Source organism: Chitinophaga qingshengii (genome assembly GCF_014529935.1).
Classification (GTDB): Bacteria; Bacteroidota; Bacteroidia; order Chitinophagales; family Chitinophagaceae; genus Chitinophaga; species Chitinophaga qingshengii.
In genome coordinates this window covers 171,380-229,050 of record NZ_JACVFC010000006.1, presented here as the reverse complement: position 1 = coordinate 229,050, position 57,671 = coordinate 171,380, and the positions used below count along the sequence as shown (strand labels likewise).

Genomic DNA, 57,671 nt, shown 5'->3' with positions numbered 1-57,671 from the left:
TCCGCTACGATTGAATCTACTCCGTTACTGGCTGGTAACCACCTGCTGGTGGGCGCTTCAGACGGCTATGTATATGTGGTGGAGGTAACTACCGGGAAGATGATCCGTCGTATTGCAGTAGGAGCGCCGGTATTTGCTGATATGGCTGTATATAACGGGTTGTTGTATGTAGCGGATTTTTCGGGGAACGTAAATGCATATACGCTGTAGTGCACGCAAAGCATTCTAAGGAGCAAAGAACGCAACGATTTTTTGAGGATTAAAAAGCAGGCAAAGATTATATAAGCGAATAAAGAAAGCAAAGGAGCGAAGATCAACATTTGATCTTCGCTCCTTTGCTTTCTTATAAAAACTTAACAAAAAATCTTTGCGTTCTTTGTTCCTTAGAATGCTTTGCGTGAAACTACTCGTTGCTTCTCACAGTATCTTTCGCCGCTGCCTGGCTGTCGCGGGTATTCTTCTGTACGGCGATAGCGCCGAAAATAGCCAGCAGGAAAGCGAAAGCATAGAACCCTTTTTCGCTGGAGGCGAGGGTGGCATTCCACAGGCCGATGATCAACAGCAATATGGACAGCAGCATGGATACCCAGCTGAGACCGTAATAGATGTCGGTTACAGGAACGCCTTCGAGCCTGTCGCGTACGCATTTCTGTACGGATACCGCTGAAAAGAGCGCGTACATCAGGATGGTGAAGTAGTAACCTTTCTCATTCAGTTGCATAGTGGCGTTCCACAGCCCTATGATGTATCCCAGCATACCGGCAAACAATGCTACCCAGGATGCTGCGATAAATGCGATTGATGGTTTTTGTTTCATGGTTAATTGTTGTTAATAAAAAAAGGATGAATACGGTGATAAGGATCTTGCCTTTAATATATTTTACAATATAATAATACTATTTATTTTTTTGATTCCGGGAATTATGTTGAGGGGAAAGACATGGGTTATCCAAAATAAAAATCCCGGGCAATACCCGGGATTTTCTTCGTAGCGAGGAGCGGATTCGAACCACTGACCTTCGGGTTATGAGCCCGACGAGCTACCTCTGCTCTACCTCGCAATGAGGTTGCAAATGTAGGCAATAAAATCAAACTACAAAATTTAACAGAAATTTTTTTTGCTGTTAACAGTCAGGAAACGTTACCAGCATCAAAGAAAAAGATACTTGCTTGTGTTGTGTATTCCTTACGGGTAAAGGATTTGCGCTATTGTCTGTCAACTAATAAATCTCTCCAAAAAAAATATCAGATATCAGAATAATCTGTCGGATGCAGGAACATGATTTCCGATTTAGAGACATTGTGTGCATAAAAAGGCATCACAGACAGCTGTTTCCAGCTGGGATCGGATGAAAATGTTTTCCAGTGTGCGTCGCGGTCGGCCTTGTTATTGAAGGTGGTCATATACATTAAATTAGGCATGCGGCTGCCAGATAGTACGGAACCGTAAAACACCGCATTGAAGCCCAGCCGCTGGAAAATATTGATTTCATTGCCCACATTGAACATATGTACTTTGTTGACATGATACTTTTCAGTCGGACTCTCATAACTGCGTAATTCGTATATCCGTTCACTTTTGGGACCTGTCAGCGTTGGTTTGGCCAGCACCGGCATTCCGGTGAACGCCTGTAACAGGATAGATTCCTGGCGCGTATAGGGAATATCGTTCCAGGCAGCATCCAGATAGGAGCGGCCTGCTTCTCCAAAAGTCTTGTCGGCCGACAGTTTGGCGTCCAGTTGCAGGAACTGCTCCATGTTGCGGAAAGGGAGCAATACATAAATACGTATATCCGCCGTATCGGTAGTAACGGGTTTAAAAACGCCGACGGTAGGGATGCCGGCGCGATGTAATGCCGGCAGGTAGGCGGTTTGCAGAAAACTATCTACCCGTGCTTCCTGTGCGGCCGTTTTCAGGTGATAGATTTTTATTTGATAAAATTGTCTTTCTTTGGCTACCAGCGGCAGACAACCCAACAACAGGACTGTTAGCAGCAACGTGGAAAATTTCATATGTGCATAATTTATACACAACAAAATAATCGTTTTTAAGCAGGATTAATAGTCCTGCGATGAATGCATTATTTTTGGAGAATTCTGTATTATTATTAAAAAAAGATATTATGGCAGATCCGGTTATGTTGATAGAAGAAGCTAACAGCCGTGGTACCCTGTACGCAGTAGTAGAGCAGGATGACAGAACAGCTTATTTTTACCTGTATCCTTCAGAATTGTTGGCCAACAAATACTCCCCGCGTCCTTGCTGGTTGCGTAACCTGCAACCTGCCCCGGAAAAAAGAGATGTGAAGGCGATGGAAGAAGGCATGGCGCCAATGCTGGAAGCGCGTTATTGTAACCACCCGGAAGGTAAAGCCCCGCTGGAGGCCGAACGTATCCGCATCGTATGGATGGAAGAAGAAGACGGCGCCGCTGTACTCTACGATGATGAGCTGATGGGAGTTATTCCCGGCTGGACGATGTATTCCGAAGAGCGCTCTGTGGGCTATGCCGCCGATTGCATCGGTTCCGGTGAAGATAGCCAGATGTTCCCGCTGGGAACTGCGGCCACCAACCAATTGCATAAAAAAGTAGCGGGAGCTATCGCCTTCCGGGACGACTGGGCCGATGAAACCAGCCAGACCTGGAGCATCTTTCAGAAACAGTTCCTCGATACTTATGAGGCTATATTAGGCCCGGTAGAGAAATATTATGCTATCGATGGCGGTAAATGGCCTCCAATCGGTATGGCGCGTTTTGAGAGAGATGACGTTGTGTATTTCCTCACACTGGGTGTCAGCATCCGGCCAATGCCCTGGGTGGAAATGCTGTATAACGACCATGCGGAGGGATTCCGCCGGATGGAGCTGGGGATGGCCATCAGTAAAAAAGATTTCGATGAAAAGACCATCATGGCGCTGGCCGGTATGGTATCCGGTTTGGCCGACCGCCCGTGGAGACAGGTAACCTGGCTGGGAGAGGGCCATACCATCAGCTTTAGCGAGATGCCCGCGCCCTACGAGAGCCTGGTGTTATCTTCTGCGCTGTACAATGGCCCTTCGCTGGAAATGCCGCAGATGTACAATGATCCGGTGAACCTGTACTGGGTATCGCCTATCACAAAAGCTGAACGCCTGCATGCGCATGAACAACCCAATGGCGGCTATATGCTGCTGGAAAAAATGATACAGGAAGGTATCAATCACATTATACAACCCAGAAATCCGATAGTGGCCGGTTAACGGCCACTATCCGCTCCGGCGGAAATAATCTTTTCAATGCTGCTGCGGCAGCAGGTTTCAGTAATATATAACGGGAATCCTTATACGATAATTCGTCGTTTGCCAGCGGCCAAACACGGAAAAGGAATTCCTGTTTCCGGTTAAAACAGTACCTATGGTAATTGTTTGAATATCAGTTTCTTTAAATTTTTTTGAAAAAATCTGTAACGAAAGGAGCGGTCAGGATACTAATAAGGAAATGTACTAAAGCTATCCAACTTGAAAAATAAGGAACAGGAATTTCTGGCGCATATTGAAACAAACAAGGGGATTATCCATAAGATCTGTAAGATGTATATGGATACAGCGGATGATCAGCAGGATCTGTTCCAGGAAGTTGTTTATCAGTTGTGGAAGTCCTATGATTCCTTTCAGGAACAAAGCCGTTTCTCTACCTGGATGTACCGGGTAGCGTTGAATACGGCGATTGTTTTCCTGAAAAAGGAGCGGCGGAAAGTACAAACATCCGATGCTATGCCTGAGCATCTGGCAGATGAAGATCATGGTGGAACGGAAAAGGAATTACAGCTGTACCATTTTTACAAGGCGGTACAGCAGCTGGAGAAGTTGGAAAAAGCGCTGGTATTTTATCACCTGGAAAATTATTCTCACCGTGAAATAGCAGACAATCTGGGAATCTCGGAAGTCAATGCCAGGGTAAAGCTCAACAGAGCCAAAACAAAATTAAAAGAACTGATAAAACAACAAGGATATGCATTTTGATGATATACAATCTCTCTGGAATAAAGATGATGGAGGAGATGATATGGTGGTGCCTGTCAACCTGGAAAAGATAAAGTCCGCCAATCAGCCGGTAGAAAGAATACGGCAGTACGTAAAGCGGGAGGGATGGGGACAGTTGCTGGCGATTGTGCTGCTCGGTTATGCTCCTCACTTTTGTAAGACGGAGTTGCAGGTAGTTGCTTATTATAGTTTGTATAGTGTGATGGTGGCTATTTGTGGTTATTATCTGTATCGTTTTTTCCGGTTTTACCGGCGGCTGGGTACTACGGCATTATCTACCAGGGAACATCTGGACGAAGTGTATTATGATATACAACTGCATGTTGAGATGTACCGGTCCTGGACTTATGCGATACTGATGTTGGCGCTGGGGTTTGCTACCATAAGGCTATTGACCTCTCCGGGTGTGGTGATTGACAGTACCATGGTAATAAAGATGATCCTCCTTTTTGCGGTATTTATGTTGTTGATTGTGGTATGTACGGAGTTATGGATCAGGTATACTTATGGCAGGTATCTGAAGGAGATTAAAAAGATTAGAGGTGAGTTAAGGGAAGAATTATAAACAATCGGTTGCGAGTGTATATTCCCGTTAATGATTAGTTAACGGGAATATTTTTTTTATGGGTGTATTGCTTTATGGGAGAGGGTTTTAGCCGGATGTGATCGGGTATGCTATCGGGTTGTTAAAGAAATTTTAAAATGATGATGGTGGTCATCGCTGTGAAAATTAAATAGCTCTAATATTGTGACACAAACCCCTGAAAAAACCAAATGCGCATTTCATCATTCAGGTTGCTGTTTTCTCAAAACTTTTAAACCCAAAAAAAATGAAAAAGCTATTATTGTCTGCAGCTTTTATAATTGCTGCCCTTGCAGGTTATGCTCAATCAGGATCTGCCCCTGTTTCTCCCAACTCTCAGGACAAAGGCTGTCACGGTTGTGGCGACCCTTCTGACCAGTCTGTAGTGCTCGTTAACCTCGAATTGTGCAATGTAATTGAAATTTGCCCTCCGTTAGATGTCATGACTGCAAAATTCGACAGCAAAGAAGATTATAACGAGGGCGAAGAGCTGGAAGACTTCTTTGGTCACAAATCTGCTAATTTCTATGTTAGCTCCAACAGAAACTTTAACGTAACTATCAAATCTTCTTCTCCTAACTTTCTGTATATAGGTAGCGGTACTGGTAACACTGTCATGCCCTGCTCTATACTGAAATACAACCTGCACAGCAATGGCACTGGTGGTACCAATGCTACTCCAATGAACTGGAATCCGCTGACAGTTGCTGCTGCTCCATTGATCAACAATGGTGTACACGGTGTCAACAAACCTTTCTCTTTGAAATTCAAAGCAGATCCAGGATGGGATTTCGCCGCAGGTAATTATGGCCTCGGTGTTATTTTGACTGCAACACAGTTATAATAAAGATTGGACACTCAAGTAAGCCTTTTCGACCGGGAAGGCTTACTTGCCCAAAAACTGAAGCTGGATATTTTGTTGGATGTTTTATGTTGGATGTTCCCTCAACCATTTGAATGTTATCTTCGAAAGTTGGATGTTACCTCAGTAAGTTGGATGTTACCTCAATAAGTTGGATGTTCCCCGAAAGAGATCAGGTTAGTTGGATGTACCTTTTTACCCCCTGTCAGCCAGATGAAACTGTCGTTACCCCCCATGTTGTGCATATTGTGGCACCTCTGTTGCCCAGTCTACATCCCGGATGTTTCCGGGCAGGGAGTCGCCGGTTTTGCTGTAACGTTAAAGGATTCGCTGGCAGCCAATAAGGATAACCGCTTTTTGTATAATAATATTCAGATCACTAATAAGTATCATCAGGCACAGTCTTTTCAGTTATCGGTGACGGTCCCGGAAGGCTGGCGGTTGATGGCGCCTGCGAAGTCTTTGTCAAAGGAGCTGCAGCCAGACCAGTCGGAAGTAGTGCCTGTGGTATTGATGCGGCTGCAGAATGCGCCGGCGCTCTGGAAACCGGTACAAGTGCAGGTCGATGCAAAAGCATATCGATTTTATATAAAAGCGGAACCCATCTGTGAGTTTTCTGTTACTCCTATTACAAATGTTATCCAATTGAAGGGCCAGGAGAAAGACTTTAATGTTATGCTCCGGGTAAGGAATACCGGTACCGTTCCCGGAGCCTATCTGGCCAATATCAGGAGCCGCAATCTGGATATTAACAGTACCGAAAAATTCTGGTTAAAGCCTGGCAGAGATACCGTGTACTCCTTTCCATACCATTTGAAGGATAAGACGCTGAACATGCTGAAGACGGAGAAATTGCAACTCAATGTAGCAGATACCCTGGGTGTGAGTTATATGAACTACGTTACGCTCGAGCGGGTGCAGCATGAACGAAAGGAAAAAGAGTCACCCTATATTACCTTTCCGCTCTGGTTAGAAACAGGCGTTATGATATGGGGAAAGCAGGTTAGTTACTATGGTGGTATGCACGGTGAGATCCCCATTGGTGACAACAAGCTTTCCTTTTTTTACCGCACCAAACAATACGGTCTTGGTAACAATCTTGAACAAAATGTGTTTGGATTCAACTACCAGACAAAACACTGGGATTTCTACGCCGGACATATGAGCGATATCAGGTATTTTTTCACCTATGGTAATGGGGGTAAAATCACCTATCGGCCCAAACCCAATACGGAATTTACGATCAGCGCCACCAAACATAGGGAAGCACTCACCTGGTTTACCAATGATAACATTACCATGACCGCTAAATATCCGGTAGGAAAAGTCACCGTGTTGCAGGGGATAGCGGGTGATGTAGACCATATACAGCGGCGGCAGTCTTATCTTTTTAACAATGAAGTGCAGTTGTTCAATACACCCAAAGTGGTAGTAGCAGTAAATGCAGGGGTGGGCATGGATTTCTTCGCTGCGAAAGTACCGGGTTTGCCGGACGAACCAGGTGCGGCATTGGGCTATAACTTTGCCTATCATGGAAAACGGATCGATTTCTCCAGCCTGGTGCAATACTACAGCGATCATTTCCCGGGCCTGAACAAAGGACTGATGTATCACTTCCACGATGTAAGCTGGAAATTCGGCAACAACGCGATCGGAGCTTTTTACCAGTACAATCGCTCCGGTGTGAACACGCTCCGGGATACTATTTACAATACAGATGCCTTTAAGTTTAACATCGCCAAATACGGCCTCAAGTATAGCCGTGGATTTATGAACGGTTCCTTCTCCCTCAGTGGCGGCCTGTTGAAACAAAGTATGGTCATGGGCGGCACCATGCCCGAATACATCTTCGGTGAGATGTATATAAGACGGCAGGCAGGTAGAAAATTCAGTTTCTTCCTGAATTCCATTAACGGGTATAATGGTTCATACGGAATCGATAAAAAAGCTGTTTTTCTCACTAATACAAGCATGTCGGCGGCTTATAAGGTTTTTGGCGTGAAGGGCACTTTTATGCAACAACCGGTATTTGACCAGACGGCAGACAAGAACTTTCTGCGATATATACAAACAATGCTGGCAGGCCCGTTTATGACTTTTACTTTGTTTAAGCGGGTGAGGACAAATGTTTATTACAATTTCTCCAAATCATTGTACGATAATCTGATATATCATCAGGTGGGTGGCAACATTATGTACAGCAATCAAAAGAACGGACTGGACCTGAGCGCCTCTGCTATGATCCCGCTGGAGAGTGGCAGCCTTACCCCCAATGGCGTCGGTGAGAAGTATATCAGCTTATCAATGACTAAAAAATTTAATGTACCAATATTTTTCAGGAAAAAATATTTCACCTTGAACCTTTTACCATTTTTTGATGTTAATGGTAACGGAACCAGAGATGCCGGAGAGCAGCTTATCCCTAATCTGCAGATCAATATCAACAGTATTCCCTTTATCTCAGATGAAAGAGGCTCTATCTCCTATCGAAATATCACACCAGGTAAGTACCAATTGGATTTTGGCGGTGCAAACAATGTCAAAGGCGTAATACCTGCTTCCGGCGTAATACAAACGGTTCCGGTGAACAAAGATCTGACCATTATGATTCCTTTTAAAAGGAGCCGGGTAATTACCGGGAAGATCATGATCAGTTCGGACTCCCTGGCCAGGAGTAATTTCCCTCGCAGCAACATCAAAGTAATCGCAACAGACAGTACAGGCATGCTGTATAGCACCCTGACAGACGACATGGGTAGTTATTTTCTGAACGTGCCTGCCGGCAAGTATGCCGTTTCTTTGAATCCGGGAGCGTTCAGTGACAAGATAAAACCCAGGGTGATGTCCTATTCAGTGGACGTAGCCACCCGTCTGGAAGCAACGGCAGATTTTGAGATAGTAGATCAAAGCAGGATAGTAAGATTTTTTAAGCCGAAAAAGTAAAGTGATAACCCCCAATGCTAAATACCATGATTATGAAAAATAAGAGATTTATTTGTTCGAGTATGTACCCCAAATCGTGATAGCTCTATCCTAATGATAACCCCGAAAGAAAACACCGTCTCTTTCAAGAAAATTTAACCATATCCCGTTTAATTGCTGAACCGTTCCCCAAAAACGAGTTAGTATGTATGTCATTGTCATGTTCTAATTAATTTGCTGAAAGATGAAAAAGGTAATGTTTATTGAAGAGGAAGCGGATTGTAAACACTCATTAACCCCGGCTATGCATTCTTTTAACCCTGTTACCACTGTAGACGAACTGCTGAAAACGCAGGTCAATGACGGCAACGTAATCAGTATTAAAAAGAAACGAATTATTTATGCAGAAGGGAAAACCGCGGCGTCCATATTCTACATCCTCAAAGGAAAAGTAAAGACCAGTAAATGGAATGAAGAGGGAAAAGAGCTTATCACAGGTTTGTATCACGAAGGTGATTTTATCGGATTCAATGCCCTGCTGGATGGCGGCAGATACCGTGAAACGGCAGAGGTAATTGAAGACGCCGAGCTTATCATCATTTCCCGTACCGATCTGGAACTTCATTTCGAATACAACAGCAGCTTTCTGCGTAAATTCCTGGACATACTCGCCGGTAACATCGCGGAAAAACAGGAACAAATGCTACGGATGGCCTATAGCCCGCTCCGTAAGAAAGTGGCAGAAGCATTGCTGATCACCTGTAAGAAATACAATCCTACCAATCAGGGCGAATTGAGTATGAGTATCAGTCGTTGCAACCTGGCTGCACTGGCCGGCGTGGCGAAAGAATCCCTGATCAGAACACTCGGTGATCTGCGTGATGAAAAAATTATCCAGATAAAAGAGGGAAAAATTATTATAACAGATATCAGAAAATTGGAACACTTAATTTATTGCTCAGACGGAAAACCGAATATATAATTCAATATCATCAAATTCTACCGTGCTATGAAACAGTTGATGCTATTATTATTCCTGCTGTTCAGCGTTCTGTTTATAAAGGCCCAGGATACCACCGGTAAAAAAAGTATACCCACAGGGCTTGCTGTTGATACCAGCAGATCAAAAATGACTCCTGGTTTGCCACCCGCACCCAGGAGTCCCAAAAAAGCGGCGGATAGCGCTGCTGAAAGAAGAGGATTGACCATAAAACCATCGACGGTTGACTTTAAACTGAATAACGGGCAAACCGGTACTGCCCACGTGTTTATCGTCAACCACCTGAACAAAAAGAAACAATTTTCGCTGTACCTCAGCGACTGGATCAGGGATTCAACGGGCGCACATGTTTATACCGCACCCGGCTCCACCGAACGATCCTGCTCCCGCTGGGTAAAACTGGATAGGACGTTTGCGGAAGTAGATACGGGGCAAACCCTCGATATTCCGATTAAAATGCAGGTACCCGATTCTGCCGCCGCTACCGGTGAAATGAAATGGACCATGCTCTTCTTCGAAACGACGGAAGAACAGGTGGTAGAATCACCTACCGGCCTGAAAACGAATGTGCAAAATAAAGTGAGGATAGGAATACACCTTTATCAGACACCCCCATCCCTTACCTATAAAGATGTGAAGATACTCTCCTTCGACCACGCCGATACCAGCGCCCGGGTATGTCATATCGTATGCCAGAATACCGGGACGGTGCAGCTGGAATGTAACAGCTATCTGGAGCTGTCCAATATCGCTACAGGCGATAAAACAAAGATCGATGTACCCATGTTTCCCTTGTTCCCTGAACAACGACGTGTGGTGGAATTTGTAATACCCGATAAACTACCCAAAGGAAAATACTCACTCATAGGAGTGATCGACGCAGGAACAGACGTACCTATGGAAGCTGCACAGGAAATGATAGATATCTGAACTGTATCCACTTAGAATCTGATCCGGTACTATTCTTAGTGCCGGAAATTTTTTTTCGTAAAAGTGTAACAAAAGTTTATCTGCAGCAACTAATACTGTAAATAAACTTTTTAACGATGAAACATTTACGCAGAAAACTCTCCTTCGCCATTGCTGTTATAGGTACTCTTACTACTGCTGTTCATGCCGCCACGCCATCACCCACGGAAAAAGCCCTGCTGTGGAAGATTTCCGGTAACGGACTCGATAAACCCTCTTACCTGTTTGGTACCTTTCACCTGCTGTGTAAAGATGATTTTATGCTCAGGGAAAATGTAAAAGAAGCATTTTCCGGTACAGCACAACTGGTAATGGAAGCCAATATCTTCGATCCTGCTGAACTGAAAGTGGCACAAAGAGCAGTCCGGTCAGACATTCCCCAAAGTCAGCGACTGTCCAAAGAAAAATACGCGCTCATCGATTCGGTGCTGCGCGCCCGCGCAGGCGTACCCCTGCAACGTTTCGACAGCATACGGCTGAGCGCCCTGGTGAGTATTTTCGCTCAGCTGAGCTTCAGCTGCCCCCAACAAGTAAACCTCGAATCAATATTATACCAACGCGCACAGCAGCAAAAAATGAAAATCGCTATGCTGGAAACAATGGAGGAACAAGTGGATTATATGAATAAAGGTTTTTCTGATGAATACTTCTTTAAATACCTCACCACCCTCGATTCCCAGCAAACGATGACTGCCCGCATGATCAATGCCTATAAAACGGAAAACATTGATGTACTTCGCCAGGAAATGGGCGATCAGGATATGACCTACTGGCTGCTGACACGCCGCAATACCAATTGGGCGGACAGGATGCCGGACATGATGAAGGCCAACAGCTGCTTCTTTGCTGTAGGCTCCGGGCATCTGGCAGGTGACACCGGTGTCATAGCACTGCTCCGCAAAAAAGGATATACCGTTACACCCGTTCTGAACTAATATTTACCACACGAAAAAACTAATTCATATGCATCACAATAACGCTATTCAGCCTGTAAACAAGATCAGGAAACAAATGAAGCAGGAAGGTATGCTGCAGGTACTGGGCCTCATCCTGTTGTCGCTCCTGCCTCGTTATCTTACCATGAACTCCACAATGACAGTGGGTTACTATTGCCTCTATGCTGTCACCATGTCCATATCCGCTTATTATCTCTTTAAATTTTATCTCTTTTATCAGCGATTAACCAGCGCAGATTTATCTACCCGGGAACATTTGTATAGTACGTATTATGAAATCAAAATTCACCTGGAAATGTACCGCGCTTTTTCTTACATCATAGTGGTACTGGCCCTCGGTTTTATAACCATGTATGGCATGATGGAAGTGCCTTATATACTGAAAATAATTGACGGAAATGTTGATGCAAAAGTAATCATGGTACTGGTAGTCGCATTTGTGGGACTTGTAGCTTTGATAGGCGCGGCCACAGAATGGGGATTAGATATGTACTACGGTAAATACGTGAAAGAGATTCGTGGGATGATCACTGATTTGACGACAGTTGAATAACACCTGAAAGGCCGGGAAAATATTCCCGGCTTTTTTATGAATGGTTATTAGAATCCATATCCCTTCAGTATTTTGTATGCTTTGATTGTACTGTATGCATAAATTTATCTTGTTGGTGCTGGTCAGTTTACCCGCCTACGTAACTGCCCAAAAGAAAGACTCGACCATTAAGGAATTGAAGGAAATCTCCATTGTATCTAAAAAGAAACCGGTGGAATTTAAAGATGGCAAAATAGTATACAATGTCAGTAACAGTGTAAACGCTATGGGAAGCAACGCACTGGAACTGTTGAAACGCTCTCCGGGCGTAATGGTAGACCCCACCAATAACATCTCCCTGAACGGAAAGTCCGGTGTAACGGTGTATATCGATGGTAAGCCTACCTACATGCAGGGCGACGCGCTGGCGGCATTACTGAAATCATTGCAATCCGCCAATATTCATAGTATTGAAATGTTGCCGAATCCATCCAGTAAATACGATGCGGCCGGCAGCGGCGGTATTATCAACATCCGGCTGAAGAAAAACACAGCCTCCGGATTTAATGGAGATATCGCCGCCGGTATGCATTTCGGACAAACACCGAAAACAGAGGCTGCCCTCAATCTCAATTACCGCACAGGTAAATTTAACCTGTATGGTAACTACAATCACTACTTCGGGTATCATAACATGGAATATGATTTTTACCGGATACAGGAAGGAGAAATTATCGACAACCGCACCCGGGATGTGGATATGCGTAACCCCGTAAATTTCAAACTGGGCGCCGATTATAACATCAACAGCCGGCATACCCTGGGCGTTATGATGAATGCCAATCTATACTTCGGTCCGGGTATGACCAATACCACGACATACCTTTCGGATGCGGCTACCGGACAGTTAACATCCATGCTGAAAGCTACCAACGACTATTATTCCCAGAAACAAAACTGGAAGAACTATAATGTTAATTACCAATACAAGGATACAACGGGCCGGCTATTCACTACCGACCTGGATTACGGCTATTACCGTGCCCGTATCAAAAATATCCTGTACAACCATTTCCTGAAAGCCGATAGTGTTACGGAAACAGACCAGTATACGCTGCGTACTTTCAATAACAGCGATATCAACATCTACGGTATCAAAGCCGACTACGAACAACCTGTACAGCGCGGTAAAATTTATGCCGGTGTGAAAGGAAATGCAGTCGTGAGTGATAACCGGGTACAGATTTTTGATGTAAAAGGCAACGCAGACTTGCTGAATGAACGGAAAAGCAATACCTTCCGGTACGATGAAAAAGTATACGCCGCCTACGCAATGGCCGACCAGCAATGGGGGCGGTGGAAGCTACAGGCAGGTTTGCGGGTAGAGCAAACTATTGCGGATGGTGTATTGCATGCAAAAACGCAGACTACCGCCAAGGATACTACGCAGCAGGTAAGTAACCGTTATGTGGACTTCTTCCCATCCATGCAATTGTCCTACCGCCCTTCGGAACTGCATCATTTTTCGCTGCTGTACAACCGGAAAATAGATCGTCCTACGTATACAGACCTGAATCCATTCTCCTATCAACTGGATGAACTGTCCTCCTGGCAGGGGAATGCATTCCTGCGTCCACAGTACTCCAACAGCGTCAGCATGGGGTATAATGCTACGGGCATTATCTCGGCTACATTAACGTATACCCATCGCCGTGATATGTTTGTGCCGATATCGGATAGTATCGATGGCAACAAAATGGTGATGACACCAAAGAACGTAGGCTCGCAGCATCTGCTGGCGCTGAACCTGTCGTCTAATGTGTCGCCACTGCCCTGGTGGAGCATTTCGGCCAATGTAAACGCCTTCTATAAACAAAACCAGATCACTTTTGATGAACGCCGGCAGGCGACCATCGCTGTGAACACTGTACAGCTCAACGTACAGCAGGTTTTTGATCTTGATAAAAAAACACAGGCGGAGGTGAGTGGTAATTATCAGTCACCGGATATCTACGGCGGTTTCCAGCGAAGCAAACATAATTGGCAAATGAATATCGGGGTGCAACGGAAGGTGCTGAAAGATCAGGGCACGGTGCGGATCGGCATCAACGATCTCTTTCAGACTGCCCGCTGGTACGGTGTCCGGGATTTCGACGGCCTGTACTACCGGAACAAAGGATACGACGATTCCCGCCAGCTTCGGTTGGGCTTCAGTTACCGCTTCGGTAACGTGAAACTGGCAAAGGTACGGGAGCGTAGCTCCGGTCTTGAAAGTGAGTCCAGGAGGGTTAAATAATGCGAAGATGTCTTAATTTAGCAGTCTAAACAGAAAAACATGAAATACCTGATGTTTGTTGCCGCCATTTTAGGATGTTTACGCCTCTCGGCCCAGGAAGAGCCACCGGAATGGAAAAATCCCAGTAAGTCCAGCCTGGCCTACGCAGAGTACAGAAGAAAATTAACGGTACCTCCTTATGGGCTGGCCAAAGTAAAGGCGTTGATCGACAAGATCCCTTATAAAGAGGACGATAGCTCCCCCATGGAGAACAAGGATTACCTGCCGTTGTCTTTACGGGAGAAGTTTACTTACCATATGATTCATGCTGAGATCAGTGCCCAGAACTGCGATGTCCGGCCGCCTATCCAGGATGAGGACAAAAAGATATTCGGCCAGATGGCCGATGGTATGGAGGAAAGTGTCTGGAGCGACCGGCAGAGCAAGTTCCTGATCAGCAACCGCGATTCTGTAATGGCGCTGATCAAGGAGTCTGTAAACCGCAGCAAAAGAATGGGGGCCAATTACAAGATGGCTATCGTGGAAATCAACGGACGGGAAATGATCCCCTTTATCATTGAAACATACAACAAAGATCAGAAAGACCGCGACCTGCTGACATTGTTGATGTTGTTGATGAAAAACAATGAATACAATCCATTCATGGTTTCCCAGTCATACCGGAAATTGTACGGCGATAATGCGGACTACCAGTCCTATATCGACTATAATAAAGGCAACGAAGACCTGATTATAAAAAGAGCCACTGACTATTACAATACCATCCGTAAATGAGCGGATTTTTAACATATTGTCTGCAACGATTTACCCCGGTCCTGCTGCTGCTGGCCGGGGTAAATGCTGTTAACGGACAGTCGCAGCACTTTGTACATATACCGGCTGGCGACTATACGCTTGGCAAAAAAGGATATATCAACAATCCCTTACGGACGGTGCACACCAACGGATTTGATATCGCAGCCACCGAACTGACCAACGCCGAATTTGAAAAATTTGTGCAGGCCACCGGCTACGTTACCGATGCAGAGCGTAACAAAAGCGGACAGGTTTTCACACCCGGACTGCGTGAGTTCCGCTGGCTCCAGGATTCCACCGCTTGCTGGCGTTATCCTAATGGTATCAGCCGGGGTGGTATCGAAAATAAAATGAACCATCCGGTTGCAACCATCAGCTACCGCGATGCGATAGCCTATTGTGAATGGGCCGGCGTGAGACTGCCCACCCTGGATGAATGGGAGATCGCCTCCCGTGCAGGTGCGTCCACTACTTACTTCTGGGGTAATGATATGCCCCCTCTTTCTACCTACGCCAATATATGGCATGGCCGTGACCATCTTCAGGCCGACAGCTCCGACGGCTACATGTATACCGCGCCCGTAGCCAGTTTTAAACCCAACCCCTGGGGGCTATACGATATATACGGGAACGTTTTTGAATACTGCGAAGGCCACCTGCCTACTGACAAGGCCGGCAGCCGGTTGGTACACGCTCGTGGTGGTTCCTGGTGGTGCAGTAAAAACGCCTGCGGATTTTTTAATTCCGTGGATATCGGTAGCGTGAAACGTGGGGCGTCGTTTAGTAATTTAGGGTTTAGGGTAGTGAAGAAGTGAGAGGGGTGTTTAATTGGATATGCCTGTCAGCTGAGTTTAACAAGATATGGGGAATTAGCCTGCATTTCGTTAGTACCTAAAACTGGAATCAGGAAACATTATATGGACAAATATGGCATGCAGGAAGCAGGCAGGCAATTATTTCTGGATGGAGTAAGATTACTGAACGTTGTTAAAAAATATGTTTTATGTATGTGAAGAAGAGTTTTTCAAAAAAGAAGCTGGAGGAGCTTGCAGATGATGTGTTAATAACTGAAAAACTTTCACCTGGAGAGGAGTCTGAAGCCAGAAAACAACTTTCGGCAGCGCGAAGGGAAACACAGTCTGAGATGACAGAGAGGGATCGATTGATCGCTCATTTGTTACAATTGAAATTTCGTTTGGAAGATTATATTAATAACAAAGAATATGATGAGGAACTGACGTTTGGATATTTCCTTAAAGAAGTACCGGCTTGTTGAAAAACAAAAAGAACATTTCATTGAAACGAGCAAAGAATTACGTAGAGCAGAAAGAAAATTTGTCAAAAAGCGGTTGAAGGTTTCTATTTAACGATAGTTTCCTCCCGGTTCCTAACTCTCCGTACCATAATGATGCCGGTAAGCATTACCCCATTCATTCATCGCTACAATAACCGGCCATAGCGACTCTCCCCAGCTGGTGAGATAATATTCCACCCGCAGCGGAACTTCTGCATATATTTTTTTATAAACAATATTACCAGCTTCCAGTTCTTTCAGCTGCTGATTTAATACCCGTAAGGATAAGCCGGTAATATTGCGGCATATTTCACTGGGGCGACGAATTTCAAGATAAATACAGTCCAGTATACAGGCTTTCCATTTCCCGCCAAGCGCCTTGATAGTAGTGGATACGCCATAGTCCAGTTCAGGTAACTTTTTTACATACATAAGCTACGGTTATATCGGTTGGGTCAAATATATCCAATTCAGGCAAACGGGCCTATAAGGATTAATTTGTCTCCAGGCAGGCTAGTAAAAGATACCAGCTGCTCTCCGGCGTTTTATTTTTCTGGCACTCCTGTTTCCGATGAAATAAAATAATCCCGACAGCAGGGTGAAAGCAATGGCGAGGCCGGTACTGATGGACCTGTTGGTGCTGTTGTCCCTCAATACCGCTATCCACATAGAAGCTGAAGAAAAGAGGAATATGCCAAACAGGGTATATCCCACCGCCCGGGATACTTTGAGGTCCCACTCGGTAGAAGCGTTGTAAGGGATAGCGGATGCGTGTTCCTCCACCCGTTGATGAGCTGGAGCTGGCGGCTCGTAATCGGGATTGTCGATGGTAAACCGGGAGTCGCAGTACACACAACTGATTTTCATTTTTCGTTGGCTGGAATCGGCGACATAATCCGTGAATATAGATGCGCCACAGTTAGGGCATTTATGGGCCTGCATATACTTGCATCGATTTTTATGGAGCATAAAGTTAATCCAATTACGATAATGGTGCACCCTTTTGCTTATTCGGCGGTGTAAAGCGCGGTGGTCTGGGAGCGCTGCGGAGAAAAAGGCGGCGGAGAAGTTAAAACAGGAGTTTGTGGCCCGCAATGAAACCTGCCGGAAACCGGAAAAGATACGGCATCTCCCCGGGTAAGTTCAAAGGGTAATTTTTTGTACCTTTCCGGCCAGTTTAACCCAAAATATTATTATGCATCTACCTAAATCCTTACTGGGCGCTATGCTGGCGGGTATCACGATACAATCTGCCACCTCTTGCCAGCAAACAAAACCTCCGGCGGTTAAAGAAGTGAAAAAAGACAGCATCAAGGCGAAAACAGATACTGCCAGGGTGCAGCCTCCGGCTGATGGATGCCCCGCTTGCGGAATGGGCTGATAAAATATTGCTTCCTTATCTAGTGGTGGATTTGACTGTAACTTTTTCTGCAGATGCCTCGTTTTACAGATATATGGCCGCATTATTTTAATCAACTTAAACCATCATGTATGAAACTGCCAAAATCATTGCTAGGGGCAATCCTGGTAGGAATCTCCATGCAAACCGTGACGTCCTGCAAAAAAGATAAGGCCCCGACTGTAAAAGAAGAGAAAAAAGGAGATAAGAAAACTAATCCCGACAATTGCCCTGCTTGTGGAATGGGTTGATTTAATGCCGTAAACGTGTCACAAATATTTTCTTCAGTCGCCTGTAATCTGGACAACAATCTGCTGGCCGCCTGCCTTCCATTGATGGAGGCGGCCAGTGTTGAAGCCATTGAATGGTCTTTTGACACACTGTATGCTGTGGAGGAAGTGCCTGCCTGGTTTGAGGAATTGTTAACCGCCTATAGCCAGGAAAACAGGCTGATCGGCCATGGTGTTTTTTTCTCTATCTTCTCCGGCAGATGGCTACCCGAACAGCAACAATGGCTTCATCATCTTAAAAAAATCAGTCAGCAATACCGGTTCGATCACGTGACCGAACATTTCGGATTCATGACTGGCAAAGACTTCCATCAGGGAGCTCCCCTGAATATCCCGTATACCGCAGTTACCCTCGATATTGGACGCGACCGGCTGAAACGTATGCAGGATACCTGCAGATGCCCGGTGGGACTGGAAAACCTGGCATTTGCCTACTCCCTTGAGGAAGTGAAAAGACATGGTGATTTCCTCAACGAATTACTGGAACCCGTTAACGGCTTTATCATCCTCGATCTGCACAATTTCTACTGCCAGGCGCATAATTTTGAACTGTCTTTCGATGAGCTGAAATCTTTATATCCCCTACACCGCGTACGGGAAATACATATCTCCGGCGGTAGCTGGGATCATTCCGAAGCTATGCCTGGTAAAACGGTCCGCCGGGACACCCATGACAATGCCGTACCAGATACGGTGTTTTCTTACCTGGACAAAGCGATAGACCTTTGTCCTTCGCTTAAATATGTGGTGCTGGAACAGCTGGGAACCGGATTAACTACTGTAGATAGTCAGGTTGCTTTCCGCAACGATTTCCTCCGCATGAACCAGCTCATTAAAAACAACAACAACACATCGCTTCCTGAAAATAGTTTTCTGCCGCAACCCTTGCAGTTACCTGCTCAGGTCCGTGAGGACGAGTCCCTGTATCAGCAACAGCTGGAACTGTCACATATCCTGGAAGCAGCAGTTTCTTTTGATGCGGTGATGTGTGCATTGCAGGCTTCTTCACTCGCGCATTCGGACTGGCAGATTGAACGCTGGGACCCGGCTATGATTGAGACGGCCGCGAAGATTGCACAGAAATGGAAACACGGATGGACATGATTTTTGCTGATGCCGCTGATGCACGAAGGTTGATGCCTATCTTTGTGTTTCAAAAAGACAGGCATATGAATCCTAACAAAGTCAAATGCGTCATCTTTGACTGTGACGGCGTGCTGGTTGACAGCGAAATTATTGGTATCCGTGTGTTACTGGAGTTGGCATCAGCCTACGGCGTTGTGATGGAAGAGCAGGAAGCGGTACGCCGGCTGAGCGGCAGAAACCTTACTGAAGCAGTAGCTACGCTGCAATCCCTGACAAACCTCCCTTTCGCGGCAGATTTTATTGAACAATACAGAACCCGCTCTTATGCATTGTTTGAGAAAGAGGTGAAGCCTGTAGAAGGTATCCGGGAGGTACTGGAACAAATAACCGTTCCCTTCTGTGTAGCCTCCAGTGGCCCTGTGAAGAAGATAGAGCTAAACCTGCGGCTGACGGGATTGTTGCCATTTTTTGAAGGTAATATATTCAGTGCCTATACGATCAACAGCTGGAAACCTGATCCGGGTATTTTTCTGCACGCAGCTGCTACTATGGGATTTAATCCGGCTGATTGTGTGGTGGTGGAAGATAGCCTGGCAGGTATCCAGGCGGCGAAAGCGGGCGGTTTCCGGGCTTTGGGATATGCCAGCGAACATAGTGCCGCCTACCTGGCGGCGGCAGGTGCGGAGGTGTTTTATCAAATGAAGCAGTTACCTGCATTATTATAAAAGGGAAGCCCCGGAGCCGTTACGCTCCGGGGCTTTTTACAGGTGGCGGGACTAATATCCCGGATTAGGCTGAATGGTCGGGTTGGCGGCGGTTTCTGCTTCCGGAATAGGCTGCAGTCGCCTGAAATCAGTGGTTTTAACAGTCGGGTAGCCGGTATATGCTTTGGCGCCCATATTTTGCCGGTGGATCTCCGCTTTGGTCCGGGTGAGATCAAAGAAGCGGAGTCCTTCAAAGGCAAGCTCCTTGCGTCTTTCGAGCAGGATGGCATCTGTCAGCGCCGGACCGGTGTAGCTATAGGCGACAAGCGCGGCGTCCCTGTTTTGGGCTACTTTGTTGAGATATAGTAGTGCATTCGGCTCATCGCCCAGCCTGGCGTAGGATTCGGCCAGTGTGAGCAGTACTTCTGCATACCGCAGCAACTTCACTTCATCTTTATCGGTTTTATTGGCATTCTGGTATTTGTTCACGAAATAGGCCTGATAACCGCCCCGGGTGGCATCGGTGATGAGTGCACGGCGTTTATCCGTTGGCGTATATAACGCATAGGTGTCGTCGGTAACGAGTACGTCACCCAGACCGTTACGGGAATACATATAATCCAATCCTTCCGGACCATTGTTGGCGGCGGCGGAATTATTCAGCTCAAAAATAGATTCTACTTTATCGGTACGGCCTGCGGGAGAACCCCAGTAAGTGTTGAATGCATTATCGTCGGCAGCGAGGGTGTAGCCCCCGTTTTTAACTACCAGCAGGGCGGCATCTCTGGCTTTGGCATAGTCGCCTTTGTAGAGGTAGGCGCGTGCCTGTAAGGCCTTAACAGCCTGTTTGGCGATGAAATTGGAGCTGGCGGTATGGACGGAAGGCGTGGCATCGGGCATGATCAGGTAGGCGCTGTCCAGATCGCTGATGATCTGGTCGTATACCTGGGCTACGGAGTTACGTGCCGGTTTAATAAAAGCGCCGCCTACATCGGTGGAAAGGGTGATCAGTGGCACGCCGGGGGCTGCCGGATCTACGGTGTATGGGGTGGCGTACCAGTTCACCAGGTTGAGGTAACACAAGGCGCGGAGGGTATAGGCTTCGCCTCTCAATTGGTTAACGTTATTGTTAACACTGATATGTGCGCCGATGATACGGTTGGCCTGCAGGATGCTGTAATAGCTCTGCGACCATAGCAGCTTGGCTTCCGGACTGGATACGATAAAAGTATAGCTATACTGCTGCAGTAAACGGGTGGAGTTACTGCTGCTGAGATAGACGTTGTCTGCCAGCAGATCGCCGAATATAACGGCGTTGCGGCCAAAGAGGAAGTAGTTGTCCAGGTTTCTGTATAAACCCGCCAGCGCTTCCATCATATCGCTGTCGGTGAGGATGCCTTTTTCTACAGAAACGGACGTCGGCGGCTGCTCATCCAGGAACTGTTTGCCACAGGCGCTTATTAATGTGGTGGCGGCTAATAATACCGGCAGCCATATATGTTGATTGATTTTCTTCATGATCAATAGTTTAGAATGCTACGTTAACCCCGAAAGTGAATGTTTTGTATTTCTGCATATTCTGGTAGTCGAAACCGGAATAGCTGACTTCAGGATCGAAGGGCAAACGGTCATCGAAAGTTTTGGTCCACAGGTTGGTACCGCGGCCATATACATACAGTTTGTTTACGCCCAGTCTTTTGGCCAGTGGCAGGTGACTGAAGTCATAACCAATGCTGATGTTCTGTAAACGGATATGGTCGCCACGATAAAGCCGGTAAGTACTCACGGAGTTGTCGGTAGTGGTGCTGTATTTAGGTACATCGGTCTGTTGACCGGCTTTAGTCCAGCGCCGGTCGTAGATAAACTGGTATTTGTTGTAAGTGTAATTGGCGCCGGAGGTGAAGTAGACGTCTGAAGCGCCATATACCCAGTAACCCAGGTTGTAGTTGAAGTCCACACCGAGACTGATACCTTTATAGGTAAACACGTTGTTGAAACCACCTACGTATTTCGGGATAGACAACCGGTCGAGTACTACATAGGATGCTTTGGAAATATCTGTGGTAGTAGCGCCATGACCGCCATCGGTATAGTACAATGGTGCGCCTGTCTCTGTATCTACGCCGGCAAATTCTTTCAGGTAGTAGTTGTTGAAGCTATATCCTTCTTTCAGGTAAAACATATCATTCCGCTCAGGGGTACCCTGTGGTAAACGGGTGATCTGATTTTTGTTGATAGCCAGGTTGAAATTGCTGTACCAGTTGAAGTCTTTGTATTTTAATACATCGCCTTTAATGGTAAACTCCCATCCTTTGTTGAGCATGGCGCCTACGTTCTGGCTCACCGAACCAAAGCCGGTGGTGAGAGAGGTGTTGACGGCACGGATCAAACCGTCGATGTTATTATGATAGTAGTCGATGGTCAGTACAAACCGATCATTATTGAAGCCGATGTCGGCGCCGGCATCGAATTTTTTGGAAGTCTCCCAGCGCAGGTCTGTATTGCCTATAATGGAGTACTGGCTGCCGTTGTAGCCGGCATAGCTATAGGTCGAACTGTAGCTGGCTTGCGGCATCCAATCATAGTTGCCGAGGTTGGCGTTGCCGGTAGTGCCATAGGAAGAGCGGATTTTCAGTGATGAAAGGATATGTTGTTGCTGAAAGAAGTCTTCTTCATGTACGTTCCAGGTGCCACCGATGGAATAGAAGCTGGCATTGCGGTTATTGGCAGGGAACCGGGAAGATCCGTCTCTTCTGAAGGAGCCGTTAAGCGCGTATTTATTACGATAGTTGATGCCGGCGTTGGAATACAGGGAGGTGAAGGCATAATTGCTGAACTGACCGTAGGCGCCTGTCGCGTTGGCGGCGTTACTGAGTGCGGTAAGGTCTTCATGTGCAGACGGAAATCCGCTACCCACGGCGGCCAACAGGTATTTTTTCGACTTCTGTGCTTCATATCCTACGGAGGCAGTTACGTAGAAGTTATTGTAACCGGGGATGTCGTAACGATAATCCAGTTGGTTACGGGTAAGCCAGTTGAAATAACGGGAATAGTAGTTTTTACTGGTACCTCCGGCAGATACACCGTCACCCATGACAGGATTCAGGTAGATGATTTCTTCCAGGGTGTTATAATCTACACTGAAGTAGCTGGTGTATACCAGTTGGTCCCAGATATTCCATTTTAGTTTGGTATTGCCGAGCATACGCATTTCAGACAGGCGTTTGTTGTCGTATTTGGCGATCCACAGCGGGTTATATATACCCGGGAAATTGGTGTTGCCGGTGGTGGCGGTGTTGATGCTGCCATCGTCTTTGTAGGCCAGCTGGAAAGGGCGCAATACGCGGGCTGCCCAGGTGGGGTTACCGGAGTATTGGGTGCTGTAGGGCGTGTTCTGATCTACGTTGGAGATGTTCACACCGGCAGACAGCAGGAAACGTTTGTTGATCTGATGGTCAAAGTTGATCAGGCCGGATACCCGTTTAAAGTCTGCGCCGATGGTAGTCGCCTGTTGATTAAAGTAACCGGCGGAAGCGAACAGTTTCGTTTTTTCGGTACCGCTGTTTACGCTGACATTATACTGTTGCTGGCGACCGGTGCGGGTTACGAGGTCATACCAGTCGTTGCTTTTGCCGCTATTGAGACCATATTTATCGGCCAGGTCGTTGATTTGCGGATCGGTGTAACCGGAGTTGCGCAAGCCTTCGCGGAACAGTTCCGCATATTGTGCGGCATTCAGTGGTTTGCCGGCATGGGGCAGGGGCATGGCGCTGGCAACGCCGCCTTCTGCGTCGGCGCGTACCTGTGTTTTACCCAGCTTGCCTCTTTTGGTGGTGATGACGATGACGCCGGTGCTGCCACGGGAACCATACAGGGCGGTGGCGGCCGCGTCTTTTAATACGTCAATGCTTTCAATATCGTTTTGGTTGATGCCGGCCAGTGCGTTGGAGGTGGTCACCGCGCCTGAAAGCTGACCGGAATTAACGATCATGCCATCTACGATGATCAACGGGTCAGAGGACAGGGAAAGTGAGCCTACGCCCCGGATACGGATGTTGACGTTGGCGCCGGGCTGGCCGCTGGTGAGCGGCGCCGATACACCCGCTATTTTGCCCTGCATGCTTTGCATGAAGGTGGAGAAAGGTTTGTTTTCCAGGGCGGCGCCGCTGATAGTGCCGATGGCGCTGGTGTTGGCAGCGCGGGTAGTGGTGCGGTAGCCGTCTGTTACCACTACTTCATCCAGCTGCCGGACACCGCGGCGCATGCGTACGGTTAGCGGAGCGCTACCAGCTTTCATTTCCTGGGGCATATAACCCATCATACTGAACAGGATGGTAGCGCCGACGGGTACCTGTTTAAGTTGAAAGTAGCCACTGGCATCAGTGATGGTGGCTTGCGTGCTGCCGTTTACTTTTACCAGTACGCCGGGCATGGGCGCGCCGAGACTATCGGTAACGGTGCCGGTTACACGTAGTGTGTCGGTTGCGGCAAACGTTCGGGAATGGCATAGGAATAATAGGAACAGGGAGAGTGCTGCCGTCAGTGACAATCTCAGGATACCAGGCCTGAAACTATCAGGGTTGCTCCTGGTATGGATGTTGAAAACCATATTTTTAAATTACAGGTTAAAAATAAAATCTGCGATGTTGGTTGTTCAGTTTCTGTTGTTGGCAGCTTACCTTACGTTTTTCACATACAATGCCTGTATCAGCCTTCGGCTGATGATCGCGTAACACGTGGTATGGCTGTTGTCGATGAGTTCAGGCGGCCGCCAGGAAGGCTGCCGGTTTAATTGGTTGATATTTGCGTTGTTGTTCCCGGAAAGCCGGGCAGTATTAATTTATTTGTATACGAATATACATTTGTTTTGTAAACAAAAAAATATTTTCTGAAAATGATGTCTGCACCCGGTTAATTGCTGTGAAAACGAAGCTATGGCGCTGTATGGTACTTTATACACTTATTATGTTGTTTTTGTAAGATGTTTTTGTTTACTTTATTTATGTTGTTTTGTATACAAAATGTCTCTATTATTGTAACTGCTTCATTATCTGTGAATATAACTATATGATCAACAATAGCAGACGGCTGGTGGGAGTACTCCTATGGTCCCTGGGATGGTATACCGCCTCCGCCCAATTACAGCAATGGAATGTGGATAAAGCAGGCGTCAACCGGCAAACAACCGAACTGGTGAAAGGTCCGGGTAAAATAACATGGGCTGCCCTTAAAAAAGACCGGATGTCTTCCGTAGACAGCAGCCAAACACCCCCCGACCTGGTTTTTCAAATAACCCTCCCACGGTCAGGTACCTACGAAATGATCACCTACGCTGTCACGGAACAAAACATCGACTCGCTCGTGCAACAAGGGAAAGTGGAAACATCCCGGCTGAAAATACAATTCACCGGGCAACGTCCCACCCAACGCATTGTCTTCGATAGCTGGAATCATTCTTCCCAGATTGCCGGCAAATTTGATTTCTCTTCACCACGGCAACAGGTGAAAATCTGGTTGCCTAAAGGTATCCGACTGCAATACATCGCTTTTAAACCATACACACCGCCAACAGTACCTGCTGCTGCGCAACTGTATAAACCCGCTATCGTCCCCCGTCCGGGAAGACCACGCTTATGGCTAAACGAAGAATCATTTCCAGTAATTAAAGCACGGCTGCTTACCGGCGAAAACAAAGCCGCCTGGGATAAGGTAAAAACCACCGCGCTACAGCCATTCCCCTTTGTATTCGACCCGGAAAAGGAAGTGTTCTACAACACGGCACTGGAACAGGCTGCGGAAAACAAAGCCTTCTACTACCTGATGACCGGCGACACCACCATCGGCCGCCAGGCGGTAGAGCTGATTACCCGCTACCTCACCATGCTGGAATTCGGGAACGTAAAATATGGCGACATTACCCGGGAGGTGGGCCGCGCTATCTACACCGGCGCTCTGGTGTATGACTGGTGTTATCCTCTACTGGATGCATCCACTAAACAAACATTACGGTATCACATGATGCGGCAGGCGCGGGAAATGGAGATTGGATGGCCCCCGTTCGATAACAGCGCTATCAATGGTCATGGTAATGAAGCACAGGTAAACCGCGACCTGCTGGCGATGAGCATCGCCATATACGATGAAGATCCGCTGCCTTATCAATACGCTTCCTACATCATCCTGGAACAACTGGTGCCCATGCGGAAATTTGAATACGCCTCTCCACGGCACGACCAGGGCGTGGATTACGGCGCCTATCGTTTTGGCTGGGAAATGCACGCCGCCTGGCTGTTCTATCGTATGACCGGCCGCCCCGTTTTTGATGATAATATTAAAAACCTTCCCTACTGGTGGCTGTATATGCGGCTGCCGGATGGAACCATGCTGCACGATGGCGATATGTTCAGCGTACGTGCGCATCGCAAAACCAGCTACTGGAAACAGCCACAAACTATGCTGCTGTGTTATGCCTACGCCAACGACCCGATCCTGAAAGCTGAATTTGAAAGAGAAGGCGGCCTGCCTGATAACCCCGTGTTATTCCTGCTGGTCAACGATCCGGCGCTGAAACCCGATACCAGCCTGGCTTCGCTGCCGCTGTCAAAAGACTATGGCAACGTTATTGGCGCCATGGTGGCCCGTACCGGCTGGAACAACCAGCCCGGCAGCAACGATGTGGTCGCACAGATCAAAGGAGGAGGGTATCATTTTGGTAATCACCAGCATGCGGATGCCGGTGCACTCGAAATATACTATCATGGCCTGCAACTGGGACATGTAGGCCTGTATCTCTCTTACGGCACACCTTATGATTTTAACTTCAATAAACGCTCCGTTTCCCACAGTATGATGTTGGCCCGTGATCCTTCGGAACCGCTATTGTTCCGTACAGAGGCCAATGACGGCGGCTCCCGGTTCAGTCAGCGTTTCCCGGTCACACCAGCCGAAACCACCACCGATCCGTGGTTTAATTATGGTACCGTTATCTCCGCGAGCTACAACCCGGTGACCGCTGAACGACCCGGCTACAGCTATTTTAAAGCAGATCTCACCGCGGCCTATGCTGCTAAAATGCATCAGTATACACGCGGCTTTTGTTTTCTTAACCTGGGCCGCGAAGATGTACCGGCAGCCATTATCCTGACAGATGATATGACTACCACACAGGCATCTTTCAAAAAATACTGGCAGATCACCACCCTGCAACAACCGGAGCAAACCCCTGCTGGCTTTGTGTTACACAATACGGTGAACGGTATCACAGGCAAAACGCAGGTGAACATGCTGCTGCCAAAACCGGAAAACAGGGAAACCGTGATCCTGAGCGGAGATAGTGCTACCAGCACTTTCGGCTTCTCTTATAAAGTGAATTCCCCGGCAGTATACCGGATAATGGTGTCACCCAAAACGGCGCAGCAGCAGGACCGCTACCTGACCGTATTCCAGATGATCCGCGAAAACGCAGCGCCACTGCCTGTCAGCTTCTATGAAACAACGCAAAGTTATGTGATCACGATCGGCAACCGTATCGTGGTGATGGCGCCTGGTACTAACGCGATCGACTCAACGTTTTCTGTCGCCGTTCCTGCTGATCAGTCTTATGAAATAGTGCTGGCAGGCCTTGCGCCTGGTTTCTGGAATATTACGGATAACGAAGGGAAGGTGGTGCAACACATGAACATCGCCCCCGGTAAAAATACCTGGTCGTTTTATCCTAAAACAGGAACCTACAGGGTGGCGCCGGGAAGGCCGTATAAAGATATCCGGAAATAGGGCGTTATGGGTGCAACGGCTCGCCGCAACCGGAGATCTCCACCAGTTTTTTAACGTCGGTAATACAGATGTTTTTACCGGATATCGTGAGTACGCCGGCTTGTTTGAAGGCAGATAAAAAGCGGGTCACATTTTCAATACCGGTACCCACCATATTGGCCAGGTCGGCACGAGGTATCCGGATCTGTATGTTTTGGCCGGAAGGGGCTTCGTCTTTATACTTCTCCCGTAAAACAATGAGGGTGATAGCTAATCGCTCTTGCACAGACCGTTGTGTAAAGGCAGAGATGCCGTTGGTCAGCACGGTAAATTCATGACTCAGCGTTTTAAGCAGCCGTCGTGCCAGCACAGCGGAACGGTTCAATAGCAGCAGAAAATCATCTTTAGGGATAAAAGCGATGGAACTCTCTTCCAGCGTAGCGGCAGAATCGGGATAGCGCCCATTGGCCAGGATGGCGTGATAGCCCACCAGTTCACCGGTATTGGCCACATAAATAATCTGTTCTCCGCCATCTTTGTCGGCCCGGTATTTTTTTACCTTCCCTTTCAGAATGTAATAAATGCCAAAGGCGGGTGCGCCTTCGCGGAATATCACTTCTCCCTTGTTGTACCGCTGGATGGTCATCAGCGAGGTGAGGGCAGTGTATTCTTCGTCCGGCAGGTTACTTAGTACGGACCGGGACTGGAAATTCCATTTATCGATGGGAAACAGGCCAGCTAAACTCATAGCAGGTCAAAGGTAAATTTAAATTTTAAAATGCTAGTTTTGGCGCAATGAGCAAAGGCATATTCCCGATAGATCAGTGGGATTTCAGCAGTGAATCGGTGTTGGCAGATCTTCCGCAGGAAGTGTACGACCGGCTGACTGCCCATCAGCGCAAGCGGACATACGCACCACAGGAAATCCTTTTCCGGGAGGGAGCTTTCCCTGCCGGCATATTCTATATTGTCAGTGGTAAAGTGAAGAAGTTTAAGGCTGATAAAGAGGGACGGGAGCAGATCGTGAACCTCGCCCGTACCGGTGAACTGGTGGGTTATCATGCCCTGCTCTCGGAAGAACGGTATCCCGATACGGCCGCAGCATTGGAAGAGAGTACCATCGCTTTTATCCCTAAAGATGATTTTCTCGCTGCCCTGGATCATTCTCCTATACTCACCAACCGGCTGCTGACTACACTCAGCCATGAATACGCGGTACTGGTCAACAATCTCACCATGTTTGCCCAAAAAACCGTTCGCGAGCGCCTGGCATTACAACTCCTGATTGTTAGGGAAAAGTTTAAAATCAAAGGGGAAGATGCGATCAACCTCAACCGGGAAGACCTGGCCAATCTGGTAGGAACAGCCCGGGAAAACGTAATCCGCGCGTTAGCAGTCTTCCGGGATGAAGGCCTGGTGGAGACCCGGGGCCGTAAAATCATTATCCGTGATGTGGATAAACTAATGGCTATTGCCAGTTATACCTGAGTAATACTGATACGGTGAACCATCTTCCGGAGCCGTATACGGAAAAGATCGTAAAACAGCGCTATGACCAACACCGCCGCCGGCAGGTAAAAAGTAGCATAGGACAGTTTCAGAAAGGCATACCCGCCCGCAATACCGCCAGCCAGGAAGAAGACAATGATCACCAGCCGGAGGATAATTTTTTTGCGGATATCGGTGGTACGATGATCGGGTGTGAATAACCAGGTATGCAGATCGATGCCCAGATCGGTGAACATCCCGGTGAGGTGGGTGGTACGTACTACATACCCCGAAATAGTGGACACCAGTGCGTTCTGCATGCCCATGGCAAATAGGAGGCTGCCGGCAAAGTATTCTGTTTTGAGAATACTTTGGTCGTAGGTAGGCCCGAAGAAGCCTACCAGCAGCAGGATGACCATCTCGCAAAAAATGGGTACCACATAACCCCATCGCCCGAAACGGCCTGTTCTGCCGGAAAAAATACTCGAAAAAAATGCGCCTGCCAGGAAAAGCAATAACCATAACCCCACCATGCGGGCGGCCCGGAAATCGCCCGTAGCCAGTTTGTGCGCCAGCAGCGCAGCGTGACCGGTTACATTGGTGGTGAGTACCGTGAAGGCGAAAAGCCCCGCCGCATTCACCATCCCCGCGGTAAAACATAGTAATACCGCGAGGCGCAGGTTATGTTTATAGTTTCTTTTTCTTCCGAGGTGGCGTAACATGGGTAAGGGTTCCTTTTACAGCAGTTCCGGGCATTTCCGGAGACAGATCAGCGCATAGCGGAAGCTGTCCCATTGAGTGCTGTTCCATTCCAGCGGGGACTGGCTTTCCAGCCATGTCTTCAATTGAACGGTGTCTTCTCCGCTGATACCGTCGATAATATGGCTTACCTGTTGTCTGTTGGTGGCCTGTTGTAATGATTCAATAATGCCTGTTAATTGTTTCGCTATTATCATGGTACTGTTTTTTAAGATCGTTTTACCCACATTTTGAGCAGGAAATCCACGCTGGCATCTACCAGCTGGTAAGTGGGCGGTAATTCATCTTCCAGGCTGTGAAAGGTGACTACACGGGTGCCGCCGGGTTTATGGGCAAGACCCTGAAACACCTGCCGGCAGTAGTAATGGTACAGGCTGGAAGAATATTCCAGGTCCTGGTCTATATGGCCATCTTCGGCCAGGTTCTCGAAAAATGCGTTGTAGAAATAAAAATGATCGAAATCGTCAAAATCTACCTGGGTGATGTTCCCATGAATAAATTGTACGTTTTCAACGCCGGTCAGCCTTTGGGCGGAGCGGGCAAAATTATGCAGCTCTTTCCGTTGTTCTACGCCGTAGAATACACTTTCCGGATAATGATGACCGCCGATCAGGCAGAATTTGCCTACGCCGCTGCCTACGTCAAGGATACGGTCGCCAATACCGGCAGCCAGGAACCGCGCTGCTTTGCGGGCTACTTCCACCGGTGTCCAGTGCCGTCTGGATAATTGCTGAATGCGCTGAGGGTACAGCCAGTCAAAGGCTGCATCATTTACGTACCACGTCGGGTTGACCGTTGTTTCTTCCATGTGGCTGCAAAGGTAGTTTGCCCGGGCGTGGGGTGAACTGATCGTTTTCAGGAAAAAAGCTGCAAAAAGTCACTTTTTTGTATGGCTAATTGGCGGGAGTTACTGTTTACCTCGTTTTTGCAATGCGGAGCATAAGAGTGTTATTCTCCGCAAAAAATGCGGAGAATAATTGGTGAAAATGACAAAAAGAATTACTTTTCATATAAAAAGACAGGTATCATGTACATCTACCAGCGAAGGCAATGGCCCGATTTTAAATGGGAGGCTGAGCAAATAGCAGCCTTATTGGCAGAAGTTCACCATCGTCGGGGTCGGTTATTGGGCAAAATGGAGAATTGGGGATTTCCTTTGCAAGAGGAAGCTACTTTGCAAACATTGACAACAGATGTGTTGAAGTCAAGTGAAATAGAAGGGGAGATATTGGATCAGGATCAGGTACGCTCCTCTGTGGCCCGCCGCCTTGGTATAGAAGTGGCTGGTTTGATTCCGGCAGACAGGGATGTGGAAGGCGTAGTGGAGATGATGTTGGACGCCACCCAGCGTTTTATGGAGCCGTTATCAGATGAACGTCTTTTTGGGTGGCATGCTTCTTTGTTTCCCACGGGACGCAGCGGTATGCACAAAATTGTGGTGGCTGCCTGGCGGAACAACACCAAAGATGATCCTATGCAGGTGGTTTCCGGAGGCATGGGCAGGGAACGTGTACATTTTCAGGCGCCTGATGCCGAGGTACTGGAAACAGAAATGCAACGGCTTATTCATTGGTTTAATACGGTCGATAAGATAGATCCGGTTATCAAAGCGGCGATTATTCACCTGTGGTTTGTGACGATTCATCCTTTTGATGACGGTAATGGTCGTATTGCGCGCGCGCTTACAGATATGCAGCTGGCGCGGGCAGATCAAAACCGGCAACGCTTTTACAGCATGTCTGCACAAATACGGATAGAACGGAACGATTATTATAATATCCTTGAAAAAACACAAAAAGATACATTAGATATCACCAGTTGGCTGGAATGGTTCCTGGGTTGCCTGAATCGTGCTATCATTGCTTCTGATTGCCTGTTGGCAGCAGTAATCAGGAAAGCTACGTTTTGGGCGAACCCTGTAGCGCAATCAATCAATGATCGCCAGCGGCTCATGTTGAATAAACTACTGGATGGCTTTCATGGGAAATTAACCTCTGCTAAATGGGCGCTCATCACTAAAACATCACAGGATACAGCTTCAAGGGATATTCAGGACCTGATGGAACGTGGCCTGCTTGTTAAAGAACCAGCCGGTGGCCGCAGTACCAGTTACATCCTCAGAGAAGATGAAATACCCTGATATTTGGAGATAAAAGCAATTGCCAAACACATGAAATTATTATCATCCTCAGCGCTACGGTGGTCACCGGTAGTGGCCAACAACCGCATGAATCGGAAACGACAGGCCAGTGGGATCAATAGTTACGAAAAAGAACTTCATTTCAAGCCGGAAACCTACCTGAATGCATGCTTACAGGAATCCGGCCAGGTGAAATGGCTGGACCTTTGCTGCGGTGAAGGCAATGCTTTATTACAATATGCCCGGACCGTGGAAGCCCGGCACCAGCAGCAGTATGTGCACCTGAAAGGCATTGACCTGGTAGATCAGTATCAGGCTATTCCTGCTGATATCACATGTGTGCAGTTTGAAACCCGATCGCTGGATGGATGGACCGGCGAAGAACGATACGACCTGATAACCTGTATCCATGGACTGCATTATGTGGGAGATAAACTCAGTCTACTGGCTGCGGCCCTCCGGTCCGTTAGTTCGCAAGGCCTGTGGGTAGCTAATCTTGACTTGAAAAGTATTCGTATAGAAGGTGATCCCCGGCATCATTATCTGAAAAAAATATTCTCCGAAAACGATATCTCTTACAACAGCCGGCGAAAACTGATCTCGTGTAAAGGAACACGGGATATCACATTTGCAGTAATATATCAGGGCGCAGATGATAAAGCCGGTCCTAATTACACCGGACAGGAAGCAGTGGATTCGTACTATGTAAAGCCTTAACCGCATGAGCTTTTCAACAAACCATCTTTGAGCCGTTCAACAAAGCCACGGGGCTGGCCCCATCGTACCTTTGATCCAACAATAAAAAACAGCAAAAATGGAAAAGGTATGGTTTATTACCGGCAGCTCCCGGGGATTGGGACGCAGCCTCACGGAAGCCGTATTACAAACCGGCGATAAAGTAGTTGCTACCGCACGTAATATCCGGCAATTGGAGGATCTGGTGGACCGGTACGGGGACCAGATATGGCCGCTGGCGCTGGATGTAACCGACTATAAAAACGTTCCACAAGCCATTGCGAAAGCGGTACAACATTTCGGTCGTATCGATGTACTGGTTAATAATGCCGGATTTGGTATCATCGGCGCGGCGGAAGCGTATACGGGTGAACAGGTCCGCAGTCAACTGGAGACAAACTTCTATGCTCCGATTGAAATTACCCGCGCAGTACTGCCCTACATGCGCAGGCAAGGCGGCGGCCGGATACTGCAGATCAGCTCTATCGGCGGCAGGGTAGGCACGGCTGGTTTGTCCATGTACCAGGCTGCTAAATTTGGATTAAGTGGTTTCGCCGAAGCGTTGGCCAATGAAGTGCAACCGCTGGGCATCTTTGTTACCAGTATAGAGCCAGGTGGTTTCCGTACCGACTGGGCCGGTGCATCTATGACGTATGCTCCTGAAATCGAAGGATATGACGTCGTCAATCAACGGACGCGCTTTTTCCAGTCCGGTAGTTTTGTTCCGGTGGGGGATGCGAATAAAGCGGCCAAAGCCATGGTGGCGCTGGTACAACATCCTGCTCCGCCAGTTCACCTCGTACTGGGCAGTGAAGCGATCAGCCTGCTGCAAAAAGCAAACAAAGCCCGGCAAACAGAGATGGAAGAATGGCTGCCCGTGAGCCTGTCCACCGATTATGAAGAAACTTCTTCTTTTTCGGAAACTGCGCAGGGAGAATGGCTGGCTAATATCATCAAAGGAAAATAACCCATATAACAGACGGTATAAAACATGCCGTCTGCTTTTTGTAATTTTAATAATGGCTGATCATAAAATAAATCCTTCGGGTATCACCTACTCCTGTTATTATAAAAACAGCAGGGATGGAGAACAGTTTGTGCCTGAGCATGTACTCAGCTATCAGCTGGCAGGACGGCTCACGATTGATAATGCCGATAAAACTTTTGTTTTTAATGAAGGTGATCTCCGGCTTATCCGGCGAAATCAGCTGATTAAATTCTTAAAGGAACCGCCGGAAAATGGCCCGTTTCAAACCTTATCCATCTACCTGGATCAGGACGTGCTGAAAAACTTTAGCCTGGAATATGGCTACAAGGCAGAAACGTCGGGCGTACCGGACGGCAACAATGTAATCAAACTCAAGGATCATCCACTAAGCAAAAGTTTTATGATGTCGTTGTTGCCCTATGTAGAGGAAGGCCAGGTAATTCATCAGGAGCTGCAACGCTTAAAACAACGGGAGGCTATTATGATCCTGTTACAGTCACAGCCTGAACTGAAAGAAATATTATTCGATTTCAGGGAACCAGGCAAGATCGACCTGGAAGAGTTTATGAACAGGAACTTTCATTTTAATGTACAATTAAAAAGATTCGCTTACCTCACAGGCCGGAGTCTGGCTACTTTTAAGCGTGACTTTGAACATATCTTCCATACTTCTCCCAGCCGCTGGTTACTGCAAAGACGGCTGCAGGAAGCGCATTATCTCATCAGGGAAAAGGGCAGAATGCCTTCAGATGTGTATCTGGAAACAGGCTTTGAAGACCTGTCGCATTTTTCATTTGCATTTAAAAAGATGTATGGCGTAGCACCGTCGAAGTTAGCAGGGTGACTTCTTGCATTTAATTAAGTAGAACGGATAGTTTTCGGTCACCGTTGTGATATCGAACAGGCCGTATGCGTCAAATTCCGCGTGGATAGCCGTTTCATCATAGAAAAACATGCGGACGCCGCCAAACATTTCGTAACGGTCCTTGCTGATAAATTCTCCCTGTCCATATGTAGGCGCTGTTTTCGATATCATGGTGAATACCATGTAACCATTGTCTGCCAACTGATGATAACAATCCCGGATTAACTTAGCCCGCTCCTGTTCATCCAGCAAATGAATGAGTGCATAACAAAAGATGCCGTCATACTGCTGATGATCAAAAGGCATGTCTGTCACAGAACCATGATGGATGACTAAGTCGGTGCCGTAATGTTTTTTAGCCATATCAATGGCGGTTTGAGAGATTTCGATACCGGTGACCGTCATGCCGTTGTCGCGGAACACTTGTGCATTTCTGCCATAACCGATGCCGGGTATAAGCACTTTTTTTACGGCTTTTCCAACAAAAAAATCTTTTGCGAGCAGGGCAGAAGCCGCGGGCTCAAAGCCCCACATTTCCTGCTTTTCAGAGAAGGCTGTTTCCCAAAACTCCGGCTTCCCGTTTTTATGTTCCATCATAAAGGAATGTAAATTTGCAACGAAGTTACAAATTTATGCGTTAGCGTTATGCCTGAGCCGGCGTATCGTAAAATGCCCGTAGATTGTCGGATATAGCCCCCTTCAAAACAGGATTTTACCATCATCTTTGTCAAAGACAAAAAACATACAATCATCTAAAAAATATTATCATGGCAAACAATCAGGTTACTTTGCACAGAGTGCTGAAAACATCTCCGGAAAAAATATATCGCGCTTTCACAGAACCCCTGGCCATTGCAGCCTGGCTGCCGCCTTATGGCTTCCTTTGCACTGTTCATGAAATGGATGTAAGGGTAGGAGGTGTCCATAAAATGTCATTCCAGAATTTCACCACCGGTAATGGTCATTCATTCGGTGGAGAGTATGTAGAGCTGAAACCTAATGAGCTCATAAAATATACAGATAAATTTGATGATCCCAACCTGCCGGGTGTTATGACAACAACTGTCTGGCTTCAGAAAAATATGGCAGGCACAGAAGTGAAAATAGTGCAGGAAGGAATACCTCCGGTAATACCCGTGGAAATGTGCTATCTGGGTTGGCAGGAATCATTGGATAAACTCATGCGGTTGGTAGAACCCAATATACCAGATGCCTGATCATATAAAGCGGCTTTCAGGTATCGCCTGAAAGCCGCTCGCTGATTTTTGGAAGATCTCTTTTGGTACAAATAAACGGAACTAAAAAGCCCGTCCGTGCAGGATAGATGTACCAGTTATGGAAAATTTCTTATGCATGGAAAAAGCACATAACGTGATAAATGCCCCTTTCAAAAATATTCGGCTGTCTTTCAAAGTTGATATGCGAGCCGATTTCAGCATTATTCCAATGTGCTAATTTAGGTCCCTGAAGTATTCGGTGAAATAACCTGGAATCCAGAGCATATACTACGTAGGATTCGATTTCCGATTTACGGTCATCAGCGATAAATCTATATCCCCCGCCATTCATCGAAATTACGATTAATTCATCCTCAAGAGCTTTGATAATAACTTCGGTAGGAGATACAAATCCAATTTCTTTCCTTTTACTTTCCATCCGTTCATACGCCCCTTTTATTAATGAAAGAATTTGCTCTTTTGTTGGTACTACATCACCTTCATAAGCAAACAATCGCCGGGAAAGGATATTGTTGATATAAGCCTGTTTGTCTTCAAGATTAGTTTCCTGATAAGGTGAGGATGCAGATGCACTGGCTAAATCAAAGCTTGAATAGGTGTTAAGCAGGACGGCGTTGGATTTTTCCTGGTCAATGAGTTGGGATTGCTCAAAATATATGCGCGCTTCTTCCAGTTCAGGTACACCTTTGTATTTGTTTAGGTGTGCTAATTTACCTCCTAAGGTATAGGTACCGGCAAAGGGCATATAGTAGGATGGCTGGAAGTAAGAAATATAAGCTTCTCCCTGTTTGAGAAATTGATCTTTTTTTCTTTCAGCGGCAGCCAGTTTATCATTTTCTGACAGGGAGAAGCATTGCGGAAAAGGCCCTGCTCCACCATAGCCAACAAGCATGAAATCTATTTTATTGTACTGCTCCTTTACAATCTGCAATGTTTCTACCGCTAAATCGTATGGACAATCATTCGTATTTAGAACAGCATATTTGCCATCATCAATTACACAGAGGGTGTCAATTTGGGTAGATCCATATTTAGATTCAACAATACTACACCCAAAAAATTTGCCGCATAGTTCAGGGTTACAGTTGTCTGCAGCCAGAATATTTATATATACATCCTTTTTGAGTAATGTACGTTGATTGTGCGGAAGTTCAATTACGGTGAAGCCTAAACGTTCAAGATTTAGCTTGAGAAACTTACTGTCATAGGAATGTATTAAAACCGGGATGTTTTTATCCAACAACTGAAAAGTCTCTTTACTGAAATGATCAGGATGTATATGACTTACATAGATGTAATCAATATCTGAAAAAAAAGATTCCCTGAATTCAAATTTAGGATAATGAAACCAGGAACCATAGTATTCTCCGTCAGTTAACCAGGGATCGGACAATATCTTTACACCGTTGCTTTCTATTGCAACAGTTGCAGATTTAAGATGCGTTATCTTCATTGTTTATAATGGGTGCTTGATGGCATAGATAGATTGATACAGGGATGTACGAAAACATTCGGGGCGAATGTAATCTCTTTTTTCTAGATGACAAAAGAATCGCCAACTCACCTGGTATTAGGTACTTGATAAGAATGTTGTACTGAATATCCCAGTGGTAAGGCGGCTTTCAGGCGATACCTGAAAGCCGCTGACAAATTATTTGATCACTATGCTGAGTAGTAAGCCGCCAGGTACAGTCCCCGATCCGATAACCTCACACTTTGTTCTTTGCATGGCTGTTGTTACTTTATCCTGGTGTCGTATATTCGTCATGTTTAAACTGTTTGGAATACAAAATTACCCGGAACCCGGCAGATGGTGCCGGCACTTAGCGAAGGCAAATTGGTACAAACAGTAGCCGGTGATGGGAACGGAGGAATGAAATGGTTTATGCCGGACGGTATAATTTATTAGGAAACGCCTGCGCCGGTTGTTGAGGGTTTTATCAAATAAACACCATGGAACGCTACGATTACTTCAGGCAATTTCACGACATCAGCCCGGCAGACTATGGGCAGCTAACGGATCATCTGCAGCAACGCTCATTTAAGAAAGGCGAGATGATAGTCGTACCCGGACAAACACAGCGCGACCTCTACTTCGTGAAAAGCGGTGTACAAATGGCCTACGCCGATGCCGGCGACAAAACCTATGTCATCGACTTCAGTTACACGCCTTTCCTATGTGCTATCGCTGAATCCTTTTCATTCCAGGTGCCTTCCAAATACTTCTTAACCTGCCTCACCGACAGTGAATTGGAATATCTCAGTTATGAACAGCTGCAAATACTGCTGGATCAATCCCAATCCATAGAAAGACTTTTCAGAAGACTGATAGAGGGCATGCTGGCAGATATGGTGGATCTTCATATCAACCTGCGCGCTATGACCATAGAAGAACGTTACCGCTCATTTTGCCGGAGAAACCCGCAACTATTGCAACTGGTACCCCACAAGTATATCGCTTCCTACCTGGGTATAGACCCGACTAACTTCAGCAAACTCTTCAACCAGGTAAAACTCTAACCTTGGTATACACCAAGAATACTTTGCCCATCACTTCAGAGCTTTGTAGTAATCAAATCAACCAGTCATGATTACTACAACAACCCCGGGAAACTACGTCACTGTTAACGGACTGAAACTGTACTACGAAGTACACGGATCAGGTAAACCACTGCTTATTTTGCCCGGCGCTGTTTCCGGCGTGAGTACAGCCTTCGGTGCCCTCATTCCGCTACTGGCAACGAACCGGCAGGTCATTGCCCTGGAATTCCAGGGCTACGGCCATACTGCCGATATCCCCGACCGCCCTCTTTCTTTTGAACAATTTGCGGAAGATGTGATCGCATTACTACAGGTCCTGAATATCAGCAAGGCAGATATTTTGGGCTACAGTACCGGCGCCGGTGTGGCTTTACAGATAGCCCTGCGCCAACCGGCCCTGGTCAATAAGCTCATCCTGGCTTCGGTAACCTTCAACAGCAGCGGACGGCATCCGCAACTGGAGGCGCTGGAAACACTGCTGACTGTAGAGGGCCTGAAAGGCACTCCTTACGAAACCGAATATCTGAATGCCGCTCCGCGGCCACAGGACTGGCCTAAACATCTTGAAAAAGTAAAGACATTCAACAAACAACCGCAGGCCTGGTCAGCCGATGCTATCAGCAATATTAAAGCACCGGCATTGATCATAGCGGGGGATGCAGATATCGTGCGCCTGGAACATATCGTGGAGTTATATAAACTATTAGGAGGCGGTAGTATCGGTGAGTTATCAATGCCAGCTTCACAATTGGCTATATTACCAGGAACCATGCATACGGCGTTAACAACGAAAACAGATTTGTTAATGGCAATGATTCCCGATTTTCTGGATTAAATGTAAGCACCTTAACTTCCTGCTTCAGGGCTTTGTTTTGCCCGGCGTGGAGTACAGCATCAGTAAGAAAGGCCGGAGCCTTCGAAATCTGCCGATGGAGATGCAGCAATGGGGAAGTAGCACAGCAAAGAATAACATTTTGGTAAAATTGTAACTATATCTTTGCGCCCGCAAGATATTTGTAATGGATAGAAACACTTTAAGTGATGCCGCATTATGGCAACAGGTAAAGCGGGGTGATACGGCATCGTTTTCGTGTTTGTTTGACCGGTATTGGGATGAGATGTTTTCGATGGCTTACCGCAGGCTGGCTGATGAAGCGACAGCCAAAGACTTCGTACAGAATATTTTTATTCATGCCTGGGAAAACCGCCGGCAGATTGCGGTGGAAGATAAGTTAAGCCCCTATTTATTTACTGCTTTAAAATATAGTGTTATCCGCCATATCTACCGGGAAGCCAAACTGGGCATCACGGATTTGCCGTTATCGGTTTACAGCCTGCCGGATGAAACAGACCCCAAAAAGCAGGACCATTATGAATTTGACCGCATCCGGGAAAAAGTGCAGCTGGAAATCGCTTCCATGCCGGAAAAGATGCGGGAAGTCTTTACACTCAGTTATGAAAAAGAGCTATCCGTCCGGGAAATAGCCCTACGTTTGTCTATCTCCGAGCAAACAGTCAAAAACCAGGTGCATAACGCCCTTAAACGGCTGCGCACACGCCTGCAAAGCCAGTCGGTTTTCCTGCCTTTTATCCTGTAACCAGGAGTTTACAATTTGGTAACATTGAAATGATAGTACCATACAACCCAACCGGTATGTATATAGCAGAAGGACTGTTATATGATGAAACTATACAACCGGGTAAAACTGCTTGGACAATATTTAGGAGGCAAGGCCGGTGAAGATGAAAATAAGCTCGTTGATGACTGGTATCATTCGGTAGATGATACCCGCCCCATCGGGCTTTGGGAGGAAGAAGGGAAAAAGAATGCCATCAAGGGAGGGATACAATTATACATCCTGGAAAGGATAAATTATCATGATGCCGGACGCAAGGTAGTGCCCATGCGCAGCTGGATAACAGCTGCCGCCTGCATCGCATCATTACTGATCGGCGCTACCTGGTTTTTCCCGGGGCTGCGCAGCAGACAGCCTCTCACCTATGTCACGGTAACAGCGCCCTACAGCGAAATCAAACAAATAGTATTGCCGGATAGTTCCAGAGTATGGCTGAAATCCGGTACTACACTGCAATACAACTCTCAGTACGGAAAACAAAACAGGCTCCTGGAACTGCTGGAAGGAGAGGCCTTCTTTGAGGTACAAAAAGACCATGCCCGCCCATTTATCGTAAAGGCGGGGAAACTGGAGACAAAGGTATTGGGGACTTCCTTCAACATACAGGCATACTGTAATCGTCCTTCCATTCAGGTATGGGTACAACATGGACAGGTACAGGTAAGTGACAGTCTGCAGGTATTAACAGAACTGTCTAAAGGAAAAAGATTGCAATGGAACGTGAACGATGGTCAGTTCCGTATTGACAGCCTTAACTGGAAACAGGCACTCGCCTGGCAACAGGGTATTTTGCTGCTGGAGTCGGCCACCTTCTCCGAACTGGCTGATGAGTTACAGGAAATATACGGTGTAACGCTGGTGACCAACAATACCGATATCCGTGGTCAGCATTATGATGTCAAATTCTTTATACAAAAAACTTCCATCAGCGACATTATGACCACCCTCGCGGAGGTACATGGTATACGATATAAAATAAACGGAAAAACAATCACATTGTATTAAAAGCAAAATCCCGCTGGTAACGGGATTTGCCAAACATTTTGGTAATGCCATTTTTGACGAAAGCAACATTACCTGCTGTAAAAAATCAATCATAAAGGTATGGAAAAAAAAGAAACAAGGACATTGGCCCTGATCAAACGTGGGCTTATGTTGACGCTGTGTTGCCTGATGCTGGTGGCATCCGGGTTAAAAGCACAGTCGCCGGGAGCGGTAACGCTGTCTGTCCGGGTTACAAATGTTACACTGGATGCCGCTATGCGGCAGGTAAAAGAAGCCTGCCCGGTAAATATAGCCTATGATGCCGGTAAATTAAGGCTTGCACAATGGCCTATTACCCCCAAAGAATTTAAACAGGCCGGTTTATCTGAAATTCTGCAATATCTGCTACAGAAAACAAATGTGGGGTATAAAGAAGTGGCCGGAGGAATTGTTTTATTTGAAAAGGAAAAACCCGTTCCTGCAAAAAAAGACAAAGGCCATATTATTGGTAAAGTTATCGACGAAGAAAACGGGGAACCGGTGATCGGCGCCACTGTCCGCATCGGAGCAATGGGATCGGTAACAGATGATGCCGGTCGTTTCTCCTTACCGCTGCCGGAAGGACAGTATACGGTTTTGATCAGTTCTATGGGATATGGCGCTAAAGAGGTAAGTGGCATTACCGTGAAAGAAAACGAAACCTTTGCCTTAAACGCTACACTGAAAAGGCAGAAAGGAAACCTGGCGACAGTAGTCGTAAAATCCTCTGTTAAAAAGGAAACTACCGCCTCTCTGTATATCCGTCAGAAAAATGAAGCCGGTATTTCCAATGGTATCAGCCAGGAACAGATCGCCGCGTTGCCGGATAAAAATATCGGGGAAACATTAAAACGTATTTCAGGCGTCAGTACTACGGATAACAGAAGGGTAGTGGTACGCGGTATCGCGGAGCGGTATAACGTCGCTATGATGGATGGCGCTGCCCTGCCAAGTACCGATGTACAGGTACGTGACTTCGAATTTGACATCGTTCCCAGTAACCTGGTAGACAACGTTGTCGTATCCAAAACCGCTACACCTGATATGGGCTTCGGTTTTGGCGGAGGTATGGTGCAGATCAATACCATGGCTATCGCTGACAATAATTTTGCCACCATCAGCATCGGTACCAGGTATATCAATGGTAGTACGGGCAAAGAATTCATGGGGTACCAACGTGGAAAAAACGACTACCTGGGTTTTGATGACGGTGGTAGAGATCATTTTCCCAAAGAAATCTTAACGCTGTCAGCAGGTAATTACAATCCCCAAAATCCTTATAATCATACGCCGCCGGCAGGGATTGAAAAAGTTACCCCGGAGATGATCGCCGCTCAAAACAAAAGAATAGGTGGCCTGGAAAGGTTGGGAACCCGCACCTATCGCGCCGCTCCCGGACAGAACTACCAATTCAGCCTGGGACGCAGCTATAATGTGAAAAACAGCCGTATCGGATTCATAGGATCGCTGAGCTACCGCAACGAGCAAGGCATTGACGATGTCATGAATTTTGAACGCGGTATTTTCAGCAAGCAGGGCAACAACTTGTATAACCCAACTACCCTTGAGGAGATTAAACATACAACAGCCCGGCAATACAACTTCACTACCAGTTGGGGTGCACTGTTAAATGCGGGCTGGCAAGCTAAGAACCATCAGATCACGGTCCGTAATTTTTATTCCCGGGTATTTGCCAACCAGTTTTTCCGCATCGTGGGCTGGGGGGATGATATCGCGATCGGAGATAATCCAGCCATCAATGAATACGACAGACCCAAATTTATAGACCTGTTACAGAACAGGGTAAACGGTGTGCATAACCTGGGTCGTTTTAAGTTTGATTGGAGCATGGCCCGCAACGAGGTGACCAACCACGAACAGGATGCGATCGATGCAAACCTGTCGCCTATAACAACGTTGAACGGTGATGTTTACAACTATATCCCTGGCGGCTTCATCGCTAACCCCGGTCCGTTGAGCCGTTCCTCTTACCGGTATGTTGAAACAAATTGGATGGCCGATGCGGCAGTCAGCTACCGCTTCAACATCCGCAAGTGGGCACAGGTGTTCAAAACCGGTTACCAGTACATGGATAAAAAAGGTAGCTACGACTGGAGCGTTTTACCGGTCGGAGTGGCAGGAAACTTTAAAGATGCCTATAAGCCGGTGCAACAGTGGAACATCGACTTTAAGGATCCCCTGAGAGATATGTTTTATTATCCGGCTGCTTTCAACAACAATACCTATACAGGCAAGAATAATAACCAGGCCTGGTATGTTATGATGGACAACCACTTTACCAAATGGGCCCGTTTGGTATGGGGTGTAAGGGGTGAGTACTACGCATACGAGAAAATAAAGGATGAAGCAGCCGATAAGATTTCACAGGCCAACCTCGATAATTCGGATAAACGCCGTTATGTAGATCCCGAAACAGGAGAGCTGGTACACCAAACCCTCGATGCCAGTGCAGAAGATAAGAAATGGCTGTTTTTACCCTCTGCGAACCTGACTATCACACCGTTCTCTAATTTTAATATCAGGGCATCCTACGCCCAATCGGCTATCCGTCCGGCGTTGATAGAGAATTCCAGTTTTGCCCGTTTCAACTACCTCTATGGCCGTATACAACGTAATACGGGAGTGGTTTCTACATTAATCAGCCATTATGATTTCCGCGCGGAATGGTATCCTTCACCAGGTGAAGTGATCTCAGCGGGTTACTTTAAAAAACACTTCAAAAACCCGGTAGAAATGTACCTGGATATTACCAATACCAGTGGCGCTATCGATCTGTTGACGGCCAACTCTGACTATGCAGACGTAAATGGTTGGGAAGTGGACCTGCGTAAGAACTTTGGATTTGTTCATAAAGGCGCGAAATTCCTGGAGAACCTGTATTTCAGCGGAAACCTGACCATACAGAACTCCCAGGTGCAGGCCAGTGCTTTCCGTTATGAAGCCATGGGATCGGGCATTGATAATGACAATAAGACCTATTCTTACCGGAGGAAAACATACCTGAAAGAAAAACGCCCCTTGTATGGACAGGTACCCGTGTTGTACAATATAGGTCTGCAGTATACCGGTGAGCGGCTGGGCGCCAACATAGCCTTCAACCATTCCGGCTACAAAACCTTTACGGTAGGCATGCAGCCCCATTATTCGGAAATGGAGCGTCCACGCGACCAGGTGGATGTCCAGGTGAGCTACAAATTCCTGAAGGAAAAGAACTTACAGGTAAGGCTGAATATCAGCAATCTGACTAATAGCCCATACCGCTTTTTTATCAATGGGAAAAATACCTATAGCCTGAAACCTGGTACTGACAATATGTTTATGAAGGAATGGTCGGATGTATATGAATGGAAAGCGGGTTTCTCCCAGAAGTATGACGAAGGATATTTTGAGGATACTCCCGATGGGAAAAATAAAGTTCGTATAGGCGACACCGAAACTTTTGTGCGTAAAATAGGCGCTTCATTCAGTCTCGCTATATCCTATAATTTTTAACAGCTACAAAAAGAAGAAATGAAGATAAATAAAACAAGCGGGCTTTTGATGGGTATGGTGGCCATTGTGCTGGCTGCCTGTAATAAGGACAATAACAATTTCCTTTATAACGATGCTGCATTGTCCATTACCGTTAAAGGATATAATGCCACCAAAGAAGAGCTTGCAGTAAAAATCGATACGATTCATTTGCCGGGAACGCTCAGGGCGGAGGGGGCATTTGAACTGCGGAATTCCTTCGCTTTCAAAGGTGACCAGCAGGCGGTTAAGGTGACTGTCAGCGAACAAAGCACCGGGAAGCTGATACTGGAAAAAGAATTTAAAAAAGAGGCGGACGCGGGTGACGTCAGTTTTCTGTACATGAATGGCAAAGTCAGCGATATGCCGGAAAAGCCTGCGGTAAAAGAGGAAAAGATCAGCCTCATTTATATGTTCATCCCGGACGTGACACATTACAGCGAACCGGTGGATATAGTAATCGGTAAGTATTTCGTAACACCCAGGGTATTTGAGGAAGTCTCCCGGATCAAAGGTGTGAAGCCTAATGAATTTAGTCAGCCGGCCACCTTTTCCACCTTCCCTACGGGCAAGCAGGAATACAATGGTGTAGTAACCTCCGTATCTTTCCAGGTAAGGATATTTAAAGCGGGTACCAATACACCTTATGTAGACGGTACCGCCTATACCTGGAACGATATTTCCACTACCGCTCCCAAACCGGCGTCAACTACCGCCGTTTCTAAACTTTATATCTTCTCTGAATTTCCCAGTGGAAACCTCATGAGGTTTTCTACCCGTTTGGATTATTAAAATCAGTACGCATCATGTCAAATATCAGATTACGCGCATTACTCGTTCTTTTGATGACGTTCATCTCCTGCAGTAAAGAAGAGATCCCAACAAAAGCCATTAATATTGAAGTGTGGGGTTATAACGTGGGAGATGCTGAACTGGAAATGTCAGTGGATACCACCATCTATCGTAATGCTACCATAAAACCCAATACGACTGTTAATTTTGGCCGGGTGTATACCTATCCTGGTATCAAAAAAGAAGCGTTGTTAAAAATAAAAAATAAAACTACCGGCAAAGATTTGTATCAACAACAGCTACAACTGGGTGCCGGCGAGCTCGAACTGTTTTTCCCCTATGTACTCATCAACGGAAATGAACTAAAGATAGAACCAGCAGCTGCCGACCCGGCAACCAACAAACTGGGCTTCTATATCCATTATCCCCAAAGTAATGAGGCGCTGGATATTTTTCTGAAAAACGAAGCCGGACAAATGATGAACATCGCCAAAAACGTAAAGCCCGGCGCCTGGATATATACCAATTATCTGCCGGGAGAAGGCTTTAAAGATAAAAGCAAACAATACGTTTTGTACTTTACCAAAACAGGCACTACGGATGCCTGGTATTTTGAAGATAGTGAGGGGAAAAGCAATATAGACGCGTTTAGTTTGAGTTTGCCTAAAGAAGAAAAAGGACTGGTGCGTACTTATTTTGTTACGCCAGGCGCCGCTCAGCTGGAGGTGATACGTTTGTTTAAAAGACCCAAAGCATAGCCCGATTGTATAATACGTTGTAAAAGTGTGCGGTGGCAACACCGCACACTTTTTTTACTGCCAGGTACGTTTAGTTGCCGGCATTATAAAGTAATTTGCTACCCTGTATGGAAGCGGCTATCGCGGCAGAACTGTACGTCAGCATCTGGTGTTCATAGTCTGTTATCGCTGCTGTCAGCGATAAGCTGCTATTGGCCACTTTTACTATATTTTCCGCCAATACGGCTGCATCCCGCAAGGCGGTATTGGCTCCAAGTCCGGCCGCAGGGCTCATTGTATGAATGGCGTCTCCCATTACAGTAACAGGAGAGGGGCCAGATCGTTCTCCCTGCACGGAATGCCGTATTGGTACAATAGACATGGCTGATACGGCTGTTTGGGTAAATAAAGGGATTAGGGCAGGAGAGAAACTTTGGCTTACCTGGTGGATACACGCCTCCAGCATTTGTGGAGAAAGTCTTAAAGACTGTTCAGCCTCCAGCCCGAAACAACCTCGTTTACCAATTAACGCCCAATAGATATAGTCTTCCGGAGTTTTAGCCTTAAACTGCATCACATCTATAATAGCGGCAATATCTCCATTAAAGATAACATTGGTGCCTTGTTGAATAGTATCTCCAATCATTAGCTGTTGTTGCTCTCCTAATGGTATCTTGCCATAAACACAAACACCACCGGTATCATGTAGTGTGGTTCCGGGAAAACAACTGGCGGTGAGCGAGGAAGACGCACCATTGGCAATCACCAGCAAATCGGCTTCGCAGGTTTCTCCATCGGCAAACATGCATTTTATCCTGTTATCCGGAAGGGTACTATAGCCTGTGATGTCTTTGTTGAAAAAGACCTTGTCTTCTATTCCGGTCATCAATATACGCCGTAATGTCTGGCGGTCGGCTTTCAAATCGGCGGGTATATCTCTTTCATCTCTTATCCATTGGTCTACCCATTTATCGGTAAGGGCTTGCATCCGCGTATCCAGCGTATACACGCCCGCTGGCTGAGCGGAACTGTTTTCAAAAGCGGCATATAAGGAGGAAGGCAGACAGGCGGACAGTGCTTGTTGACCGGCATGATCGATCCGTATACGGTATCCCTGTGTCCGACTATCAAAGGCTGCGTCTTTTTCGAACACCAGAAAATCAATGCCTCTTTGCTGCAGTCCCTGTGCCAGGCAAAGGCCACCCAGCCCGGCGCCCGCAACAATTACTTTTATTTGTTTCATATGATCACTATTTAACCGCAAAGCTCCGGTATTAAATAGCTGAGGGGAATGGACAAAGCCGGGGATGCTTTGTACTATTTTCGGCATTGGACACGAAATTGCTGTGGGGCAATCCCCGTTTTCTCCCGGAAAAGACGGGAAAAATAAGCCTGGTCATCAAATCCCAGTTCGTAGGCAATTTCTTTAATGGTATGGTCAGTATGGTATAACTGGCGTTTAGCCTCCAGTATTAATTGTTGATGTATCCAGTGATTCACCGTAAACCCGGATTGCTGCCTCACGATTTCACTGAGATAAGACAGGGAGATATGTAATGCCGCCGCATACGCGGAAGGTGTTCTCATAGACAGGTAGTTGTTCACCAGCAAGGTCCTGAACTGGCGCATAATGATCTCCGGCCGGCTGCTGTTGCCCGTTTCCTGTCCGCTGTTTTTTAAAGCTGCCAGAAAAATACCCATACATATGTCTGTTCCGCTGTTTAACAGCTGTTGGCGGAATGGCTTATCGACAGGTTGTTTCAACAGCTGCTCCAGCAATTGTATACTTTGCGTCAGCATCCCTATGGAAGCCTTATCCAGTAAGAGCGGCCGCTGGCTGCCATTAACTTCTTCCAGGGCGCTGCGGTACATCGGCTGTATCAATGGTGGGACCACAGACAAAGCCGTCGCCTGAAGATGATCTGCCTCCAGGCAGGCATGCACCTGTCCGGGATATACATAGATGATCTCCCCCGCTTTCAATGACAGCTGCTCAAAATCAATCATAAAAAAACAGCTGCCTTTTTCTATCAGCAGAAAAAGATAATGATCATCACGGTGAGCCTGCTGTTGGTAGATATCTGTAGCGTTAACAGCCAGCAGGGGCCGGATAGATATACCAGGTCCTGTTTCCTGCGTATGCAGTGGGATGGGTAATTGTTTGCGGCTCATTGACTATAGTGTGTTTACAAAAATAGGCAAATGTCACGCATACCGCTGATGAATTTGAATGGTTCTTAGCGGATGCCTTCCTCGTTCAGGCGCAGGAACTGATCAAAGAACAGGAACTAACAAACTACTTCGAATTACTGGAAGGTTACTTCGGCAAGCTGCCGGCCAAACTTTTTGATGAAAGCCCTCAAAGACTTAGGATTTACGGGTATCTGTCCTCCCTGGACGCACAAAGGTTGTCAGACCTGATAGAGAAGGTGGCTAATGAGCAGGCGCTTATTCTTGATCTGACAAACTTAAAAGGGATGGGCACTGTTCTCTATCAATATTTCGAACCATTGAAAACAATCGGGGATTTAAAAGTAATGGTTAATGGAAACAATGAACGCGCCCTGCGACAGATAAATGAAATTGGATTTAAAGCAGCGCAGGTGATGACTGACAAAGCGATGTAGATCATTTTTCAGAAATGAATGTCACCTTATTGCAATTGGAGCACCACCAATACATTTTCACATCATCCTGCAGCCGGGATTCAGTTTTTTTGTTACAACCGGAACATACTCTTTCCAGAGATTCGTCTTCCCTTGCGGAGTAGCCGCAGTCGCCACAATACCAGCTTGTAGGAGGAGTCTCCTCCTCATCATAAGTCCACAGAAAAGATTCAGCACTGCATTGGGGACAAATTAGCAGGGACATAGCTTTTTTATTTCACAAGATAATAAAAAGACTTTCAGAATACTGAGCGCCTTCTGGCCCGTGGCCCGGATGGAAATTAACAAGAATAGTTTATTGATAAATTAGACTTTCCGGCATTGAACGTTCTGCCAATATAAAATTAGACTTTTCAGCAATAGAAAATAACAGAGAATTGAGCAGTTTTGCTTTATCATCTCTAAACAAGCTAATTATGAGCAAAACAATATTAATCACAGGTGCTGCAAGCGGGTTTGGAAAAATCGCAGCATTCAAACTGGCTCAAAAAGGCCATAAGGTAATTGCCACTACACAGGTGTATCCACAAATGAGCGACCTGATCAGGGAAGCGAAAGAAAAAGGAATCGACCTTGTCGTAGATAAACTGGATGTAACCGATGCTTACGACAGAACCTACGCGGTCAGGAAGTATGATATCGATATCCTGATCAGTAATGCCGGGATCATGCAAGGCGGACCTATTGCAGAACAACCGGTAAACCTGATTCGTTCGATGTTTGAAACAAATGTGTTTGGTGCGTTGGAACTGGCACAAGGGTTTATCAAAAAATTTGTTGAAAAGAAGGCTGGAAAAATCGTGTTCACTTCGTCCATGGGCGGGTTATGGACAGTTCCCTATGTGGCGGCCTATTGTGCTTCTAAACATGCGTTGGAAGCCATTGCCGAAGGACTGAAAACAGAACTGGCGCCATTCAACATTAAGATCGCTACCTGTAATCCGGGCATGTTTGGTACGGGATTCAATGACCGTGGCGCTGATACTATCTCCCGCTGGTACGATCCTGCCGTAAATTTTACCCCATCTTCGGCATTCGATGGCGTGGCGGAGGCGCTGGCAAATCAGCTGGACCCTCAGTCTATGGCGGATTGTATTGTAGACGTTGCGCTGGATGAGCACTCTAATTTCAGAAATGTACACCCTAAGGAAACAGAAGATTTTGTAAAACAACTGCAGGCCGACGCCTGGACTGCTAAAAGCTAAAAGAGCCGGCCCTTTCATCCTATTTTAAAATGAACATCACATGAACATAACATATAGTGACGCGGCAAACGTACTGAACGCCGCCGTTGAGAAAGCAAATGCACTCAATATACCCGTGAGTATTGCCATTGTGGATACCGGCGGTCATTTGGTGTCCTTTGCACGGCTGGATAGTATTTGCGGGGTTATCGATTTTGCCATAAAAAAAGCAAAAACTGCGGCCATGTTTGGAGTAGACAGTGATGTAATGGGTGGCATTATCTCCGGCGCACAACTGCATGCCTATGGAATGATCAATGCCAACGGCGGACTGCTGACAATTCCCGGAGGCGTAGTGTTGAAAAACAAAGAAGGTATGATGATAGGGGCAATCGGTTCTTCAGGTGGTACCCCTGAACAGGATAAGGAAATAGCCATGGCTGGGGCCGGCATAATTTCCTGATTTTTTAGATATTTGTAATATGGCAGAACGTAATGAAATCATGTTTGGAAAGCTGGTGTATTCCTGTGCATTTGAAAAATACAGAGGGAATGAGGAGTTTATACCAGAACATTTCCTGGGTTTTCAGTTGTCGGGTGAAACCCATGCGTTTCATGCCCAAGGCCATACTATCATTACAGAAAATACGATTGTCCTGGTCCGGAAAAACCAGCTCGTCCGAACCATTAAATATCCTGGTAAATCAGGTAAGTATCAGTTTGTTTCCATTTCCCTGGATAAAGAAACGCTCCATCAATATGCTATTGAAAATAAGATCGTAGTAGATACTCCCTTTCCCGGAAATCAAAAGCTTTTCTTTGAACCGGATGATTTCCTGCGATCTTATTTTCTTTCCCTGACTCCCTATATCAACAAAACAAAGGAAGCAACCCCCAAACTGGCCATCTTAAAAATCAGGGAAGCGGTGGAATTGCTGCTTCAATGTAACCCGGCGTTTAAAAATTTGTTGTTTGATTTTTCTGAACCCTACAAAATAGATTTGGAAGAATTCATGCATCAAAATTATATGTTCAATATTCCGGTGGCATCTTTTGCCAGGCTTACCGGCCGCAGCGTATCTACATTTAAACGGGATTTTGACAAACTGTTTGGCATGACTCCTAAACGATGGCTGCTCGACAGACGCTTGGAAGAGGCGCATTACCTTGTTAAACATAAGCAGCAAAAACCGGCAGAATTTTACCTGGATTTAGGATTTGAAAACCTATCTCATTTCTATTTTGCGTTTAAACAGAAATTTGGAGTAACAACTTCAGAAGTATAAATTTATGCAACAGGGATGCTGGTCTTTGTCCTGGGCGAACGTTACTGCAATGCCAACATGCTGTGGTTAAGCCACCTCGATATTTAGTTTGTTTTGAGGAGCTAAAGATTCCCAAAAATTCTTCCACCGGCTTAACAAATTCATAATCTCACTAAAATGTTTCTCCTCTTTTTTCAGACTTCCGGTATTGTTAAATACGATCTTAATTCTTTTAAAACCAAGCCAGTTTGAAAAAATATATCCACTGATATCATTGATGTTGTCTGCTGCCTCTTCTGGTAAAGAAAATGCAGCGACTAATTCTTTCTTGAAACCTAAGAATGTTTTACACGCGCTCCCATTCAGAACAGCAATGTATTCCTGCTCCTCTTTATTAGATTCAATATAGCTAGTCATTCCTATAAATGATTTATAAATGATCTTGGATATACCTACCCTTTTATCGCTTCCTGATAGTAATCTTTTCCCAAGACGGTATCCCATCTGTAATGATAATTTATTTCTGACAAAACATTATTGGATTGTCTTACCATGCGAACAATTTATTATTTGCATACAAAGTAAAAAAGCGTTTACTTATCGGGGAATTTAAAAAGATTTCGGGTTGTTTATAGAGACCGCTAAATCGCAGACAGTTTAAAAATAAGACTCAGAGGCTTGTTTTTTCAACTGGAATGATCGCAATGATGGTAGAACGTAACTTTATTTATTATGACCAGAGATCAGTTAATCGAACTAGTTAAAAGGATCGCCGCTGCTGAGGATACTGAGCAGCAACTTGACAAAATGCTTGAACTATTGGAGAAAAACGTGCCAGATCCAGAGGTATCTAACTACATATTTTATGATGAGTTGTCGCCAGAGGAAGTTGTTGATAAGGCGTTGGCATATAAGCCAATTCAGTTGTAAAGGAATAAAAAAGCCGCATCATATGATGCGGCTTTTTCCCTGTAGCGAGATCGGGACTTGAACCCGAGACCTCAGGGTTATGAATCCTGTGCTCTAACCACCTGAGCTACCTCGCCATTTCCCATCTGTCTTGAATTCTCATTCTCAAAACGGGAGTGCAAAGATAACGGCTAATAAGTGAAAATTCAAAATGTACAGCCCGTTTTTTTACAAAATTTTTTCGCTGTTATTGGGAAGATGTTGTTGAATCCTTATCTGTGCTGGTTTTCCACTTATTCAGTACTGCTTCATCGATGCTGCGGATATGCAGATCCCGCTGTGGGAACGGCAGTTCTATACCAGCTTCGTTGAGGGCGTTATAGATAAAAGTGAGCACTTTACTCTGCAGGGTACCGGCGTTGCCCAGGTCGGAAATCCAGAAGTATACCTGGAAATTAACGGAGTTATCCCCGAATTGGGATAGCTGTATGATCGGCTCCGGCGCAGTGAGTATACCGTCCTGACCGGTGAAGGCGCTTTTGATAATACCGGTTACCTGGTCGATATCGCTGCCATAGCCTATGCCCAGCTGGAAGTTCACGCGCCGGATGCGGTTGGTCATGGTCCAGTTGATCAGTTGCTGGGAGATAAGGTCGGCATTGGGGACTACCACGGTGGAACCATCGTAGGCGGAGATTTTACTGGAACGGATACCGATTTCTTTGACAACACCGGAGCGGGTGCCCAGTTCTATCACATCGCCGACTTCTATCGGTTTTTCAAAAGCGAGGATAATACCGGACACGAGATTGTTGACGACGTTCTGTAGTCCGAAACCGATGCCCACACTAAGGGCGCCGATAACGATGGTCAGTTTGTCCATGGGGATACCGGAAGCCGCGAAGGCCAACAGGATACCACCGGCGAGAACGGCGAGCCTTAACAACAGCAGGGTAGAGCCGAAACGGGGCTTCCGGGCCGGACTGGCACTCTGACCGGTATTGCCGAACATATAGGCTATCAGCTGGGAGGCGACGAAGGCCACCCATATTACCAGTACAAAAATGATGACGCTGCTGAAAGTGAAATCGGAATTACCGATATGATGACTGGCGGACAACAAACTGCTGATCTCTTCATAAATCGCGTCGTACAGGTAAAGGTTACGGGCTACAATGATCAGCCAGCCTACGAAGGCGAGCACGGTCAGGAAAGTTTTCAGCTTGGCCTGCACATCCTGGTAATCCATGAAAGAGATAAAGGTACTGGAGTTTTTATTGGCTTCTACCTGCAGAAAAACCGCTTCCAGTATTATTTTCACGAGTACGTACAGGTTCATGGCCATAACGGTATTTACCACGGCGCTGGACCCGAATATCTTGGCGCTGCCTACCCTTGCCAGTATCACTAGTAGCATGGAAATGGCGCTGGTGGCGATGAACAGCTTAATAGTAGGTGCGGTGTATTTCGGATGGGCGAAGGTGGTCAGCGAGGTTTCCCGCAGTAACCGGATACCCACGCCTATGCTCAGACCGGCACAAATTAACAGTCCCCACTGTTCTGCATAAGTCACTTCAATCAGCAGGTTGTTGATGCAGTACATGAAAAGCAATGCCATCAGCATTAACCAGTACCGGTACAGCACTTTGGGGAAAGAGGTGCGGAAAAGATAGGTGAGTGCTGTCATGGTCAGCCCCCAGATAATTTCGGTGTACAGGATGGGATACCGCACGGAGAGCACGGAAGAGAGCGTCGTGATAAAAATAACGGTGCTGGCTACGGGGTGACGGTACACATACTGCGCATGTTGCAGGATAGCTTCTGCTTCCTGCTCGGGATGGTTACGCCGGATACGCCGCACATTGCTGTAAACCCACCAGGCAAAAAGGAAAGCAAGTAATCCCCATACAATAAAAATGGGCCATTGTATGGAGAAGAAGATGCCCAGTACCCGGGTGCTTTTATGCAACGACCGCTGCACTACTGGAAAAAACTCCAGCGGGTTGATGCTGTCCCGGTGCGGTTTCCAGATATAACGGTAGTCGCGCGAAAACATATTGGCGGAAAACTGCTCCAACCGGTAATCACTGTCTTCCAGCAGGTTCGATACATCAATGTACCGGTTGGCGACCCGGTTCTGCAACAGCCCTATTTTGATGAGACATACTTTGTTGGCACTGTCTACGGAACGGTACTTGTTAATCAGCCGGGTAAGCTGACCGATATAAAAACCATACAGCTCATCTTCTGCGGGGATGCTGCGCATGGACGTGTCCCGCCGCAGGGAGTGCAGGGTATCGTTAATGGCCACCAGGGTGTTATAGTAGGAAAATAGGTTTTTCTGCCAGCCGTCGAGTTTGCGCTGCAGCTGCTCCAGCATCACTTTGTTGGTGTAGATGTCGTTGATGTTGGGAGTGCGCCCCAGACTGGCAATATTCTCACGGATCAGGGAAAGGGAGGTGTCGACCAGGGGTATTTCCCGGTTGATGCTCAGCGTATCAAATCCGCGCCGCAGGCTGCTCATCAGCTGATTGAGTAATAGGGTATAACCTTCTATCCGGTTGATGATCACTGCCACGGCGGTATCGGACTTCTTCAGCTTGGAGGTGTCCTGTGCCAGCCGGCTGATGTTTTTGCTGATAGTGGCGCTATCTACAACGGCCATATGTATGGTGTCCGGAGCAGGGGCCTTCTTTTTAGCGCGTTGGGCTGCCGCCGGCAGGATAAGCGTCAGCAGTAGGAGCGCCAGTAGGAGCCAGGCTGCATGTTGTGGTCTGGATATAACCTTAATGGACATATGATAACGATATGGAACAGGAAGTTACGTCACTTAGAGGAACATTTTTTATGCCTAAATGTTCCGGCTGCCAGAACTTTTCCTTTAGCTGTCCGTTAAATTTTAGGGCAGACGCCGTTCCCGTTTGTGAAGCCGGCATTTCCGCAGTAAATTGTAATACCCGAAAAATTGTATATGAAAAGAGAAGCTATCGTTGCCGCCCTGAGAAAAGACCTGGAGCCCTGGGATATTATTGTGGCCGGAGGTGGTGCCACCGGCCTGGGTGCCGCACTGGAAGCGGTTACCAGGGGGTATCGTACCTTGTTGCTGGAACAGGCCGATTTTGCAGCGTCTACTTCCAGCAAAAGTACCAAACTGGTACATGGAGGGGTACGTTACCTGGCTCAGGGTGATGTGTCGCTCGTTCGGGAGGCGGCGGTGGAGCGCGGGCGGCTGGCTCGTAATGCGCCACACCTGGTACGTAACCTCAGCTTTGTGATCCCCACCTTCAACACCTGGGAAAACCTGAAATATACAGTCGGCCTGAAAATGTACGACTGGCTGGCAGGGCGACTGAGCCTGGGCCGGTCGGTGCACATCTCCCGCAAGGATACGCTGACAAGGCTTCCTACCCTGAAACCGGAAAGCCTTGCCGGAGGCGTACTATACCACGATGGTCAGTTCGATGACAGCCGCCTGGCGGTCAACCTGGCCCAAACTATCAGGGATAAAGGCGGTACTGTCCTGAACTATATGAAAATTACCAGTCTGCGCAAGGATGAAGAGGGTAATATCAGCGGGCTAACGGTCAGGGATACACTGAACGGTGGTGCGGAAATATTTCTCAATACCAGGGCGGTGATTAATGCGACCGGTGTTTTTGCAGATGATATTCTGGAGATGGATGACCCGGATGCACCAAAGTCTATCGCGGCCAGCCAGGGTGTTCACGTAGTGCTGGACAGCAGTTTCCTGCCGGGACATGATGCGCTCATGATTCCTGCTACCAGCGACGGACGTGTACTGTTTGTGGTGCCCTGGCACAACAAGGTGGTGGTGGGTACTACGGATACGCCGGTTAATCATATCAGCCTGGAACCACATGCACTGGAAGATGAAATCAGTTTTATCCTCCGCACGGCAGGGCAATACCTGGTAAAAGCGCCGCAACGCAGTGATGTACTCAGTGTATGGGCTGGCCTGCGCCCGCTGGCGGCGGCTAAAGCAGAGGGACATAAGACAAAGGAAATATCCCGCAGCCATAAGATTATTGTAGCGGCTTCGGGACTGGTCACTATCATCGGGGGGAAATGGACGACCTACCGCCGCATGGCAGAAGATGTGATCCACCAGCTGGAAAAATCCCTGCGCTGGAAACTAACGGATTCAATGACACATGAAATGCAGGTCCATGGCGCCATACAAGGGATGAATTGGGACGACCCCTGGTATTTCTATGGTAGTGATATCACACAACTGCAACGACTTATGGAGGATCAACCGGCGTTGCAGGAGGTGCTGAGTGAACCCTTTCAGATCCGGAAAGTACAGGTGGTATGGGCGGTAAGGGAAGAGATGGCACGTAATATTGCCGATTTCCTGGCCAGAAGGGTGCGCCTGTTGTTCCTGGATGCCCGGGAAGCTTTACGTATAGCCCCTGCCGTAGCCGGTATTATGGCGCGGGAACTGGGAAGGGATGAACGTTGGATCAATGAACAGCTGCAATCATTTGAAACATTGGCCAAAGGATACATGCTATTTTGATATTTGTTCATTTAGTTTATTTGGCTATTTGATTTACGGATTTATGGATTTACGGATTTTGATATATTAAAATTTTAGACTCGCTTAAATCCCCAATCCCAAAATCCCCCAATCTCAAAATCCGTAAATCAAATAGCCAAATAAACCAAATAACCAAATCTCCCAAATATCTACATCCATTTAACTTTCTCTGACAGTGGCTTCAACCGTTTGCCGGGTTGTGCCGGCTCGTCGGTATAACCCAGGTAGAAAAATCCCAGTACCTGGTCTTCATCTCCCAATCCAAGATAATCCTGCATGGCAGGGTGGAAGGTCATGCCACCGGAACCCCAGTAGGCGGCGATGCCCTGAGAAGTAGCGCTCAGCCACATGTTCTGTACGGCGCAAGCAACCGCTGCTACCTCTTCCACCACCGGGATACCGGGTTTGCTACCCCGTTTCATGCAAATGGCGATAACATGGGATGCCAGATCACCCTGGCTCTTCAGCTTGTCATAGCTGCCGGGATTGAATTTTTCTGTGGGAGTGAATTGTTTGTACAGTTCAGCATGATCGTTACAAAACTGCTGTACCTTATCGCCGCCATATACCACAAAATACCAGGGTTCGGTATAGCCGTGGGTAGGGGCCCAGTCTGCCATCTGTAACAGCTGTTGCACGGTTTCATCGGCTATTTTCCGGCCGTTCATGCTGGTCGGTTTTACACTGCGGCGACCCGCGATTATCTTTTCCAGAGAGCTGGCGGTAGTTGTTGTTTCCATTATCTTTTTTAAATTATATGTTGATGATTTCCGAATGTTGTTTATGATGACAGGGACTCCAGCGCTGCTTTCATCTCTGCAGGTAATTTCATGACTTTACGGGTATTGTAATCAAAGCACACCATGCCGGTTTTGGCGCAGGCAATGGTGATTGTTTGACCATTACGTTGTGTAGTCAGGTGGTAGAAGAGTTCGAAGCCGAAGGGGCCGTATTCGCCGGCGGCTACTGCTACCGTGAAAATATCGCCATGAAAACCTTCGCCTTTGTATGACACGGCTACATCGGCCATAATAAGCCCGGTATTGGCTTCATGATCGAGTTCTTTATAGCCCGCCTGTTGAATGAACTGCATCCGGGCTTCGTGCATGATAGACAGGATGGCGTCGTTGCCAACATGCCCGCCGTAGTT

57 protein-coding genes and 2 tRNA genes (2 of these 59 running past the window's edge) are annotated in these 57,671 nt (G+C 46.8%); 39 read left to right on the top strand and 20 right to left on the bottom strand.

The features are described from left to right. Window positions 1-210 carry the final stretch of an outer membrane protein assembly factor BamB family protein gene (locus ICL07_RS30450; RefSeq protein ID WP_188091826.1) on the top strand. Its footprint begins 2,244 nt before the window's first position, so 210 of the gene's 2,454 nt are visible here — the last part of the coding sequence; the start codon falls outside the window, past its left edge; its stop codon occupies window positions 208-210. 193 nt (window positions 211-403) lie between these two features. Here the strand turns inward: ICL07_RS30450 and yiaA are convergent, their stop codons facing one another. The 3 genes from yiaA to ICL07_RS30435 form a co-directional block, all read right to left on the bottom strand. Then, window positions 404-817 carry an inner membrane protein YiaA gene (gene yiaA, locus ICL07_RS30445; protein WP_188091825.1) on the bottom strand — a complete coding sequence of 138 codons (414 nt, stop codon included), beginning with the start codon at window positions 815-817 and terminating at the stop codon, window positions 404-406. A gap of 172 nt (window positions 818-989) precedes the next feature. Further along, window positions 990-1,061, bottom strand: a tRNA-Met gene (locus ICL07_RS30440). Window positions 1,062-1,245: 184 nt separating this feature from the next. After that, window positions 1,246-2,013 (bottom strand): NIPSNAP family protein, encoded by a 768-nt coding sequence (locus ICL07_RS30435; RefSeq protein ID WP_188091824.1) that lies wholly within the window; start codon window positions 2,011-2,013, stop codon window positions 1,246-1,248. 110 nt (window positions 2,014-2,123) lie between these two features. Here ICL07_RS30435 and ICL07_RS30430 point away from each other — a divergent pair, with 110 nt between their 5' ends. From ICL07_RS30430 to ICL07_RS30370, 13 genes are all read left to right on the top strand, one after another. Next, the gene (locus ICL07_RS30430) at window positions 2,124-3,239 is read left to right on the top strand and encodes a suppressor of fused domain protein (RefSeq protein ID WP_188091823.1); all 1,116 of its coding nucleotides are present in this window, start codon (window positions 2,124-2,126) and stop codon (window positions 3,237-3,239) included. A gap of 258 nt (window positions 3,240-3,497) precedes the next feature. After that, the gene (locus ICL07_RS30425) at window positions 3,498-4,001 is read left to right on the top strand and encodes an RNA polymerase sigma factor (RefSeq protein ID WP_188091822.1); all 504 of its coding nucleotides are present in this window, start codon (window positions 3,498-3,500) and stop codon (window positions 3,999-4,001) included. After that, window positions 3,991-4,587, top strand: coding sequence for a hypothetical protein (locus tag ICL07_RS30420; RefSeq protein ID WP_188091821.1), 597 nt, complete (start codon window positions 3,991-3,993; stop codon window positions 4,585-4,587). The genes ICL07_RS30425 and ICL07_RS30420 overlap by 11 nt, the downstream gene beginning before the upstream one ends. Window positions 4,588-4,852: 265 nt before the next feature. Further along, window positions 4,853-5,449, top strand: a complete 597-nt coding sequence (locus ICL07_RS30415; RefSeq protein WP_188091820.1) for a hypothetical protein — start codon at window positions 4,853-4,855, stop codon at window positions 5,447-5,449. Window positions 5,450-5,701: 252 nt separating this feature from the next. Further along, complete coding sequence (locus tag ICL07_RS30410) at window positions 5,702-8,410, top strand: COG1470 family protein (protein WP_188091819.1); 2,709 nt, start codon at window positions 5,702-5,704, stop codon at window positions 8,408-8,410. Between the two features lie 223 nt (window positions 8,411-8,633). Next, a complete protein-coding gene (locus ICL07_RS30405; RefSeq protein ID WP_188091818.1) occupies window positions 8,634-9,371 on the top strand; it encodes a Crp/Fnr family transcriptional regulator in 738 nt (245 codons plus the stop codon). 27 nt (window positions 9,372-9,398) lie between these two features. After that, the gene (locus ICL07_RS30400) at window positions 9,399-10,319 is read left to right on the top strand and encodes a hypothetical protein (protein ID WP_188091817.1); all 921 of its coding nucleotides are present in this window, start codon (window positions 9,399-9,401) and stop codon (window positions 10,317-10,319) included. A gap of 116 nt (window positions 10,320-10,435) precedes the next feature. Further along, on the top strand, window positions 10,436-11,293 hold the full coding sequence (locus tag ICL07_RS30395; RefSeq protein WP_188091816.1) for a TraB/GumN family protein: 858 nt from the start codon (window positions 10,436-10,438) through the stop codon (window positions 11,291-11,293). Between the two features lie 28 nt (window positions 11,294-11,321). Continuing rightward, on the top strand, window positions 11,322-11,867 hold the full coding sequence (locus tag ICL07_RS30390) for a hypothetical protein (protein WP_188091815.1): 546 nt from the start codon (window positions 11,322-11,324) through the stop codon (window positions 11,865-11,867). Between the two features lie 94 nt (window positions 11,868-11,961). Beyond that, a complete protein-coding gene (locus ICL07_RS30385; RefSeq protein WP_188091814.1) occupies window positions 11,962-14,142 on the top strand; it encodes an outer membrane beta-barrel family protein in 2,181 nt (726 codons plus the stop codon). A 39-nt stretch (window positions 14,143-14,181) separates the two neighbouring features. Continuing rightward, complete coding sequence (locus ICL07_RS30380) at window positions 14,182-14,916, top strand: hypothetical protein (RefSeq protein ID WP_188091813.1); 735 nt, start codon at window positions 14,182-14,184, stop codon at window positions 14,914-14,916. Next, the gene (locus ICL07_RS30375; protein WP_188091812.1) at window positions 14,913-15,752 is read left to right on the top strand and encodes a formylglycine-generating enzyme family protein; all 840 of its coding nucleotides are present in this window, start codon (window positions 14,913-14,915) and stop codon (window positions 15,750-15,752) included. The genes ICL07_RS30380 and ICL07_RS30375 overlap by 4 nt, the downstream gene beginning before the upstream one ends. Window positions 15,753-15,940: 188 nt before the next feature. Next, complete coding sequence (locus ICL07_RS30370; RefSeq protein ID WP_188091811.1) at window positions 15,941-16,213, top strand: hypothetical protein; 273 nt, start codon at window positions 15,941-15,943, stop codon at window positions 16,211-16,213. Between the two features lie 111 nt (window positions 16,214-16,324). On the opposite strand, the gene ICL07_RS30365 is transcribed toward ICL07_RS30370, so the two are convergent. Both ICL07_RS30365 and ICL07_RS30360 read right to left on the bottom strand, forming a co-directional pair. Continuing rightward, window positions 16,325-16,663, bottom strand: a complete 339-nt coding sequence (locus ICL07_RS30365; RefSeq protein WP_188091810.1) for a winged helix-turn-helix transcriptional regulator — start codon at window positions 16,661-16,663, stop codon at window positions 16,325-16,327. A gap of 81 nt (window positions 16,664-16,744) precedes the next feature. Beyond that, complete coding sequence (locus ICL07_RS30360; RefSeq protein ID WP_188091809.1) at window positions 16,745-17,173, bottom strand: TFIIB-type zinc ribbon-containing protein; 429 nt, start codon at window positions 17,171-17,173, stop codon at window positions 16,745-16,747. Between the two features lie 253 nt (window positions 17,174-17,426). Between ICL07_RS30360 and ICL07_RS30355 the strand changes: the two genes are divergently transcribed. The 4 genes from ICL07_RS30355 to ICL07_RS30340 all read left to right on the top strand — a co-directional run bounded on the left by ICL07_RS30355 (window position 17,427) and on the right by ICL07_RS30340 (window position 19,731). Next, on the top strand, window positions 17,427-17,612 hold the full coding sequence (locus ICL07_RS30355) for a chryseobasin-related MNIO class RiPP peptide (protein ID WP_188091808.1): 186 nt from the start codon (window positions 17,427-17,429) through the stop codon (window positions 17,610-17,612). Between the two features lie 110 nt (window positions 17,613-17,722). Continuing rightward, a complete protein-coding gene (locus ICL07_RS30350; protein WP_188091807.1) occupies window positions 17,723-17,881 on the top strand; it encodes a chryseobasin-related MNIO class RiPP peptide in 159 nt (52 codons plus the stop codon). Between the two features lie 15 nt (window positions 17,882-17,896). Next, entirely contained in the window at window positions 17,897-19,024 is a 1,128-nt protein-coding gene (locus tag ICL07_RS30345; protein ID WP_343071133.1) for a multinuclear nonheme iron-dependent oxidase, read from the top strand. Window positions 19,025-19,089: 65 nt separating this feature from the next. Then, window positions 19,090-19,731: an HAD family hydrolase gene (locus ICL07_RS30340; RefSeq protein WP_188091806.1), complete on the top strand. Its 642-nt coding sequence runs from the start codon at window positions 19,090-19,092 to the stop codon at window positions 19,729-19,731. A 51-nt stretch (window positions 19,732-19,782) separates the two neighbouring features. Here ICL07_RS30340 and ICL07_RS30335 read toward each other — a convergent pair whose 3' ends face one another. Together ICL07_RS30335 and ICL07_RS30330 are read right to left on the bottom strand one after the other, a co-directional pair. Next, window positions 19,783-21,228 (bottom strand): RagB/SusD family nutrient uptake outer membrane protein, encoded by a 1,446-nt coding sequence (locus ICL07_RS30335; protein ID WP_188091805.1) that lies wholly within the window; start codon window positions 21,226-21,228, stop codon window positions 19,783-19,785. 10 nt (window positions 21,229-21,238) lie between these two features. Continuing rightward, entirely contained in the window at window positions 21,239-24,319 is a 3,081-nt protein-coding gene (locus ICL07_RS30330) for a SusC/RagA family TonB-linked outer membrane protein (protein ID WP_188091804.1), read from the bottom strand. Between the two features lie 458 nt (window positions 24,320-24,777). Between ICL07_RS30330 and ICL07_RS30325 the strand changes: the two genes are divergently transcribed. After that, entirely contained in the window at window positions 24,778-27,483 is a 2,706-nt protein-coding gene (locus ICL07_RS30325; RefSeq protein WP_188091803.1) for a hypothetical protein, read from the top strand. 4 nt (window positions 27,484-27,487) lie between these two features. Here the strand turns inward: ICL07_RS30325 and ICL07_RS30320 are convergent, their stop codons facing one another. Next, a complete protein-coding gene (locus tag ICL07_RS30320; RefSeq protein WP_188091802.1) occupies window positions 27,488-28,210 on the bottom strand; it encodes a Crp/Fnr family transcriptional regulator in 723 nt (240 codons plus the stop codon). A gap of 47 nt (window positions 28,211-28,257) precedes the next feature. On the opposite strand from ICL07_RS30320, the gene ICL07_RS30315 reads away from it, so the two are divergent. Next, window positions 28,258-28,950 (top strand): Crp/Fnr family transcriptional regulator, encoded by a 693-nt coding sequence (locus ICL07_RS30315; protein ID WP_188091801.1) that lies wholly within the window; start codon window positions 28,258-28,260, stop codon window positions 28,948-28,950. On the opposite strand, the gene ICL07_RS30310 is transcribed toward ICL07_RS30315, so the two are convergent. From ICL07_RS30310 to ICL07_RS30300, 3 genes are read right to left on the bottom strand one after another with little or no spacing between them, the layout of a single operon-like run. Then, complete coding sequence (locus ICL07_RS30310) at window positions 28,941-29,672, bottom strand: YoaK family protein (protein WP_188091800.1); 732 nt, start codon at window positions 29,670-29,672, stop codon at window positions 28,941-28,943. The two genes, ICL07_RS30315 and ICL07_RS30310, sit on opposite strands and share 10 nt — an antisense overlap. A gap of 15 nt (window positions 29,673-29,687) precedes the next feature. Next, window positions 29,688-29,906, bottom strand: a complete 219-nt coding sequence (locus ICL07_RS30305; protein WP_188091799.1) for a hypothetical protein — start codon at window positions 29,904-29,906, stop codon at window positions 29,688-29,690. A gap of 11 nt (window positions 29,907-29,917) precedes the next feature. Continuing rightward, window positions 29,918-30,517, bottom strand: coding sequence for a methyltransferase domain-containing protein (locus ICL07_RS30300; RefSeq protein ID WP_188091798.1), 600 nt, complete (start codon window positions 30,515-30,517; stop codon window positions 29,918-29,920). A gap of 219 nt (window positions 30,518-30,736) precedes the next feature. Between ICL07_RS30300 and ICL07_RS30295 the strand changes: the two genes are divergently transcribed. The 4 genes from ICL07_RS30295 to ICL07_RS30280 all read left to right on the top strand — a co-directional run bounded on the left by ICL07_RS30295 (window position 30,737) and on the right by ICL07_RS30280 (window position 34,416). Beyond that, window positions 30,737-31,849 carry a Fic family protein gene (locus ICL07_RS30295; RefSeq protein ID WP_188091797.1) on the top strand — a complete coding sequence of 371 codons (1,113 nt, stop codon included), beginning with the start codon at window positions 30,737-30,739 and terminating at the stop codon, window positions 31,847-31,849. Window positions 31,850-31,879: 30 nt separating this feature from the next. Then, entirely contained in the window at window positions 31,880-32,566 is a 687-nt protein-coding gene (locus tag ICL07_RS30290; RefSeq protein ID WP_188091796.1) for a methyltransferase domain-containing protein, read from the top strand. A 97-nt stretch (window positions 32,567-32,663) separates the two neighbouring features. Then, window positions 32,664-33,551, top strand: a complete 888-nt coding sequence (locus tag ICL07_RS30285; protein WP_188091795.1) for an oxidoreductase — start codon at window positions 32,664-32,666, stop codon at window positions 33,549-33,551. A 52-nt stretch (window positions 33,552-33,603) separates the two neighbouring features. Then, window positions 33,604-34,416 (top strand): AraC family transcriptional regulator, encoded by an 813-nt coding sequence (locus ICL07_RS30280; RefSeq protein ID WP_188091794.1) that lies wholly within the window; start codon window positions 33,604-33,606, stop codon window positions 34,414-34,416. Here the strand turns inward: ICL07_RS30280 and ICL07_RS30275 are convergent. Continuing rightward, window positions 34,405-35,034, bottom strand: coding sequence for a class I SAM-dependent methyltransferase (locus tag ICL07_RS30275; RefSeq protein ID WP_246485209.1), 630 nt, complete (start codon window positions 35,032-35,034; stop codon window positions 34,405-34,407). The two genes, ICL07_RS30280 and ICL07_RS30275, sit on opposite strands and share 12 nt — an antisense overlap. A 170-nt stretch (window positions 35,035-35,204) precedes the next feature. On the opposite strand from ICL07_RS30275, the gene ICL07_RS30270 reads away from it, so the two are divergent. Further along, complete coding sequence (locus tag ICL07_RS30270) at window positions 35,205-35,654, top strand: SRPBCC family protein (protein ID WP_188091793.1); 450 nt, start codon at window positions 35,205-35,207, stop codon at window positions 35,652-35,654. Between the two features lie 130 nt (window positions 35,655-35,784). On the opposite strand, the gene ICL07_RS30265 is transcribed toward ICL07_RS30270, so the two are convergent. Beyond that, entirely contained in the window at window positions 35,785-37,128 is a 1,344-nt protein-coding gene (locus ICL07_RS30265) for an MBL fold metallo-hydrolase (RefSeq protein ID WP_188091792.1), read from the bottom strand. Window positions 37,129-37,628: 500 nt separating this feature from the next. Here ICL07_RS30265 and ICL07_RS30260 point away from each other — a divergent pair, with 500 nt between their 5' ends. The 8 genes from ICL07_RS30260 (at window position 37,629) to ICL07_RS30225 (ending at window position 45,957) form a co-directional block, all read left to right on the top strand. After that, window positions 37,629-38,195 carry a Crp/Fnr family transcriptional regulator gene (locus tag ICL07_RS30260; protein ID WP_188091791.1) on the top strand — a complete coding sequence of 189 codons (567 nt, stop codon included), beginning with the start codon at window positions 37,629-37,631 and terminating at the stop codon, window positions 38,193-38,195. A 67-nt stretch (window positions 38,196-38,262) separates the two neighbouring features. Continuing rightward, on the top strand, window positions 38,263-39,051 hold the full coding sequence (locus ICL07_RS30255) for an alpha/beta fold hydrolase (RefSeq protein ID WP_188091790.1): 789 nt from the start codon (window positions 38,263-38,265) through the stop codon (window positions 39,049-39,051). Window positions 39,052-39,097: 46 nt separating this feature from the next. Beyond that, window positions 39,098-39,205, top strand: coding sequence for a hypothetical protein (locus ICL07_RS32845; RefSeq protein ID WP_188091789.1), 108 nt, complete (start codon window positions 39,098-39,100; stop codon window positions 39,203-39,205). A 30-nt stretch (window positions 39,206-39,235) separates the two neighbouring features. Beyond that, on the top strand, window positions 39,236-39,814 hold the full coding sequence (locus ICL07_RS30245; RefSeq protein WP_188091788.1) for an RNA polymerase sigma factor: 579 nt from the start codon (window positions 39,236-39,238) through the stop codon (window positions 39,812-39,814). 81 nt (window positions 39,815-39,895) lie between these two features. Beyond that, window positions 39,896-40,858, top strand: a complete 963-nt coding sequence (locus ICL07_RS30240) for a FecR family protein (RefSeq protein WP_188091787.1) — start codon at window positions 39,896-39,898, stop codon at window positions 40,856-40,858. Window positions 40,859-40,957: 99 nt separating this feature from the next. Then, window positions 40,958-44,389 (top strand): TonB-dependent receptor, encoded by a 3,432-nt coding sequence (locus ICL07_RS30235; RefSeq protein WP_223152148.1) that lies wholly within the window; start codon window positions 40,958-40,960, stop codon window positions 44,387-44,389. An 18-nt stretch (window positions 44,390-44,407) separates the two neighbouring features. Further along, complete coding sequence (locus ICL07_RS30230; RefSeq protein WP_188091786.1) at window positions 44,408-45,199, top strand: hypothetical protein; 792 nt, start codon at window positions 44,408-44,410, stop codon at window positions 45,197-45,199. 14 nt (window positions 45,200-45,213) lie between these two features. Beyond that, on the top strand, window positions 45,214-45,957 hold the full coding sequence (locus tag ICL07_RS30225; protein WP_188091785.1) for a hypothetical protein: 744 nt from the start codon (window positions 45,214-45,216) through the stop codon (window positions 45,955-45,957). 70 nt (window positions 45,958-46,027) lie between these two features. Here the strand turns inward: ICL07_RS30225 and ICL07_RS30220 are convergent, their stop codons facing one another. Together ICL07_RS30220 and ICL07_RS30215 are read right to left on the bottom strand one after the other, a co-directional pair. Next, on the bottom strand, window positions 46,028-47,179 hold the full coding sequence (locus ICL07_RS30220) for an FAD-dependent oxidoreductase (RefSeq protein ID WP_188091784.1): 1,152 nt from the start codon (window positions 47,177-47,179) through the stop codon (window positions 46,028-46,030). A gap of 74 nt (window positions 47,180-47,253) precedes the next feature. Beyond that, on the bottom strand, window positions 47,254-48,108 hold the full coding sequence (locus ICL07_RS30215; RefSeq protein ID WP_188091783.1) for an AraC family transcriptional regulator: 855 nt from the start codon (window positions 48,106-48,108) through the stop codon (window positions 47,254-47,256). Between the two features lie 236 nt (window positions 48,109-48,344). On the opposite strand from ICL07_RS30215, the gene ICL07_RS30210 reads away from it, so the two are divergent. The 4 genes from ICL07_RS30210 to ICL07_RS30195 all read left to right on the top strand — a co-directional run bounded on the left by ICL07_RS30210 (window position 48,345) and on the right by ICL07_RS30195 (window position 51,072). Further along, a complete protein-coding gene (locus tag ICL07_RS30210) occupies window positions 48,345-48,563 on the top strand; it encodes a hypothetical protein (protein WP_188091782.1) in 219 nt (72 codons plus the stop codon). Window positions 48,564-49,018: 455 nt separating this feature from the next. Continuing rightward, window positions 49,019-49,807: an SDR family oxidoreductase gene (locus tag ICL07_RS30205; protein WP_188091781.1), complete on the top strand. Its 789-nt coding sequence runs from the start codon at window positions 49,019-49,021 to the stop codon at window positions 49,805-49,807. A 40-nt stretch (window positions 49,808-49,847) separates the two neighbouring features. Beyond that, window positions 49,848-50,249: a GlcG/HbpS family heme-binding protein gene (locus tag ICL07_RS30200; RefSeq protein ID WP_188091780.1), complete on the top strand. Its 402-nt coding sequence runs from the start codon at window positions 49,848-49,850 to the stop codon at window positions 50,247-50,249. Between the two features lie 19 nt (window positions 50,250-50,268). Beyond that, window positions 50,269-51,072 carry a helix-turn-helix domain-containing protein gene (locus ICL07_RS30195; protein WP_188091779.1) on the top strand — a complete coding sequence of 268 codons (804 nt, stop codon included), beginning with the start codon at window positions 50,269-50,271 and terminating at the stop codon, window positions 51,070-51,072. Between the two features lie 66 nt (window positions 51,073-51,138). Here the strand turns inward: ICL07_RS30195 and ICL07_RS30190 are convergent, their stop codons facing one another. Further along, window positions 51,139-51,555, bottom strand: a complete 417-nt coding sequence (locus ICL07_RS30190; RefSeq protein WP_188091778.1) for a barstar family protein — start codon at window positions 51,553-51,555, stop codon at window positions 51,139-51,141. Between the two features lie 228 nt (window positions 51,556-51,783). On the opposite strand from ICL07_RS30190, the gene ICL07_RS30185 reads away from it, so the two are divergent. Beyond that, the gene (locus ICL07_RS30185; RefSeq protein ID WP_188091777.1) at window positions 51,784-51,981 is read left to right on the top strand and encodes a hypothetical protein; all 198 of its coding nucleotides are present in this window, start codon (window positions 51,784-51,786) and stop codon (window positions 51,979-51,981) included. Between the two features lie 42 nt (window positions 51,982-52,023). On the opposite strand, the gene ICL07_RS30180 is transcribed toward ICL07_RS30185, so the two are convergent. Then, window positions 52,024-52,097: transfer RNA gene (locus ICL07_RS30180), tRNA-Met, on the bottom strand. 110 nt (window positions 52,098-52,207) lie between these two features. Further along, window positions 52,208-54,757: a mechanosensitive ion channel family protein gene (locus ICL07_RS30175; protein WP_188091776.1), complete on the bottom strand. Its 2,550-nt coding sequence runs from the start codon at window positions 54,755-54,757 to the stop codon at window positions 52,208-52,210. A gap of 174 nt (window positions 54,758-54,931) precedes the next feature. Here ICL07_RS30175 and ICL07_RS30170 point away from each other — a divergent pair, with 174 nt between their 5' ends. Next, window positions 54,932-56,500, top strand: a complete 1,569-nt coding sequence (locus ICL07_RS30170; protein ID WP_188091775.1) for a glycerol-3-phosphate dehydrogenase/oxidase — start codon at window positions 54,932-54,934, stop codon at window positions 56,498-56,500. Between the two features lie 170 nt (window positions 56,501-56,670). Here the strand turns inward: ICL07_RS30170 and ICL07_RS30165 are convergent, their stop codons facing one another. Beyond that, on the bottom strand, window positions 56,671-57,261 hold the full coding sequence (locus ICL07_RS30165) for a nitroreductase family protein (RefSeq protein WP_188091774.1): 591 nt from the start codon (window positions 57,259-57,261) through the stop codon (window positions 56,671-56,673). Between the two features lie 41 nt (window positions 57,262-57,302). Next, window positions 57,303-57,671, bottom strand: partial view of an acyl-CoA thioesterase gene (locus tag ICL07_RS30160; RefSeq protein ID WP_188091773.1) — the 3' portion only. 75 nt of this gene lie beyond the right edge of the window; the window shows 369 of its 444 coding nt (coding positions 76-444); the start codon falls outside the window, past its right edge; the stop codon is at window positions 57,303-57,305.

Bases quoted from the DNA above. Each gene is read 5' to 3' on its own strand.
- ICL07_RS30265 (WP_188091792.1), bottom strand. From the start codon at position 37,128: ATGAAGATAACGCATCTTAAATCTGCAACTGTTGCAATAGAAAGCAAC.
- ICL07_RS30380 (WP_188091813.1), top strand. From the start codon at position 14,182: ATGAAATACCTGATGTTTGTTGCCGCCATTTTAGGATGTTTACGCCTC.
- ICL07_RS30305 (WP_188091799.1), bottom strand. From the start codon at position 29,906: ATGATAATAGCGAAACAATTAACAGGCATTATTGAATCATTACAACAG.
- ICL07_RS30235 (WP_223152148.1), top strand. From the start codon at position 40,958: ATGGAAAAAAAAGAAACAAGGACATTGGCCCTGATCAAACGTGGGCTT.
- ICL07_RS30300 (WP_188091798.1), bottom strand. From the start codon at position 30,517: ATGGAAGAAACAACGGTCAACCCGACGTGGTACGTAAATGATGCAGCC.
- ICL07_RS30280 (WP_188091794.1), top strand. From the start codon at position 33,604: ATGGCTGATCATAAAATAAATCCTTCGGGTATCACCTACTCCTGTTAT.
- ICL07_RS30325 (WP_188091803.1), top strand. From the start codon at position 24,778: ATGATCAACAATAGCAGACGGCTGGTGGGAGTACTCCTATGGTCCCTG.
- ICL07_RS30175 (WP_188091776.1), bottom strand. From the start codon at position 54,757: ATGTCCATTAAGGTTATATCCAGACCACAACATGCAGCCTGGCTCCTA.
- ICL07_RS30430 (WP_188091823.1), top strand. From the start codon at position 2,124: ATGGCAGATCCGGTTATGTTGATAGAAGAAGCTAACAGCCGTGGTACC.
- ICL07_RS30215 (WP_188091783.1), bottom strand. From the start codon at position 48,108: ATGAGCCGCAAACAATTACCCATCCCACTGCATACGCAGGAAACAGGA.
- ICL07_RS30405 (WP_188091818.1), top strand. From the start codon at position 8,634: ATGAAAAAGGTAATGTTTATTGAAGAGGAAGCGGATTGTAAACACTCA.
- ICL07_RS30240 (WP_188091787.1), top strand. From the start codon at position 39,896: ATGATGAAACTATACAACCGGGTAAAACTGCTTGGACAATATTTAGGA.
- ICL07_RS30330 (WP_188091804.1), bottom strand. From the start codon at position 24,319: ATGGTTTTCAACATCCATACCAGGAGCAACCCTGATAGTTTCAGGCCT.
- ICL07_RS30370 (WP_188091811.1), top strand. From the start codon at position 15,941: ATGTATGTGAAGAAGAGTTTTTCAAAAAAGAAGCTGGAGGAGCTTGCA.
- yiaA (WP_188091825.1), bottom strand. From the start codon at position 817: ATGAAACAAAAACCATCAATCGCATTTATCGCAGCATCCTGGGTAGCA.
- ICL07_RS30400 (WP_188091817.1), top strand. From the start codon at position 9,399: ATGAAACAGTTGATGCTATTATTATTCCTGCTGTTCAGCGTTCTGTTT.
- ICL07_RS30170 (WP_188091775.1), top strand. From the start codon at position 54,932: ATGAAAAGAGAAGCTATCGTTGCCGCCCTGAGAAAAGACCTGGAGCCC.
- ICL07_RS30165 (WP_188091774.1), bottom strand. From the start codon at position 57,261: ATGGAAACAACAACTACCGCCAGCTCTCTGGAAAAGATAATCGCGGGT.
- ICL07_RS30195 (WP_188091779.1), top strand. From the start codon at position 50,269: ATGGCAGAACGTAATGAAATCATGTTTGGAAAGCTGGTGTATTCCTGT.
- ICL07_RS30340 (WP_188091806.1), top strand. From the start codon at position 19,090: ATGAATCCTAACAAAGTCAAATGCGTCATCTTTGACTGTGACGGCGTG.
- ICL07_RS30200 (WP_188091780.1), top strand. From the start codon at position 49,848: ATGAACATAACATATAGTGACGCGGCAAACGTACTGAACGCCGCCGTT.
- ICL07_RS30205 (WP_188091781.1), top strand. From the start codon at position 49,019: ATGAGCAAAACAATATTAATCACAGGTGCTGCAAGCGGGTTTGGAAAA.
- ICL07_RS30295 (WP_188091797.1), top strand. From the start codon at position 30,737: ATGTACATCTACCAGCGAAGGCAATGGCCCGATTTTAAATGGGAGGCT.
- ICL07_RS30420 (WP_188091821.1), top strand. From the start codon at position 3,991: ATGCATTTTGATGATATACAATCTCTCTGGAATAAAGATGATGGAGGA.
- ICL07_RS30315 (WP_188091801.1), top strand. From the start codon at position 28,258: ATGAGCAAAGGCATATTCCCGATAGATCAGTGGGATTTCAGCAGTGAA.
- ICL07_RS30365 (WP_188091810.1), bottom strand. From the start codon at position 16,663: ATGTATGTAAAAAAGTTACCTGAACTGGACTATGGCGTATCCACTACT.
- ICL07_RS30255 (WP_188091790.1), top strand. From the start codon at position 38,263: ATGATTACTACAACAACCCCGGGAAACTACGTCACTGTTAACGGACTG.
- ICL07_RS30385 (WP_188091814.1), top strand. From the start codon at position 11,962: ATGCATAAATTTATCTTGTTGGTGCTGGTCAGTTTACCCGCCTACGTA.
- ICL07_RS30290 (WP_188091796.1), top strand. From the start codon at position 31,880: ATGAAATTATTATCATCCTCAGCGCTACGGTGGTCACCGGTAGTGGCC.
- ICL07_RS30435 (WP_188091824.1), bottom strand. From the start codon at position 2,013: ATGAAATTTTCCACGTTGCTGCTAACAGTCCTGTTGTTGGGTTGTCTG.
- ICL07_RS30185 (WP_188091777.1), top strand. From the start codon at position 51,784: ATGACCAGAGATCAGTTAATCGAACTAGTTAAAAGGATCGCCGCTGCT.
- ICL07_RS30190 (WP_188091778.1), bottom strand. From the start codon at position 51,555: ATGGGATACCGTCTTGGGAAAAGATTACTATCAGGAAGCGATAAAAGG.
- ICL07_RS30335 (WP_188091805.1), bottom strand. From the start codon at position 21,228: ATGAAGAAAATCAATCAACATATATGGCTGCCGGTATTATTAGCCGCC.
- ICL07_RS30390 (WP_188091815.1), top strand. From the start codon at position 11,322: ATGCATCACAATAACGCTATTCAGCCTGTAAACAAGATCAGGAAACAA.
- ICL07_RS30350 (WP_188091807.1), top strand. From the start codon at position 17,723: ATGAAACTGCCAAAATCATTGCTAGGGGCAATCCTGGTAGGAATCTCC.
- ICL07_RS30410 (WP_188091819.1), top strand. From the start codon at position 5,702: ATGTTGTGCATATTGTGGCACCTCTGTTGCCCAGTCTACATCCCGGAT.
- ICL07_RS30355 (WP_188091808.1), top strand. From the start codon at position 17,427: ATGCATCTACCTAAATCCTTACTGGGCGCTATGCTGGCGGGTATCACG.
- ICL07_RS30415 (WP_188091820.1), top strand. From the start codon at position 4,853: ATGAAAAAGCTATTATTGTCTGCAGCTTTTATAATTGCTGCCCTTGCA.
- ICL07_RS30320 (WP_188091802.1), bottom strand. From the start codon at position 28,210: ATGAGTTTAGCTGGCCTGTTTCCCATCGATAAATGGAATTTCCAGTCC.
- ICL07_RS30245 (WP_188091788.1), top strand. From the start codon at position 39,236: ATGGATAGAAACACTTTAAGTGATGCCGCATTATGGCAACAGGTAAAG.
- ICL07_RS30310 (WP_188091800.1), bottom strand. From the start codon at position 29,672: ATGTTACGCCACCTCGGAAGAAAAAGAAACTATAAACATAACCTGCGC.
- ICL07_RS30270 (WP_188091793.1), top strand. From the start codon at position 35,205: ATGGCAAACAATCAGGTTACTTTGCACAGAGTGCTGAAAACATCTCCG.
- ICL07_RS30395 (WP_188091816.1), top strand. From the start codon at position 10,436: ATGAAACATTTACGCAGAAAACTCTCCTTCGCCATTGCTGTTATAGGT.
- ICL07_RS30220 (WP_188091784.1), bottom strand. From the start codon at position 47,179: ATGAAACAAATAAAAGTAATTGTTGCGGGCGCCGGGCTGGGTGGCCTT.
- ICL07_RS30360 (WP_188091809.1), bottom strand. From the start codon at position 17,173: ATGCAGGCCCATAAATGCCCTAACTGTGGCGCATCTATATTCACGGAT.
- ICL07_RS30285 (WP_188091795.1), top strand. From the start codon at position 32,664: ATGGAAAAGGTATGGTTTATTACCGGCAGCTCCCGGGGATTGGGACGC.
- ICL07_RS30275 (WP_246485209.1), bottom strand. From the start codon at position 35,034: ATGATGGAACATAAAAACGGGAAGCCGGAGTTTTGGGAAACAGCCTTC.
- ICL07_RS30375 (WP_188091812.1), top strand. From the start codon at position 14,913: ATGAGCGGATTTTTAACATATTGTCTGCAACGATTTACCCCGGTCCTG.
- ICL07_RS30225 (WP_188091785.1), top strand. From the start codon at position 45,214: ATGTCAAATATCAGATTACGCGCATTACTCGTTCTTTTGATGACGTTC.
- ICL07_RS30260 (WP_188091791.1), top strand. From the start codon at position 37,629: ATGGAACGCTACGATTACTTCAGGCAATTTCACGACATCAGCCCGGCA.
- ICL07_RS30230 (WP_188091786.1), top strand. From the start codon at position 44,408: ATGAAGATAAATAAAACAAGCGGGCTTTTGATGGGTATGGTGGCCATT.